Raw genomic sequence first — 54,942 nt, forward strand, 5'->3', positions numbered from 1 at the left:
GAGAAGAAGAACAAGCCCGAGCTGGCCGCCAAGCTGGGCAAGCTCTGCGACATCTTCGTGCACGACGCCTTCGGCACCGCGCACCGCGCCGAAGGCACGACCTACGGCATCGCCGAGACGGCACCCATCGCCTGCGCCGGCCCGCTGCTGGCGGCCGAGATGGATGCGATTTCCAAAGCGCTGGCCAACCCGAAGCGCCCGCTGGTCGCCATCGTCGCCGGCTCCAAGGTCTCGACCAAGCTGACCATCCTGCAGGCCCTGGCCAAGAACGTCGACGGCCTGATCGTCGGCGGCGGCATCGCCAACACCTTCATGCTGGCCGCGGGTCTGAAGATCGGCAAGAGCCTGGCCGAGCCCGATCTGCTGGGCGAAGCCACGGCGGTGATCGAAGCCATGAAGGCGCGCGGTGCCGAGGTGCCGATCCCCGAGGACGTGGTCTGCGCCAAGGCCTTCGCCGCGGATGCACCCGCGACGGTCAAAGCCGCCACCGAGGTGGCCGACGACGACCTGATCCTGGACATCGGCCCCAAGACCGCGGCCAGGCTGGCCGAGAAGCTCAAGGCCGCCGGCACCATCGTCTGGAACGGCCCGGTGGGCGTGTTCGAGTTCGCCGCCTTCGAGAACGGCACCAAGGTGATCGCGCAGGCGATCGCCGAAAGCAGCGCGTTCAGCATCGCCGGCGGTGGCGACACGCTGGCCGCGATTGCCAAGTACGGCATCGAGAAGGACGTGGGCTACATCTCCACCGGTGGTGGCGCCTTCCTGGAAGTGCTGGAAGGCAAGACGCTGCCGGCGTTTGAAGTGCTCGCGCGCCGCGCGGCCTGACCGGCTCAGTCGGCGGCCATGTTCAGGCGCAGGCCGGTCTGACGCACCACGTCCTGCCAGCGCTCGCCCTCGGCGAGCAGCAGGTCGTGCAACTCGCCCGGCGTCGAGGTCTGCACCTGGGCGCCTTCGGCCTGCATGCGGGCCGCGACCTCCGGGTCGCGCAGCACCGTGTTGAGCGCGGTGTTGAGCTGGCGCGTGACGCTGTGTGGCGTCTTGGCCGGCGCGAACAGCGCGTACCACTGGGTCATGGCCACACCCGGCACCCCGGCTTCCGACAGCGTCGGCACATCGGGGCAGGCCGCCAGCCGTTCGGTGCCCGCCACCGCCAGGGCCTTCAGCCGCTTGCTGCGCAGGTAGGGCAGGGCCGTGAACAGGCTCGGGAACATCAGCTGCACCAGGCCGTTGGCCACATCCGCGATCGCCGGCCCGGCGCCTGAGAAGTCGGCGCGGGTCAGTCGCGTGCCGGTCTGCAGCTGGAACAGCTCGGCCGCCAGGTGCGGCACCGTGCCTTCGCCGGCCGAGGCGTAGGCCATGGGTGCCGGCGCGTCGCGCAGCAGCCGCACCAGCGAGGCCACGTCGTCCACCGGCAGCGCCGCCGGCACCACCAGCAGCGTGGGCGAATAGCCGATCAGGCCCACCGGCGAAAAGTCGGCCACCGGGTCGTAGCGCAGCTTCTGCAGCGCGGGGTTGATGCCGTGGGTGGCGATGTAGCCGAACATCAGGGTGTGGCCGTCGGGTTCGGCGGCGGCTACGTATTCGGCGGCGATGCTGCCGTTGGCGCCCGCCCGGTTGTCCACCACCAGCGGCTGGCCCAGCAGGGGGCCCAGCTTGCGCGTGAGCGTGCGCGCCATGGTGTCGTTGCCGCCGCCCGCGCTGGTCGGCACGATGATGTGCAGCTCGTGCTGCGGAAAGTTGCGCACCGCGCTGGACGCCGACGGTGCCACGCTGCCGGGCACCGGCGCCGCGGGCGGGAACACATAGCCCGGCAGGTGCAGCATGCCCTGCATGATCTTGCGGGCGGTGCGCACCAGGGCGGCGCTCCTGACCTCGATGGCCTCGCCCTCTCCTTCAATGTCCACCGCCACGTCGATCTGCCCGGCCGGGTGCAGCACCACCAGCGCATGGCGGCCCGCCTGGCGCGCGATGCCGCTGGCCACCGTGCCAGGCAAAGCAAACGCCGTGGCCACACCGATGGCGCCGGTGACCGCGTGCGAGGCGTGGCACTTGTGCGGTGTGAAGTAGCGCGAGGTGATGCTGTCCAGCGAGTCGCCCGCGCTGACCAGCACCGGCTTGGGCACCACGCTGCCCGACACGTCGCCCAGGCCCATGCGCCGGCCGGCTTCCAGCCGCAGCGCCTCGATGCGCGCCAGCAGCGACGGGTTGGCGTCCAGCTCGGCCGGCCGTTCGCGGCCGGTGAGGCCGAGGTCGATGGCGCGCAGGATCATCAGCGGCATGGCCGCGTCGATGCAGGTCACCTCCAGACCGTCGATGGTGTCGATGCGCTGGCCGGTGGGAAACACCTGGCCCGTGACCGCGCCCCAGGCGTCGAGGAAGTTCAGCAGGATGGGCGCCGCGGTGCCGGCCACGCCGTCGATGCGCGCGTCGCCGTCGTAGCTCACCTTGCCGCCCGGCGTGCGCACCGTGGCCTCGATCTGCGAGCCGGTGTTGACGTTGTGGATGCGGACCGTGGTGCTGCCGTCCTGCGCGGTGATCAGCCCCTGCTCGATGGCGAACGGCGCCACGCCCGAGAGCATGTTGCCGCAGTTGGGCCGCGTGTCCACCGAGCGGTGGCCGACGCCGACCTGGGCGAACAGGTAGTCCAGGTCGCAGCCCGGCACGCTGGAGCGCGAGACGATGGCGACCTTGCTGTTGAGCGTGCTGCCACCGCCCAGGCCGTCGAGCTGCAGCGGGTCCGACGCTCCGATGGCGCCGATCAGCGCCTGGTCGCGCGCCTCGTCGCCTTCGGGCAGCCAGTCGCGCAGGAAGAACGGCCCGCGCGAGGTGCCGGCGCGCATCAGCACGCAGGGGATGGAGAGGGACATGGCGTGCTCAGTCTGCGGTGATCCTGGCCTTGACCACCACGTTCTTCCACTTGGCGAGCTCGGTCTTCACCAGGCTGCCCAGCTGCTCGGGCGTGCTGGTCTCGACATCGGCGCCGTGGTCTTCCATGCGTTTGATGACTTCCTTGTCGGCCAGCACTTCGTTGATGGACTTGTTGAGCTTGGCGATCACGTCCTTCGGTGTCTTTGCGGGCGCGAAGATCGCGTACCACTGCTGCACCTCGACGCCGTCGACACCGGCTTCCTTCATGGTCGGCACGTCGGGCAGCAGCGGCGAGCGCTTCGGACCGGCGATGGCCAGCGCCTTGAGCTTGCCGCCCTTGACGTGCGGCAGGGCCGAGAACAGGCTGGGGAACATGAACTGCGTCTGACCACCCAGGGTGTCGTTGATCGCCGGCGACGAGCCCTTGTAGGGCACGCCGATCATCTCGACACCCGCGTTGAGCTTGAACAGCTCGCCCGCAAAGTGCGGCGCGGTGCCGTTGCCGGCGGTGGCGTAGACGTAGCGCTCGGGCTTGGCCTTGAGCTGGGCCACCAGGTCCTTCACATCCTTCACGCCCACAGCGGCGTTGGCCACCATCAGCGTGCCCGAGTAGCCCACCATGGCGACCGGCTCGAAGTCGGTCACCGGGTCGTAGCGCAGCTTCTGCAGCGCCGGGTTCATGGCGTGGGTGGCGATGTAGCCCAGCATCAGCGTGTGGCCGTCGGGTGCGGCGCGGGCCACGAACTCGCTGGCGATGGCGCCGTTGGCGCCGGCCTTGTTCTCCACGATCACGCTCTGGCCCAGCATGGGCGCCAGCTTCTGCGCGATGGTGCGGGCCATCAGGTCGTTGCCGCCACCGGCGGCGGTGGGCACGACGATGGTGACGTTCTTGCTGGGGAAGCCCTGGGCGGCGCTGGTGAGGGCGGTGAGGGCGAGGGCGATGGCGGTGAGGGTGGACTTCATGGGTTTGTCTCCGGTGTTGGGGAAAGTGGGCGAATGATCCGTCGCCCGGAGATGTCTGTGAATTGCATAGTTGGGATCGATTGATCCACAATGTGCATCAATCAGAAACCCCGTGTCCAGCACCTCCCATGTCCGTCCATTTCGATCTCAACGACCTCATGGCGTTCCGCGCGGTGGCCGAACTCGGCAACTTCCGCAAGGCGGCCGAATCGGTCCACATCTCGCAGCCGGCCTTCAGCCGCCGCATCGACAAGCTGGAGCAGGCGCTGGGTGTGCGCCTGCTGGAGCGCAGCACGCGGCGCGTCAGCCTGACGGTGGTGGGGCGCGACTTCGACCGCCAGCTGCGCCAGATCCTCGACGCGCTGGACACCACGCTGCTGGGCATCCGCGGCGTGGCCGCCACGCGCATGGGCGAGGTCACCATCGCGGCTGTGCCCTCGGCGGTGAACTACTTTCTCTCCAGTGTGATCGCGCGTTACCACGAGCGCTACCCGCGGGTGCGCGTGAAGATCATCGACGAGAGCGCCAACACGGTGCTGCTGGCGGTGGCGCGCGGCGAGGCCGACTTCGGCCTGAACTTCGTCGGCTCGCAGGAGGGCGATGTGGAGTTCAAGCCGCTGGTGGAGGAGCAGTTCGTGGCGGCCTGCCGGCGCGACCACCCGCTGGCGAAGAAGCGCCAGGTGCGCTGGGCCGAACTCGCGCAGTACGACTACATCGCGGCCGACAAGGTCTCGGGCAACCGCCTGCTGCTGGACCAGGCCCTGGCCGGCATGGCCGAGCAGCCGCACAGCCTGTACGAAACGCGGCACGGCACGACCATGATCGGCCTGGTGGAGGCGGGGCTGGGCGTGGCGGTGGTGCCCTCGATGGCCATGCCCGCCAAGGACCACCCGCTGCTGGCCAGCGTGCCGCTGGTGGACCCGGTGGTCAAGCGCATGGTGGGCCTGATCAAGCGCCGCTCGACCGTGCTCACACCGGCGGCGCAGGAGTTCTACAACCTCTGCGCCGAGATGCAGACCGGCCAGCGCCGCCGGCGCGCGCGCAAGGCCGCGGCCTGACACGGCCGGCGGTGGCTCAGGGCCTGCGGAGTTTCAGGGCTTGCGCGTCGGAATGCGCAGCACCACCCAGGCGCCCACCGCGCCCAGCACCACCAGCACCACCTGTGCGATCCAGCGGTGGCGGAAGCTCCAGATCGAGAAGCTCACCATCACCAGCATCGAGACCACGGCGATGGTCTTGGTGCGCCGCGTGAGGCTGCGGTTGGCCTCCCAGTCGCGCAGCATCGGGCCGGTGAGCCGGTGGTTGAGCAGCCAGGCGTGCAACCGCGGCGAGGCTTTCGCATAGCAGGCCGCGGCCAGCAGGATGAAGGGCGTGGTGGGCAGGCCGGGCAGCACCACGCCGATCAGGCCCAGCACCAGCGACACCGAGCCGGCGACCCAGAGCAGGCCGCGCACCAGGCGAGAGTGGTGGACCGGCGCCGCGCCCTGGTCGCCCTGGCTCATGAGGCGAACAGGCCCAGCGGGTGGTGTGCCACGGCGATGCTGGCCATGAAGCCGACCACGGCCAGCGCGGCGACAAAACAGAGCGCCTTGGCGCCGCGCGTGGGCGCGCGTTTCAGCGCCAGCGTGCCGAGCACGATGTACACGATCAGCAGCACCAGCTTGGCCAGCAGCCAGTGGTTCTGCGTGGGGTTGAGCTGCAGCAGCCACCACAGCGTGCCGCCGGCCAGCAGCAGCAGCGAGTCGATGACCGGTGCCAGGCCGCGCGCCCAGCCCGTCATGGGCCAGGCCTGCCCCGCCAGCACGCCCAGACCGCGCACGGTGAACAGCGCGACGCTGAGCGTCACCAGGGTGATGTGCAGGGACCGCACCGTGGGGTAGAGAGCGGCGATCAGTTCGGGCGAGGGCATGGTCCGCGCATCATAGGCGGCTGCAGCGGCGGAGCGTGGTTGCGTCAGTTCAGGAAGGGGTAATCGGTGTACCCCTCGGCGCCACCACCGTAGAAGGTCATCTTGTCGGGTTTGTTGAACGGACCGCCGGCCTTCAGGCGCGCCACCAGGTCGGGGTTGGCAATGTAGGGGCGACCGAAGGCCACCAGGTCGGCGCCGTCGGCCAGGGCCTGCTGGGCCAGCGCCAGGTCGTAGCCGTTGTTGACCATCCAGGCGCCGCTGCCGCCGGCCGCGCGGTAGGCGGCCTTGAACGCGGCGTAGTCGAAGGGCCGGTCGGCCAGCTCGCGGGGGCCGCCGGTGGCGCCTTCGATCACGTGCACATAGGCCAGGCCCATCGGCCCGAGCGCGCGCGCCACGTGGTCGAACAGCGGCTGCGGGTCGGCGTCGACGATGTCGTTGGCCGGCGTGACGGGCGAGAGGCGGATGCCGGTGCGGCCGCCGCCGATGGCCTCGGTCACCGCGGACACCACCTCCAGCAGCAGGCGCGCGCGGTTCTCGATGGAGCCGCCGTAGGCGTCGGTGCGCTGGTTGGCACCGGTCTTGAGGAACTGGTCGAGCAGGTAGCCGTTGGCGGCGTGGATCTCGACACCGTCGAAGCCCGCTTCAATGGCGGCCTGCGCAGCGCGGCGGTAGTCGTCCACGATGCCCGGCAGCTCGTCCAGTTGCAGCGCGCGCGGCGCCGAGGTGTCGACGAAGGTCGGCACGCCGTCCTTGAGCAGCACGGTCTTGGTCTTGGCCGTCACAGCCGAGGGCGCGACGGGTGCGCCGCCGCCGGGCTGCAGCTCGTTGTGCGAGACGCGGCCCACGTGCCAGAGCTGGGTCACGATCTTGCCGCCGGCCGCGTGCACGGCGCTCGTCACGGCCTGCCAGCCCGCGATCTGCTCGGGCGCGTACAGGCCGGGCACGTCGGCGTAGCCCTGGCCCTGGTGGCTGATGGCGGTGGCTTCGGTGACCAGCAGGCCGGCGCTGGCGCGCTGGGTGTAGTAGGTCGCCATCAGCGGGGTGGGCACGGCGTTCGGCGCGCGGTTGCGCGTGAGCGGGGCCATGACGATGCGGTTGGCGAGCTGCAGGTCGCCGGCGGTGGTGGGGTCAAAGAGGGTGGTCATGTGAACAGCGGTGTGTAAGACGGACAAACGGCGCACAGCCTAGCGCGGGCCGGCAGGGGGACTGGTCCGGCCGGCGACAAATCCCTTCGGTGCCCCGGCCATCGCGCCGGCGACCGCACACCGCGCACGACAGGCGGACAATCCCGCGCATGAAACCTCTGCATTCCATCCGCCTGTCCATGCTCGACCTGGTCGCCGTGCGCGAAGGCGGCACCGTGGCCGACGCGCTGGCCATCGCGCTGCGCACCGCACAGCACGTCGAGCGCCTGGGCTTCACCCGCTACTGGCTGGCCGAGCACCACAACATGAGCGGCATCGCCAGCTCGGCCACGGCCGTGCTGGTGGGCCACATCGCGGGCGGCACGCAGACCATCCGCGTCGGCTCGGGCGGCGTGATGCTGCCCAACCACGCACCGCTGGTGGTGGCCGAGGCCTTCGGCACGCTGGCCGAGCTGCACCCCGGCCGCATCGACCTGGGCCTGGGCCGCGCGCCCGGTACCGACCCGCTGACCATGCGCGCGCTGCGCCGCGACCGCGTCGAGACCGAAGAAGACTTCCCGCGCGACGTGGCCGAGTTGCAGCGCCTGCTGGACGACCCGCAACCCGGCCAGCGCCTGATCGCCATGCCCGGCGCCGGCACCAAGGTGCCGATCTGGCTGCTCGGCTCCAGCCTGTTCTCGGCCCAGCTCGCCGCCGAGCGCGGCCTGCCGTATGCGTTTGCCTCGCACTTCGCGCCGCGCTACCTGCTGCAGGCGCTGCAGCTGTACCGGCAGAACTTCAAGCCCTCGAAGACGCTGGACAAGCCCTATGCGGTGGTCGGCGTGCCGCTGATCGCCGCGCCCACCGACGACGAGGCGGAATACCTGGCCAGCAGCACCTACCAGCGCGTGCTGGGCATCCTCACCGGCCGGCGCGGCCAGCTGCCGGCGCCGGTGCACGGTTTCATGGAGCGGCTGGACACGCAGGCGCGCGCGGCCATCGCCGACTTCCTGGCCTGCGCCGTGGTGGGCGGGCCGGAGACGGTGCGAGCCGGCCTGCAGCAACTGGCCGACGCCACCCAGGCCGACGAGTTCATGCTGGTGAGCGACGTGTTCGACCCCGCGCTGCGGCTGCGCTCGCTGGACATCGCGGCCGAGGCGATGCGGGTCAGCGCGCCGGTGGTGCCGGCGGCAACGATCCCCTGAGCCATTCGCGCGGCGAGTGCCCGGTCTTGGCGGCGAAGGCGCGGCTCAGGGCCGAGGGGTTGGCGTAGCCCAGCTCGCTCGCCAGCTGCTTGATGGAGCTGCCCCGCGCCAGGCCCGTCTGGGCCAGCCCGATGCGCCAGTCGCTCAGGTAGTCCGCCGGGGTCTGGCCCACCAGCTGCCGGAACTGGCTGGTGAAGCTGGTGCGCGACATGCCGGCCACCACCGCCAGCTGCTCCACGCTCCAGGGCTCGCCGGGGGCGTCGTGCATGGCCACGATGGCCCGCGCCAGCCGCGGGTCCGCCAGGCCTGTGACCAGGCCGGGAGGCACGCCGGCCTCGCGCGGGTGGTCGAGCAGCCAGCGCAGCGTCTGGATCAGCACCACCTCGAACAGCCGGTCGGCCAGCAGGCGGTGGCCGCAGCGCACGCGGGCGGTCTCGGCGAACAGCAGCTCCAGCGAAGCCCCCAGCCCCTCGACCTCGTCCAGCGACAGCACGATGGCGCCGGGCAGGGTGCGCACCAGCGGGTGGGCCGGACCGCCCTCGAACCACAGCTGCGCACAGGTGAAGTCGGCGCCTTCGATGGGCGGGTTGTGGAAGTGGTGGGCGATGGCGCGCGGGTAGAACAGCAGCGCGGGCGCGCTCAGGTGCAGGCGCAGCGGCACAGCCTGCCGCGGCGGGTGCGTGACATCGAGCGTGCCCCGGCGCAGCAGGTGCAGGTAGCCCATGCCCGGCGGCGGCGTGAAGCTCTGCACCCCGCAGAGCGTGCCGGTGAACGACAGCTCGGCGCGCACGGGAAAGCGCTCCAGCAGGCCGGACAGGCGGTCGATGGGCGGGGGCGGGACGGTCATGCCAGGGCTTGGACGAAAGGGTATGAATTCTGTACGAAATGATCCCATCTGAACAGGTTGCAACCCGACACTGGGTGTCACGGATCGCCGCCCGGCGGCCCGCCCTCCATCCCCAACCCAGGAGTTTTTCATGCGTTCTGTCCGTCTGCACACCCCCCTGAACACCGCCCTGCTGGCGGCCGCCCTCGCCGCCGCCGGCCCTGCCCTGGCCGACGGCACCCACGGCCACACCGGCGGCATCGCGACCGCGCCGGCCAAAGCGGTCCACGCGCCCTTCGACGTGGTGCACACCCGCATCACCACCGAGGACAACGCCCTGGTGTTCCACATGCAGGTCTCGGGCAAGGCCGGGCGCACGCGGCCCACGAAGTCGGGCCAGCTGGCCGGCAGCAAGGTGTTCTCCTACGTCTGGCCCACCAGCCTGGACCCGGCCGAGGTCGGCTTCGAGCCCAAGACCGGCATCCTGGCCTTTGCCGTCACCGCCCACCCCGACTTCGACGACACGCCGCTGTTCGACGAAAACGGCGACGGTCACCTGAAGAACGACGGCGGCGTGTGGCACTCGCACTGGGTGGTGCTGCAGCCGGACGAGGCCTGCGGCAAGGACTCGCTCAAGGTGGTCGACATTCCCGAAGGCAGCCGGCCGCGCCTGCCCAGGACCTGGCCGGGTCTGCCGCTGCTGATCGACAGCCCCGGCTGGAGCCCGTCGTTCGCGCGCGGCAGCGTGAGCGTGCGTGTGCCCTTCGACAACGTGTCGGCGCTGCAGGCCACGAAATTCGACGGTGTCACCGCGGCCCTGCGCGTGAACGCCAGCGTGCACGCCCCGCTGCTGTGTGTGGCCCAGGTGTTCAAGGTGGCCTCGGGCGACCTGTCGCTGCCGGGCCAGGTGGACCGCTGAACTGGAACACCCGCCGCCGGTTCAGTTCAGGTGCGGCGGTGTCCGCATCTGCTCCGGCGTCGTGAAATAGGCCGACAGCGAGCCCAGCCGCTCGCGCGCCTGCGCGAACTCGTGCCGCGCCACGCTGCGCAGGTGCACCTCGTCCGGGCCGTCGAGCAGGTGCAGGGCGCGGCCCCAGGTCCAGAACTGCGCCAGCGGCGTGTCGGGCGACAGGCCCATGGCGCCGAAGACCTGCATGGCGCGGTCCACCACGCGGGTCTGCAGGCCGGCGGCCACCACCTTGATCGCCGCGACCTGCGCGCGCACGGCGGCCGGCTCGGCCTGTTCGGGGTGGTCCAGCAGCCAGGCGCAGCGCAGCACCAGCAGACGCGCCTGGTCGATCTCGATGCGCGAGTGCGCAATCCATTCCTGCACGTTGGCGTAGTCGGCCAGGTGGTGGCCGAAGCTGCGCCGCTCCAGTGCGCGCTCGGTGGCCAGGGCCAGCGCCAGCTCGCACTGGCCGATGGTGCGCATGCAGTGGTGCACCCGGCCGGGGCCGAGCCGCGCCTGCGCCATGGCGAAGCCGTGGCCCCAGTCGCCCAGCAGGTGGTCGGCCGGCACCCGAACCTGCCGCAGCACGATTTCGCAGTGCCCCTCGGGCGCGTGGTGATGCACCACCGGGATGTTGCGCACCACCTCCAGACCGGGCGTGCCCATGGGCACCAGCACCATGCTGTGCTGGTGGTGGGCATCTTCACCGTCGTCACCCTCGTTGCGCGCCATCACGATCAGCACACGGCAGGCCGGGTGCGCCACACCGGTGATGAACCACTTGCGGCCGCTGAGCACGAGGTCGTCGCCCTCGCGCCGTACCGTGGTCTGCAGGTTGGTCGGGTCCGACGAGGCCACGTCGGGCTCGGACATCGCAAACGCCGAGCGGATCTCGCCGTGCAGCAGCGGGATCAGCCAGTGTTCGCGCTGCGACGGGGTGGCGAAGCGGTGCAGCAGTTCCATGTTGCCGGTGTCGGGCGCGCTGCAGTTGAACACCTCGGCCGCCCAGCTCAGTTTGCCCATGGCCTCGGCCAGCGGCGCGTAGTCGAGGTTGGCCAGGCGCGTGCCCGGCTCGTCGGCGCGCAGGCCGGGCAGGAACAGGTTCCACAGCCCTTCCTCTTTCGCCAGCGTCTTGAGGTCTTCCAGGAAGGGCGGCGGGTACTGCCCGTCCTGCACCGCCTGGTGCCAGGCCGCGTTGTGCGGCAACACATAGGTCAGCAGGAACTGGTCCAGCTGGCGCAACAGCGCCTGTGCGCGGGGGCTGTGTTCGAAGTCCATGGCGGGATTGTTCGCCCGGGTGCGGGGCGCCGTCCGCACCTGGGCGACACACCGGCCCCGGTCGGTCACGGGCTTGATGCAGGTCAAGCCGTTTCCGGGCAAAAAAAGGGGCTGGCGATGGCCTTCTGATGCAGCCGACTTTGCGGCAAATCAAACTACCTATGGTGTCTGGCGGGTACCTTAGACACCATAGGTAGTGTCCAAGGAGGATTTGCATGAACGATTCGATGGTGTCCGGCTGGCCGCGCGAGGTGCTCAAGCGCTCGGGGCTCCGGGAGGCCTTCAACGCCGACAAGATCCGCTCCGCGCTGGCGCGCGCGGGGCAGGCCAGCGGGGAACTCGACGGGGCCGAGGCGCAGCTGCTGTGCGCGCAGGTGGTCAAGGTTCTGGGTCACCGCTTCAATGGCGCGGCGCCGACCATCGAGCAGATCCAGGACGTGGTCGAGCAGACCCTGATCGCGGCCAACCACCTGCGCACGGCGCGCGGCTACATCGTCTACCGCGAGCAGCACGCCCAGCTGCGCAGCGACCGCCAGACCCTGGTGGACGTCGAGGCCTCGATCAACGAGTACCTCACGCGCGCCGACTGGCGCGTCAACGCCAACGCCAACCAGGGCTATTCGCTGGGTGGCCTGATCCTCAACGTGGCCGGCAAGGTCACGGCCAACTACTGGCTCTCGCACGTCTACACGCCCGAGATCGGCGCAGCCCACCGCGACGGCGACATCCACATCCACGACCTCGACATGCTCAGCGGCTACTGCGCGGGCTGGTCGCTGCGCACCCTGCTCAACGAGGGCCTCAACGGTGTGCCGGGCAAGGTGGAGTCGGGTCCGCCGAAGCACCTCTCGTCGGCGGTCGGGCAGATCGTCAACTTCCTGGGCACGCTGCAGAACGAGTGGGCGGGCGCGCAGGCCTTCTCCTCCTTCGACACCTACCTGGCGCCCTACGTGCGACAGGACCGCATGGACTACGCACAGGTGCGCCAGTGCATCCAGGAGCTGGTCTACAACCTCAACGTGCCCTCGCGCTGGGGCACGCAGACGCCGTTCACCAACCTCACCTTCGACTGGGTTTGCCCCGAAGACCTGCGCGAGCAGGTGCCCGTGATCGCCGGTGTGGAGATGCCGTTCTGCTACGGCGAGTTGCAGGCCGAGATGGACCTGATCAACCGCGCCTACATCGACGTCATGACCACGGGCGACGCCAAGGGCCGCGTGTTCACCTTCCCCATTCCCACCTACAACATCACGCCCGACTTCCCCTGGGAGAGCGAGAACGCGCGGCGCCTGTTCGACATGACAGCCAAGTACGGCCTGCCCTACTTCCAGAACTTCATCAACTCCGAGCTGCAGCCGAACATGGTGCGCTCCATGTGCTGCCGCCTGCAGCTGGATTTGCGCGAACTGCTCAAGCGCGGCAACGGCCTGTTCGGCAGCGCCGAGCAGACCGGCAGCCTGGGCGTGGTCACGGTGAACTGCGCGCGCCTGGGCCACCTGCACGCAGGTGACGAGGCCGGCCTGCTGGCCGCGCTGGACCGCCTGCTGGAACTGGGCAAACAGAGCCTGGAGACCAAGCGCAAGCTGATCCAGCGCCTCATGGACCAGGGCCTGTTCCCCTACACCAAACGTTACCTGGGCACGCTGCGCAACCACTTCAGCACCCTGGGCGTGAACGGCATCAACGAGATGGTGCGCAACTTCAGCGGCGACGCGCACGACATCACCACCGACGAGGGCCACGCCTTCGCGCTGCGCTTCCTCGACCACGTGCGTGCGCGCATCGTCGCGTTCCAGGAGGAGACTGGCCACCTATACAACCTCGAGGCCACCCCGGCCGAGGGCACCACCTACCGCTTCGCGCGCGAGGACCGCAAGCGCTGGCCCGGCATCCTGCAGGCCGGCACACCCGAACAGCCCTACTACACCAACTCGTCGCAGCTGCCGGTGGGCTTCACCGACGACCCGTTCGAGGCGCTGGAGCGCCAGGCCCCGCTGCAGCGCCAGTACACCGGCGGCACCGTGCTGCACCTGTACATGGGCGAGCGTCTGAGCAGCGGCGACGCCTGCCGCGCCCTGGTGCAGCGGGCGCTGACGAACTTCCGCCTGCCCTACATCACCGTCACGCCCACCTTCTCCATCTGTCCCACCCACGGCTACCTGGCCGGCGAACACCCGTTCTGCCCGACCTGCGACGCCGAGCGGCTGGCCGCCAAACGCCAGCTGCAGGCGGCCTGACACACCGTTCTCCAACCACCCCACAAGGAAACCACCATGAACGCATCCACACCCGCCACCGTCCCCGCCCATGCCCAGGACGTCGCCCTGCGCGACGACGAGCGCCAGCCCTGCGAGGTCTGGACCCGCGTCATGGGCTACCACCGTCCGGTGAGCAGCTTCAACCGGGGCAAGCAGGGTGAACACGCCGAGCGGCGCTTCTTTGCCGAACCCGGCCGTGCCGCCTGAGGCGTCGAGTGCGGCGCGGCGCGGGGCCGACGCCCTGCGCATCGGCGGGCTGACGCGGCTGACCGGGATCGACTTCCCCGGCCGGCTGGCGGCCGTGGTGTTCCTGCAGGGCTGTCCGTGGCGCTGCGTGTACTGCCACAACCCGGCCCTGCTGGACGCGGCGGTGCCCGGTGCCCTGTCCTGGCCGGCGGTGCGGGCCTTCCTGCAGCAGCGCCGCGGGCTGCTCGACGGCGTGGTCTTCTCGGGCGGCGAGCCGACCCTTCAGTCGGCGCTGGTGCCCGCCCTGGCCGAGGCGCGGGCCATGGGCCACGCCACCGGTCTGCACACCGGCGGCATGTACCCTCAGCGCCTGGCGCAGGCGCTGGCGCACCTGGACTGGGTGGGGCTGGACGTCAAGGCGCCCCGGCACCTGCACGACACCGTCACCGGCGCGCGCGGGGGTGCCGGGCGCGCCGCGCGCAGCCTGCGCCTGCTGCTGGACAGCGGCGTGGCCCTGGAGTGCCGCACCACCTGGCACGCCGGCCTGTTCGGGCGCGACGACCTGTTCCGCCTGGCCGATGAGCTGGCCGCACAGTCGGTGCGCCACTGGGTGCTGCAGACCTGCCGCGGCCCGGCGTCCTCCCGGGACGTGCTGGACGCTTCAGACCTGGCGGCGCTGGCTTTGCGCTTCGAGCGCTTCGAGTGCCGCTGAGCGCATGCCGCAGGTGGTCACGCACGCGAGCGCAGCTGGCGCCTCATTTCCGCTCGCTGCTGCGCCTGGCGCATGCCCAGCGCAGCTGGGTCTCCACCTGTCAGAAAGGAGGCCAGCGCCGGTGCGGTGGGAAAGCGGTAGATGTCCACGACCTGCACATCCCTCCCCAGCAGGGGGCGCAGATGCTGTGCAAGTTCCAGCGCCTTGAGCGAGTTGCACCCGAGCTCGAAGAAGTTGCCGCTTCTGTCCAGCTCTCCGGCGCCAAGCACGTACACAAGCGCCTTGGTGATGACGGCTTCGATGTGGGCGCTGCCCGCGCTGGCGATGCTTGATGACGGATCGTCTGGAAAGTCCGGCTGCAAGCCATGGGCTTCCATCGAACCGGACGGCGCGTGGTGAGGTGTTGCGCTCAGAACCTGGGCGGCCACGCCCATGGCCGTCGCTCCTTCCGGCACGTCGGTGTAGACCATGCAGTTGGCTCCGATCGTCGCTCCGGCGCCGATGCGCAAGTCGGGCAGGATGCTGGCGTTGGAGCCCACGTACGCCCGGTCCCCGAGCGTCACCCGGGCATTGATCACGGCGTTGGGCGCAACCACGCAGCCTCGGCCGATGCGGGCGCCGTGACCCGCCACCGCTCCGATCAGCAGCACGGACGCTGGTCCGATGCGGGCTTCGGCACCAACGGACGCATGCGGGTAGATGGTCACGTCCGATGCCACCTCTGCTCCGAACAGGTCGACACCGGGGTGGATCAGCGAGGTGAACGGAATGCCGTACTGCCCGATTTTTTCCTGTGCCCGGGCGCGCCCATCGGTGGTGCGGGTGACCAGGTTCACAACCTCGGAGCAGTTGGCATCCACACCGGCCAGATGGCTGATCGGCCCTGCGACCTCCAGGCCGAGGCGCGTCGTGCCGTGCTTGGACGGGTCGTCGTCGAGCAGCACGATCCTCTGCCAGCGCGGAGATGCGCGGTTGACGGTCAGTGCCAGACGGATGCCCTCGCCATTGCCCACGCCACAAAGAAAGAGAGCGTTTTTCATGGCGCTCTCACGTGCGCGAGCAGACGGGCTCAAGGGGGACCGACCCGGACTCCGGCCGCACGCGCTCGGCGGCGCCCGTCATCCAGTCCGTGCAGGTCTTGCAGCGCTCGGGCAGGGCGTCAAAACTGCGTGCCAGATGAAGATCCCGGTAGCCACCCAGGCGGGCCCAGAGATCGCTCAGAGACGCGTGCCACGCGTTGCCTTCTCCTTCCTCGCCCTCGGTGTCGCCCGGGCAGCGCGGGATCCGTCCATCCCAGAAGACATGCATCATCGTGATCGCCCATGGACAGGGGATCCGGTTTTCAGGCGTGATGGCCAGGCCCGTGTCGAACTTGCCGCCCCAGCTGAGCTGACGGCGGACTTTGACGACCGCATTGCGCTCCAGCCAGTGCGCCTTGTATGCATCGACTTCAGACGCGTTGTCGTCCATCACGATGAACTGCGTCTGGATCGCGACCGGCAGACCGCGCGCATCGCGGCGGGCCAGCAGCCGCTCGGCGTTGGCGTAGACCACGTCCCGGTTGGCTTTCACCCGGTATTTTTCGAAGGACTGTTTGGAGAACCCGTCGATGCCGAAGACCACCAGGTGCACGCCTGAATCCAGCAAGGCATCGTCCAGCTCCGGTGTGAGCAACATGCCGTTGGTGTTGACATTGAGCGACTGGAGGCCGACGGATCGGCCGTAGCTCAGGCAGCGAAACAGCAGTGCGGGTTCGAGCAACGGCTCACCGCAGAAAGAGAACCAGCACTCGGTGTCTGGCGCCGTCGCAGCGATCTCGTCGGCGCACTTCTTCCAGAGCTCGAAGGGCATCACGCCTTTGGGGCGCTTCATGTTCGGGTGGTGGCACATCGAACACGCCAGATTGCACTCGGCGCACAGCTCGACGGCAAACTTCTTCGGGAACGGAAACCGCCGGAGCGTTCTTGCGATGTTTTCAAGATCAGCATGGGCCATGGCGTTCTCCTGGATCAGGAAGGCGGGGCCTTGGTGGCGAAACCGACCAAGTCCGCGAACGTTAGTGGTGGCCGATCGGCCCGCTGTTGATCTGGCTCAATGGCCCATGGCTTGATCTGACTCAAGCCGGATCAGGTCTGGCGCCTCACCGTTTGCCAGACGAAGCCCGCGCGACGTCAGCGGTACAGCTCCTGCACCGCCTGCTCGTACAGGCCGGTCAGCTGGTCCATGACCTCGTACATGCGTTCGCTGGTGGTGGCCACCGTCTGCAGGGCGTCGCCCTGGCCGGGCTTGCGCAGCGCCTGGTCGAAGAACAGCCACTGGCCGCGCGCCAGTTCCAGCTGCTGGCGGATCGCCGGGGTGGACAGGGAAGCATTCGCCAGGTAGGCAAGGCCCTCGTCGAACTCGCGCCGGGCCGCCTCCAGCTGCTGTGCCTGGCCGGCCGCCGCGGTGCCGCCGGCGGCCTGCAGGAAGTGGGCGCGGGCGGCGCGCTGGGACAGCATGCGCTGGCGTCCGGCCACGTTGACCACCCGGGCGCCGCTCTGCTTGCTCTGTTTCTCGAACGCGGTGGTGAGCTCGTCGGCGGACTTGAGCATGTCGTCGGCCGAGCGCACCACGTCGTCGATGCGGGGCGGCGCTCCGCTGCCGGCCGTGAGCACGAGCAAGCGCTCGGCATGGCCCTGCAGGCGCGGCATCAGGGGCTGGGTGTCGACGCTCAGGGGCTGGCGTCTCAGCTCGTCCAGGCTGCTCCCGATCAGCTGGCGGCACTGGCGCATGACATCGCTGGCGCGCTCGGGCAGCACGCCCAGGGTGGACTGGACGTGCAGCTTGGCCACGCGCTGCGACAGCGCGCGCAGGCGGCCGGCGCGGTTGATGGCGGTGCCCAGCGGCAGTGCCGGGCCGGACGGGGTGTTTTGGGTGTGGCCGGTGCCGGCGAGCAGCGAGGTGCCCAGCAGGGCCAGAAGGTGACGGCGTTGCATGGTTCGTTCAGGTGGTGGTCGGAAAACGTCAGAGCCCCAGGCCCTCGGCCAGCGCGTCCATGCGCGCGGTGACGGCCGGGTCCATGTGCATCGTGCGGCCCCATTCGCGGCTGGTCTCGCCGGGCCACTTGTTGGTCGCGTCCAGGCCCATCTTGCTGCCCAGGCCGCTGACGGGCGAGGCGAAGTCGAGGTAGTCGATGGGTGTGTGTTCGATGGTGAAGCTGTCGCGCGCCGGGTCCATGCGCGTGCTCATGGCCCAGACCACGTCCTTCCAATCGCGCACGTCGATGTCCTCGTCCACCACGACGATGAACTTGGTGTACATGAACTGGCGCAGGTGGCTCCAGACGCCCATCATCACGCGCCGCGCGTGGCCGGCGTAGGCCTTGCGGATGCTGACCACGGCCATGCGGTAGCTGCAGGCCTCGGGCGGTAGGTGGAAGTCCACGATCTCGGGGAACTGGCGCTGCAGCAGCGGGATGAAGAGCTCGTTCATCGCCACGCCCAGAACGGCCGGCTCGTCGGGCGGCTTGCCGGTGTAGGTGGAGTGGTAGATCGCGTCGCGCCGGCGTGTGATGCGCTCGACCGTGAACACCGGGAACTCGGCGCGTTCGTTGTAGTAGCCGGTGTGGTCACCGTACGGGCCTTCGAGCGCGTGCTGATAGCCGCTGGGGTGGGCCGGGTCGGGGTGGATGTGGCCTTCGAGCACGATCTCGGCCGTGGCCGGCACGCGCAGCGGCACGCCGATGGCGGGCGCCACCTCGGTGCGCGCGCCGCGCAGCAGGCCGGCGAACTGGTACTCGCTCAGGCTGTCGGGCACGGGGGTGACGGCGCCGAGGATGGTGGCCGGGTCGGCGCCGATGGCGACGGCCACCGGGTAGGGCTGGCCGGGGTGCAGGCGGCCGTGTTCGCGGAAGTCCTGCGCGCCGCCGCGGTGCGCCAGCCAGCGCATGATGAGCTGGTTGCGCGAGAGCAGCTGCTGGCGGTAGATGCCCAGGTTCTGCCGCGGCTTGTGCGGCCCCTGGGTGATGACCAGGCCCCAGGTGATCAGCGGCGCCACGTCGCCCGGCCAGCAGTGCTGGATCGGCAGTTGCGCCAGGTCCACGTCCTCGCCCTCGATCACCACGGCCTGGCAGGGCGCGTGCCGTACTTCGCGCGGACTCATGTGCCAGAGCGATTTGACGAGATCGCCCAGGCCGGCCATCTCGCGCAGGCCGCGCGGCGCCTCGGGCTCTTTCAGCCGCGCCAGCACCTCGCCGAAGCGGCGCAGATCGCCCACGTCGGCCACGCCCATGGCACGCGCCACGCGCGCGGTGGTGCCGAACAGGTTGGCCAGCACCGGCATGGTGTGGCCGGTGGGGTTTTCAAACAGCAGGGCCGGGCCGCCGGCGCGCAGCACGCGGTCGCACAGCGCGGTCATCTCCAGCTGCGGCGACACCGGTTCGCGCACGCGCCTGAGTTCGCCCGCGGCTTCGAGTTGCGCGACGAAATCGCGCAGGTCCTTGTAGGTCATGCCGGTTCGGCTTCCAGCCCCGCCCAACGCTCGCTCAGCGTGTGCGGTACATCCAGCAGGTCGAGCACGCGTGCCACGCTGGCGTTGACGATGTCGTCCACGCTCTGCGGCCGCAAGTAGAAGGCCGGCACCGGCGGGCAGACGATGGCGCCCATCTCGGTGACGGCGGTCATGTTGCGCAGGTGGCCCAGGTGCAGCGGCGTCTCGCGCGCCATCAGCACCAGCCGGCGGCGCTCCTTGAGCATCACGTCGGCGGCGCGCGTGACCAGGTTGTCGCTCAGGCCGTGCGCGATGGCCGCGAGCGTGCGCATGGAACACGGCGCCACCACCATGCCGCCGCAGCGGAACGAGCCGCTGGCCGGGCCGGCGCCGATGTCGGCCGCGTCGTGCAGCGTGTGCACCAGCGGGCGCAGCGTCTGCGGGTCGGCGTGCAGTTCGTGGCGCAGGGTCTGCCAGCCGGCGTCGGAAACCACCGCGTGGGTTTCGACGTCGGACACGGTCTGCAGCGCCTGCAGCAGGCGCAGGCCGTAGACCGCACCGCTGGCGCCGGTGATGGCCACCAGCAGGCGGCGTGTTTCAGTCGGGGGTGGGTTCATCGGGTGCGGGTGCGGGCAGCTTCTGCAGGTCGCTGCGCACGCGGAACAGCACGGCCTCGGCCTGCTCGGGGTCGAAGTCCTCGTGCAAGCGCTTGCGCACGCCGTACAGGTTCAGCTGGTGGTGCTGGGTGGGGTTGACGCCGTGGCGCTGCAGGCAGTGGCGCGCGCATTCGAGCGGGCAGCCGTCGAGCACCACGATGGCCCGGCCCGATTGCGCGGTCTTGATCAGCGACGGCACATCGCCGCCTACGCCCGCGATGCAGGACATTTCCGCGACACCGGTGCGGTCCAGCCGCACGGCGACGTGGTTGGCCAGCTGCGCGGCGCTGGAACAGCCCGAGCAGGAATAGACGATGGGCAGCGCCTTGCGCTCAGCGGGGTCCATGGGGCGGACCAAAAGGGCGCAGCCGCTGCAGCCGCGCGAACACGGCCGACGGTGCCCACTGCGCGGGCTCGAACACCGGCAGTTCCAGCGCATCGAGCGCGTTCTTCACCACCAGGCCGAGCTCGGTGTCGCCTTCCATGGACAGGCGGCGGTTGAAGAACAGGGTGTCGGGGTCGTCCAGCCGCCGGGCCAGGCGCAGGAAGTCGTGCGCGTTCGCGCTCAGCGTGAGGTCGGGGGACTGCTGTGGCGCGCAGGCGCGGAACTGGCCGTCCTGTCCGCGGAAGTCGAAGCGCAGGCCGGCGTCGCGCACCTGGATGCGGATGCGCCGGCCGTTCAGGTGCGCGCCCACGTCGGCCGGCAGCTGTCGCGCCAGCACCAGGTTCAGGCCGGTGACCAGCAGCAGCGAGCCGGGGTAGGGCGGCAGGCGGGTGAGCAGACCGGCCAGTGGGGGCGGCACGGTGAAGCGGCGGTCGGATGGGGCAGCAGTCATGGTGGGCGGCATGGCCTCAGGCCACGTAGAGCAGGAAGGTGAAGAAGTGGCAGGCACTGCCACCGAGTACGAACAGGTGCCAGATGCCGTGGCTGTGGCGCAGGCGTTCGTCGGCCACGTAGAAGGCGACGCCGCCGGTGTAGAGCGCGCCACCGGCCGCCAGCCAGGCGAATCCGCCCGGCCCCAGCGCCTGCCACAGCGGCACCACCGCGGCCAGCGCCAGCCAGCCCATGAGCACGTACAGCGCCAGCGACAGGCGCCGCGCGCCGCGGGCCAGCCAGATTTCCTGCGCGATGCCCAGCACGGCCAGCGACCAGACCACGCCCAGCAGCGTCCAGCCCCAGGGGCCGCGCAGCGACACCAGGGCGAAAGGCGTGTAGCTGCCGGCGATCAGCAGGTAGATGCTGCAGTGGTCCAGCTTCTGGAACACCGCCTTGGCGCGTCCGCGCAGCGCGTGGTAGAGCGTGGAGGCGCCGTAGAGCGCGATGAGCATGGCACCGTAGATGCTGAAGGCCACGATGCGCCAGGCATCGCCCTGCAGCGAGGCCTGGGTGATGAGCACCGCGGCGCCGGCCACGGCCAGGAACACCCCGACCAGGTGGCTGATGCTGTTGAAACGTTCGCCGTGCACCATGGCGTCAGGCGGGGACCGCGTGGCGGGGCTCGACCCGGTCCAGCCCCGGACGGCCATGCCAGTAGCCGTTGCAGTCGGGCTGGCCGTCGCCCGCCGCCGGCAGCAGGGGCAGCAGCGCGTCGCGTGCGGCCGCGGGTGTGATGGTTCCACGGCGCAGCGCGTCGTACAGCGCCACGATCTCGGCCGTGTGCTGCGCCTGCGGGCTGATGCGGGCCACGTCCACGCCGAGCGCGGCCAGATCGTCCCAGGCGTCGATCAGGCTGTGCACCCGGGCCGACTGGGTCTGGATGCCGTTGAGCACCAGGAAGTCGGCCTGCTCGCGCGTCTGCATCATCAGGCCGTCGGGGTGGTCGATGCAGCTGAAGCGGCAGTCGTCCTTGGGCAGGTTGCGGTGGCGCGCGGTGAAGCAGCGGGCCGAGAACGCCAGCGGCAGGCGGCCGTGCGCGAACACCTCGGTCTGCAGGCCTGCGGGGCGCTCGCGCTGCAACAGGGCGAGGTCGTCGCGCTTCATCTCCAGCGGCGCGACCCAGCGCGTGGCGCCTTGTTCCGCCATCCAGTGCAGCGCCGGCGCGTTGTAGATGTTCAGGTGCGGCCCGGCCACGAAGGGCTTGTGCCCTGCCAGCGCACCGACCGCACCCATGTCGTTGGCCTCTACAGGGAAGTCCCCGTTCGCGGCGATCTTCTGCATCGCGCCCACGTCCGAGCCCGACTCCAGCAGCACCAGGGTCGAGAGCACGGGCGTCTTGCCCGCCTCGCGCAGCAAATGCGCCACATCCAGCCAGTCCGACAGCCGCAGCTCGTGCCGGCGCGAGCAGGTCACCTCGCCGAGGTAGACGATGTCCACCGCCGTCGCGGCCATGGCCTCGTAGAAATCGAACACCGTGCTGCGCGGCCAGTAGTACTGCAGCGGCCCGAGAGAGAGTTGCATGGTCATTTCCAGGGGCGGTGGTAGGCACCGAGGGTGTGTTGCTGGCCTTCGGCCACCTGGTCCAGCGCGGCCATCCACTGGCCCTTGGGCGTGTAGTGCTGGGGCTGGGCCGCGCAGCTGTCGATGGCCTCGCGCCAGACCTTGGTGACCTGCGCCACATAGGCCGGGCTGCGCTGGCGGCCTTCGATCTTGATCGCGCGCACGCCCATCTGCGCCAGCTGCGGCAGCAGCGACAAGGTGTTCAGGCTGGTGGGTTCCTCGATCGCGTAGTAGCTGTGGTCGTCCTCGACGTCGAAGCGGCCCTTGCACAGCGTCGGGTAGCCGGCGCTCTCGCCGGGCGCGTAGCGGTCGATCAGCACGCCGTTCAGGCGCGACTCCAGGCCCTTGGGGGTCTCCTGCCAGCGCACCGCCTTGGCGGGCGAGCACACGCCGTGCGTGTTGGGCGATTCGCCGGTCACGTAGGACGAGAGCGCGCAGCGGCCCTCGACCATCACGCACAGGCTGCCGAAGCCGAACACCTCGATCTCCACCGGCGTCTTCTGCACCAGCAGGCGCACCTGTTCGAGCGAGAGCACGCGCGGCAGCACGGCGCGCGAGATGCCGAACCGCCGGTGGTAAAAGTTGATGGCCTCGTGGTTGGTGGCCGAGCCCTGCACCGACAGGTGCAGCCGCAGGTTCGGGTGGCGCTGCACCGCATACTGCATCAGGCCGGGGTCGGCCAGGATCACCGCGTCCACGCCCAGCGTGACCGCCTTGTCCAGCGCCTGCTGCCAGCGCTGCGGCTGGCCGGCTTGCGGGTAGGTGTTGATGGCCATGAAGACCTGGCGGCCGCGCTGGTGCGCGTAGGCGATGCCGCTGGCGATGCCGGCGTCGTCGAAGTTCAGGCCGGCGAAGTTGCGCGCGTTGGTGGCGTCGCGCAGGCCGAGGTAGACGCAGCTGGCGCCGTGGTCGATGGCGGCCTTGAGGGCGGGCAGGCTGCCGGCGGGGCAGACGAGATCCATGGGTGGTGAACGGGTTGGTGGCCGACGGACGGCGAAAGGAAGGCGCGACCTTAGCCGCGCGCCGACGGTCGGCGATTGACCCGCGTCAAGGGCGTCATGGCTTGATCTGGCGCAAATCGGTCGGTCCGGATCACCCTGCCGGTGACTGGGTTTTTTCCCAGGCCGTCGCCGAAATTCTTGACCCAGAACAAGGCGGCGCGACGCCGTCGCCGGTAGTCTCCACCAGCGGTTTTTTGCGCCGTCCTATGGGAAATCAGACGATGAATGCACGAGATGTGATGGGGGCGGTGGCGCCTGGAGACGGCGAGACCGCCGAACGCGCGCGGGCGCTGCTGCGCCAGGCGGGCGACAACGGCATGCGCCCCTGGCGGATCAGGGACCGCGAGCTGCTGCCGGTCGTGCAGGGCGGCATGGGCGTGGGCGTGTCGGCCGGCGGCCTGGCCGGCGCCGTGGCCGCGCTGGGTGGGGTGGGCACCGTGTCGTCGGTGGACCTGCGCCGCCTGCACCCCGACCTGATGGCCCAGACCCGCCACCTGGAAAGTGGCAAGGAGCCCGACGCGCGCGAGCGCATCAACGCGGCCAACCTGGTGGCGCTGGACCGCGAGATCCAGCGCGCGCGCCTGATTTCACAGGGGCGCGGCATGGTGGCCGTGAACATCATGAAGGCCCTGTCGGCCTACGAGATCTATGTGCGCCAGTCGCTGGAAAGCGGCGCCGACGCGGTGGTGGTGGGCGCCGGCCTGCCGCTGGACCTGCCGGAACTGGCCAAGGACCACCCGGAGACGGCTCTGATCCCCATCCTGTCGGACGCGCGCGGCGTGCAGCTGATCGTCAAGAAATGGGAAAAAAAGGGCCGCCTGCCCGACGCCATCGTGATCGAACACCCCCGGCTGGCCGGAGGGCATCTGGGCGCGGCCAAGGTCGCCGACCTGCAGGACCCACGCTTCAATTTCGAGAACGTGATCCCCCAGTCCCTGGAATTTTTCAAATCGGCCGGGCTGGAAGGAAAGATTCCATTGATCGCCGCCGGCGGCATTTCCAGCCGCAAGGACATCCTCCGTCTGCAGGGTCTGGGCGCCAGCGCGGTGCAGATGGGCACGGCCTTCGCGGTGACGCTGGAATGCGACGCCGACCCCGCCTTCAAGCAGGTGCTGGCCAATGCGACGCCGGAAGATGTGGTGGAGTTCATCAGTGTGGCCGGGCTCCCGGCGCGAGGTGTGCGCACACATTGGCTCAACAAGTACCTGCGCGTGGAACCCAAGCTCAAGGCCGTGGCGCACGTGAAGGAGCGCTGCAACATGGCCTTCGACTGCCTGGCGCATTGCGGATTGCGGGATGGCAAGGCCGACATGGGGCAGTTCTGCATCGATCAGCAATTGGCCCACGCCTGGGAGGGGGATCAGCAGCGGGGCCTGTTCTTCCGCGGGGCGGGTAGTCTCCCGTTTGGCAAGGACATCCGTTCGGTCCATGATCTGGTGTCCTGGATGGTGACCGGCAATCGGCCGGCAGAGCCTGTACCATCCGACGCCTTCAAAACCGGAGCCCTTGCATGAAGCGTGACCCCCAACCCGGAGCCCAGAATCTCCGGGAACCCCAGCCGATCAGCCTCGACGTGCTGGAAGAAAAATACCTGAAACCCGGGGAGACCGGCATCGACGACCTCTACCGCCGCGTGGCCCGCGCCCTGGCCTCGGTGGAAAAAGAGCCGATCCGTGCCGAGTGGGAAGCCAAGTTCCTCGACAACCTGTACGCGGGCGCCATCGGTGCCGGCCGCATCATGAGCGCCGCCGGCACCGACATCCAGGCGACCCTGATCAACTGCTTCGTGCAGCCCGTGGGCGACTGCATCCAGGGCTTCGACGACGAAGGTTTTCCCGGCATCTACGAAGCCCTGCGCGAAGCCGCCGAAACCATGCGCCGCGGTGGCGGTGTGGGCTACGACTTCTCGCGCATCCGCCCGCGCGGCGCCGAGGTCAAGGGCACGCACTCCATGGCCTCGGGCCCGTGCAGCTACATCAACGTGTTCGACCAGTCGTGCTCGACGGTCGAGAGCGCCGGTGCGCGCCGTGGCGCCCAGATGGGCGTGCTGCGCATCGATCACCCGGACGTGCTGGACTTCATCACCGCCAAGCGCACGCCCGGCCGCTGGAACAATTTCAACGTGTCGGTGGGCGTGAGCGACGCCTTCATGGAAGCCGTGGCCGGCGACCAGCCCTGGGAGCTGGTGCACAAGTCCAAGCCCGGCAGCAAGGTGATGGACAAGGGCGCCTACCAGCGCAGCGACGGCCTCTGGGTCTACCAGAGCGTGTCCGCGCGCGAGCTGTGGGACACCATCATGAAGTCGGCCTATGACTTCGCCGAGCCCGGCATCCTGTTCCTGGACAAGATCAACCAGGACAACAACCTGCGCTACTGCGAAGGCATCGCCGCCACCAACCCCTGCGGTGAACAGCCGCTGCCGTCCTACGGCTGCTGCGACCTGGGCCCGATCATCCTGACCAACTTCGTGCGCAACGCCTTCGGTTTTGGCGGCGTGCCCTCGTTCGACTTCGCCGCCTTCGAGCAGGCCGTGGCGACCCAGGTGCGGGCGCTGGACAACGTGCTGGACGTGACCTTCTGGCCGCTGGAACAGCAGCGCAAGGAAGCGCAGGACAAGCGCCGCATCGGCGTGGGCTTCACCGGCATGGGCAACACCCTGGCCATGCTGTGCGTGCGCTACGACCGCGAAGAAGGCCGCAAGGTCGCCGCCCAGATCGCCGAGCACATGCGCGACGCGGCCTACCGCGCCTCGATCGAGCTGGCCAAGGAAAAGGGCGCCTTCCCCAAGTTCGACGCCAACGGCTACCTGGAGCGCGGCACCTTTGCCAGCCGCCTGCCCGAGCCCATCCGCCAGGCCATCCGCAAGCACGGCATCCGCAACAGCCACCTGCTCTCCATCGCCCCCACCGGCACGGTGAGCCTGGCCTTTGCCGACAACGCCTCCAACGGCATCGAGCCGCCGTTCTCCTGGATGTACCGCCGCAAGAAGCGCGAGCACGACGGCTCGACCCGCGAGTACGCGGTGGAAGACCACGCCTGGCGCCTCTACCGCGACCTCGGCGGTGACGTGGACCACCTGCCCGAGTACTTCGTCAACGCGCTGGCCATGACGGCCGGCGAGCACATCGCGATGATGGAAGCGGTGCAGCCCTTCGTGGACACGGCGATCTCCAAGACGGTCAACGTGCCGGGCGACTACCCCTACGAAGACTTCAAGAACCTGTACCTGCAGGCCTGGCGCGCCAGCCTCAAGGGCATGGCGACCTACCGGCCCAACACCATCCTGGGCTCGGTGCTCGACACCGGTGCGCCGGTGGCCGAGGCCAAGCCGGCCCCCGCGCCTGTGGTGGCGCCGGTCGACCCGATGCGCACCGTGATCGAGAGCCGTCCCAAGGGTGCGCTCTCGGCCGTGGCCGACAAGATCGAGTACTGGACGCAGGAAGGCCACAAGACGCTGTACATCGTGGTCTCCTTCCTGCCGGTGCCCGCCGCCGACGGCAAGGGCACGGTCGAACGCGCCATCGAGTTCTTCATGCCCGTGGGCCAGAACGGCGAGTCGCAGCAGTGGATCACCTCCACCATGCGCATGCTCTCGCTGGCCGCGCGCGGCGGCTTCCTGGGCCGGGCGCTGTCCGACATGCGCAAGGTCGCCTGGGACCGCGGTCCGGTGCGCCTGGGCACCTACGAGAAGGCCGACGGCACCCACGTGCCGATGTGGCACGACTCCGAGGTGGCCGCCATCGCGTTCGCGCTGCAGAACATCATCGCCCGCCGCAAACAGCACACCGACACCGCCGCGGTCGCCACGCCCCATGCCCCGGCCGCGCCGGAGTTGGTGGGCATGTCCTCGGGTGTCATGGCCGGCAAGAAGTGCCCCGAGTGCGGCGCGCACGCCATGATCCGCAAGGACGGCTGCGACTACTGCACTTCCTGCGGGCACCTGGGTTCCTGCGGATGAGCGCCGCCGGGCCGCTCCCAAGGCGCGCAGCCCCGCAGTGCGCAGCACGGAGGGTCGGCCAGTGAGCGTCGGGGGGCGTGGGACGTTGCCGGTGCGCCCGAAGGGTTCGCCGGTCGCCACGCCCTGGCAATGGGCCAGCCTGTGGCGCGCGCCACACCGGCTGGCCTTTTTTTCGGGGGTGCTGCTGCTGGTCGCCTCGGCCGCCTGGTGGGCCGTGGTGCAGGTCGACCGCGCCAGCGGCGTGTTCGGGCTGTCCTACGCGGTCTCGCCCACGCTGACCCACGCCGGGGTCATGACCCTGGGCTTCATGCCGCTGTTTTTTGCCGGTTTCCTGTTCACCGCCGGCCCCAAGTGGCTCGGGGTGGACGCGCCGGAGACCCGCGCCATCACGCCCGCGCTGGCCCTGCAGGTGACCGGCTGGCTGGTGTGGCTGGCGGGCGCGCACCTGCACCAGGACGTGGCGGTGGCCGGTGCCCTGCTGGCTGCGGCCGGCCTGGGGACGCAGAACCTGCGGTTCTGGCGCCTGTGGCGCGCCAGCCGCGTGCCCGACCGGGTGCACGCCACGGTGGTGGCGCTGGGCGGCACGCTGGGCGCGCTGTGCGCCGCCGGCATCGGCTTGGCGCTGCTGATCGGTGAGTGGTCTGTGGCGCTGGCCCTGGTGCACACGGCGCTGTGGGGCTTCATCGTCGCCACCTACGTGGCCGTGGCCCACCGCATGATTCCCTTCTTCACCTCCGGCGTGCTGCCCATGATCGAGGTCTGGCGCCCGTTCTGGGTGCTCTGGCTGATGCTGGCGGCCGTGGTGCTGGAGGTCGCTTCGGTGTGGCTGATGCTCGCCGGCTGGGGCGAAGGCACGGCCTGGCGCCTGCTGCGCGGTGCGCTAGAACTGGGCATCGGCGGCGTGCTGGTCTGGCTGGCCTGGGTCTGGGGCCTGGTGCAGAGCCTGAAGATCCGACTGCTGGCCATGCTGCACGTGGGCTTTGTCTGGTTCGGCCTGTCGCTGCTGCTCTCGGGGCTGTCGCAGTGGCTGCTCGCCGCCGGGGGCGTGCCCACACTGGGCCTGGGTGCGCTGCACGCGCTGACCATGGGCTTCCTTGGCTCCACCATGCTGGCCATGGTCACGCGTGTGGCCTGCGGCCACAGCGGCCGCGCGCTGGTGGCCGACGCCACGGTGTGGACCCTGTTCTGGGGGCTGCAGGTGGCGGTGTTGCTGCGTATCGCGGGCACCCTGCCAGGCGCCAGCGGCCTCTGGCTGGCCGCGGCCGCCCTGACCTGGGCCGGCGTGGTGCTGGTCTGGGGAGGGCGGCTGGCGAACTGGTTCGGCCGGCCGCGCGCCGATGGCCGGCCGGGGTGAACCGTGGACAGCTGCGCGCCCGATGGTGTCGGCACCGCCGACTGGTCCGAACTGGCGGCCGAGCTGATGGCCGCGCGCCGCACGGTGCTGCCGTTCCGCCTCGGTGAGCCCGGCCCCGACGCCGCGCAGCTGCAGACCATCCTGGCGGCCGCCGCCTCCGCACCCGACCACCGGAGCCTGCTGCCCTGGCGCTTCATCGCCGTGCCCGCCGACCAGCGCGGGGCGCTGGCCGAGGTGTTCGTGCAGGCCCTGCTGGAGCGCGACCCGGCGGCCGAACCGCACGACCTCGCCAAGGCGCGCGAAAAAGGTTTCCGCTCGCCCTTTCTGGCCCTGCTGGTGGTGGACGAGACCAAGGGCGACGCCGAGATCGGCCTGGCCGAGCGGCTGATCTCGGCCGGCGCCGCCGCCCAGAACGTGCTGCTCATGGCCACCGCCCTGGGCTACGGCTCGGCGCTCACGGCCGGGCAGTCCGTGCGTTCGGCCGCGCTGCACCGCTTCTTCGGCCTGGGCGTGCACGAGCAGGCCGTGTGTTTCCTGAGCATCGGCACCGCGCTCTCTCACGGCAAGACCGTCGTGCGCCCCGCGGTGGCCGACTACGTGAGTACCCTGAACCCCGTCGGCCCCGGCTGACACGTTTTTCCAAACCGGATTTTTCATGGACATCAGCACCTTTGACGACCTGCTCGCCGCCGCGCGCGCCCAGCCCCTGCCCCAGCGCCTGCTGATGGTGTTCGCCGCCATCGAGCTGCCCGACGACGCCTCGCCCGCCGAACGCGCGGCCTTCGAAAAGGGCCAGGGCGGTGCGCTGGTGCCGCAGATGTGCGTCGACAAGAGTCCCGACGAGCTGGCCTCGTTCGAGCAGCTCAAGCAGGAGGCCGCCGGCTTCGGCCAGCCCTGGGGCATGGTCTTTGCCGCCGCCATGTCGGGCAGCGCCGGCAAGCCGCCCACCAGCGCCGATGCCGACGCGCCGCTGCAGAAGATGGTGGAGTCCATCCGCCAGGGCCGCATCCAGACCTTCATTCCGTTCGACCCGCAGGGTCGCGCGGTGCTGCTGGACTGACGGCCATGGCCGGCATCCACCTGCACCAGATCACGCAGCCCGGGCAGCACGCGGCGGGGGTGGGGTTCGAGCAGCCGTTCGAGATGCTGACCGCCTGCCACGAGCGGGTGCACCGCATGCTGCGGCTGCTGGGCAAGCTGCGCGAGCACCTGGCCACGCGTGGCCACGACGAACAGGCGGCCCAGGCGGCGCGCGATGTCATGCGCTATTTCGACCAAGCCGCGCCGCTGCACCACGAGGACGAGGAACTGCATGTGTTCCCGCTCCTGCTGCAGCGCGGCGACGAGGCGCTGCGTCAGGCGGTGCGCCGCCTGCAGGCCGACCATGTCGCCATGGGCGAGATCTGGCCCCAGGCGCGGCGCTGTCTGCTGGCCGTGGCCGACGCTGCGGCAACGTCTTCCTGGGCCGGCTGGACGCCCGGCGATGAGCAGCTGCTGGACCGCTTTGCCGGCCAGTACGACGAGCACATCCGCCTGGAGGAGACGTTGGTCTACCCGGCGGCGCAAGGCCTGCTGGACGCCCCGGCCTTGAGCGCCATCGGCGAGGAAATGCAGCACCGGCGCACCGACGGAAGGGTGCGGGGCCGATGAACCCTGGTGCCGACGAGGGCGCGGACGGGCCGCTGGTCTGGGACGACCGGCTGGACAGCGGGGTGCTGGCCATCGACCTGCAGCACCGGGTGCTTTTCCAGCTGCTCCAGCGCGTGGCCAGCATCCAGCCCGCCGATTCGGGGACGGCGCTGGACGAGGTGCTTGCACAGCTGCAGACCTATGCGGACTACCACTTCCGGTACGAGGAAGCGTGGATGCTGCGCCAGCAGGCCGACGCCACCACCCACGCCCAGCACCTGCGGCTGCACAGCGGCTTTGTGGAGCGGCTGTCGGCCATGAAGCTGCAGCTGGAGCAGGGCCGGCTGACGATCCTGGACCTCGAACGCTTCCTGCGCCGCTGGCTGATCGGGCACATCCTGGAGCAGGACATGCCGATCATCCGCCGTGTGCAGGCCCAGGCACCGGCGTCCTGAGGCGCAGGCGCCCGGGTCAGCGCCAGTGCGCGGCCCGTCGCTGGGCGCTCACCCGTTCTGGCCGATGGTCAGCGCGACCTCGGCGACGCCTTCGACGCGGCCGGTGATCCGGTCGCCCGGCACCACGGCGCCCACGCCCTCGGGCGTGCCGGTGTAGATCAGGTCGCCGGGTTGCAGGTGATAGAACAACGACAGGTCGGCGATGATTTCGCGGATGTTCCAGATCAGCTTGTCGACGTCGGACGACTGCTTCGTTGCCCCGTTGACCTCCAGCGCGATGGCACCGCGCCCGATCACCACGCCTTCCATCGGCACGACCTCGGAGCAGACCGAACCTTCTTCGATGTCCTTGCCCAGGTCCCAGGGCCGGCCCTTGTCGCGGGCCAACAGCTGCAGGTCGCGGCGCGTCATGTCCAGGCCGGCGGCGTAGCCGTAGATCACTTCGTGCGCCTTGTCGGCGCTCACGCGGAAGCCGGATTTGCCGATCGCCAGCACGAGCTCCATCTCGAAGTGGTAGTTCTTCGTCTCAGGCGGATAGGCGACGGTGACGCCGCTCTCCACCAGGGTCTGCGGCGACTTGGTGAAGTAGAACGGCCGCTCGGCGCTCTTGTCCACCGGCTTGCCCATCTCGACGGCGTGCGCGTGGTAGTTGCGGCCGACGCAGAAGATGCGGTTGACGGGGAAGCGCTCGGTGCGGCCACGGATGGGCAGGGAGCGGACGGCGGGTGGGGGGAAGAGGTATTGAGTCATCGGACAGTCTCTGGAACAGTCATCGGGTCTCATACACACCGAGCTTCCTGTGAAGAGGTGACTCGTCGGCGATGAAGATGAAGGAGGGTTTGTCGGTCTGGCGGTTCGTCAGCGTCACCGGCTCGTAGCCCGGCGCGCAGCAGGTGTCGGCCTCGACCAGGCCGAAGGTCTTGCCGCAGGTGGACACGTCGACGCCGCCTTCGATCAGGTGGAACACCTGCGCCGGCGAACGCGCCGGCAATGTCAGTGTCTGGCCGGGTCTGAGCATCAGCGCGTAGAAGCCCAGGATGTTCTCGGCGTCGTCGCCCGTTTCGGGGTTCACGTAGGTCACCTGCACGCAGTCGAGGTCCGGCTGGTTGGCGGCCATGGCCTGCAGCGCCGCGCGCGTGTCCACCCAGGGGTAGCGCAGCATCGGGTAGCGCTTGCCGCTGCGCGAGAACACCTGTGTGGGCACCACGCCGGCCCGGGTCCATGCGCGGTCGCCACTGCCTTGCTTGACGGTCTGGCGCGGGCCGTTGATGTGGTAGCTGGCCTCCATGTAATAGACCAGCGGCAGGTCCAGCACGTCCAGCCACACCACCGGGTCGCTGCCGTCGTGGCCGTGTTCGTGCCACAGGCCGGTGGGCGTGAGGATCAGGTCGCCGCGGCTCATCGGGCACTGCTCGCCATCGACGGTGGTCCAGGCGCCTTCGCCCTCGACCACCATGCGCACCGCGTTGGGCGTGTGGCGGTGGCTGGGCGCCCACTCACCCGGCAGCAGCAGCTGCATGCCCAGGTAGATGGCGGGACTGGCCTTCATGTTCTCCAGCCCGTGGCCGGGGTTGGCCAGCACCAGCACGCGGCGCTCGGCCTTCTCGATCGGGGTCAGCTCGCCGGCCTTGAGCAGCAGCGGCTTGAGCGTGGCGTAGGGCCAGTGCACGGCCTGCGTGGCGCGCGTGGGCACGCCCGGTGGCAGCACGGCGCGCAGGCTGGGCCACAGCGGCACCAGGTTGAGGTTCTTCAGGTCGTCGCGGTAGTCCTGCGGCAGGTCTTCCAGTCGGCCGAGTGCGTGGCTCATGTCTTGTCTCCTTGGGCCGGATCTGCTCCCGCCGCATGCTAATAATCAGTGTGCTGATGATAAGAGGGCGGTTAGACTGGGTCAATCATCGAATCTCCGTTGCCCACCACCCTTGCCCTGTTTGCCATGGACACCCCCGAACCCGCCGGAATCCAGATCGACCAGCAGCCCGGCTACGCGATCCGGCGCCTGCACCAGATCTCGGTCGGCATCTTTCTGCAGGAGGCGGGCGAGCTCGGTGTGACGCCGGTGCAGTACGCCGCCCTGCAGGTGGTGGGCAACCAGCCCGGCATCGACCAGCGCACGCTGGCGCGCAGCATCGCGCTGGACACCTCCACCACCGGCGGCGTGGTGGACCGGCTGGAGGCGCGCGGCTGGCTGGAGCGGCGCCTGTCGCCGCAGGACCGTCGCGCGCGCCAGCTGTTCCTGACGCCCGCGGGCGAGCAGGGCCTGGCCGACACCGTGCCCGCCATGCTGCGCGCGCAGGAGCAGATCCTGGCGCCGCTCACCCCGCGGCAGCGCACCGAGTTCATGCGCCTGCTGCTGGTGCTGGTGACGCAGAACAACGACCTGAGCCGGGCACCGGCCGAGGTCGCTGGCCGATAGTGCCTGACGCCCCGTCAGGCCAGGTCTTGGTGGAAGTCGCTGGCGCCGGGCTTCCAGTAGGCCGAGACCTTGACGTGGCTGCGTGGCCGTCCGCGTTCGTTCAGCAGGATGTCGCGCAGCCGCCCCATGCATGCGGCTTCGCCCGCGCACCAGACAAATCCGTCGCCTGCGGGCAGGTCCACCGTGCGCATGGCGTCGCACAGCGCCTCGCCGGACGGCAACCAGCGCAGGTTCAGACCAGGGCGCTCAGGCAGCGCCTGTTGGTCCTGCTCGTGCGGGGTGTGCAGCAGCACCGTGGTGGGGGTGCCCGCCGGCAGTTCGTCGAGCCGCCGCGCGATGGCGGGCAGCGCCGTCGCATCACCGGCCAGCAGGTACCAGGGCAGGTCGTCCGCAATGACGATGGAGCCGCGGGGGCCGCCGATCACCGCCGCGTCGCCCGCCCGGGCGCGCTGCGCCCAGGCGCTGGCCGCGCCCCCTTCGTGCAACGCGAACACCAGGGTCAGCTCCTGGCGGACCGTGTCGAAATGGCGCGGCGTGTAGTCGCGCCGGTGTTCCTGTCCGTCGGCGTCGGTGAAGATGAACTTGACGTGGTCGTCGAAGGAGAGCGAGACGAAGCTGGCCAGCGCCGGCCCGCCGAAGGTCACGGCCAGCAGGCCTGGGCCGAGCGGCCGGACATGGCGCACGCGCACGTCGCGGCGCAGCAGTTCGTGGCGCACGCGGCGCGTCGGGCCGGGTGGGTGCTCGGTGGGAACAGGATGGGACATGGAATAGGTGAATTGATTGATAATGTCATCCATTCTGTCAAAGCAAGTTGATGGAGTCAACCAATATGTCGAAGCTGTCCGATGACGATCTGATGGAGGCGGTGCACGACCTGATGCACCTGGCCCGCGCGCAGCTGCTGCGCCACATGCCCGACGATGGGCTGGGGCCGATGGAAGGGCGGGCGCTCGGCTTCTTTGTGCGCCACCCGGGCAGTACGCAGACCGATCTGGTGCAGCACGCGGGGCGGGACAAGGGCCAGCTGGCGCGCCTCATCGCGGTGCTCAAGGACAAGGGCCTGCTGGTGGCACGGCCGGACGGGCACGACCGCCGGGTGATCCGGCTCTATCCCACCGAAGCGGCGCAGCACCGGCACGAGTCCGTCATGCGCCACCGCCGCCAGGTGGCGGCCCGGGCCGCCCGCGGGCTGGAGGCGCCGGAACGGCAGGCGCTGCTGCGCGCGCTGCGCCACATGCAGGACAACCTGCGAGACGGCGGGCCTTGAAGGGGGCGCGCGGGCGCCGCGCTGGCGTCTGCGAAACAGAGGCGCCGGGTACACTGCGCGCGGAAAAAAAGCCGGCATGAAGATCACCATCGACACCGACGCCCAGTCCCTGGAGTACCAGGCCGGCGATGAAACCCCGAAGCGACTGCCGCTGTACTCGTCCGAGGCCTTCCGGGTGGTGTCCCAGGTCTGGCTCAGGCAGGAGTGGAACCTCCTGCACTGGCAGTCGTTTTCCTGGCTGGGCTTCCAGCTCTGGCAGCTGCCGGAAGATGTGCTGCGGCTGCAGGAGGTGATCGCCAGCGTGCGTCCCGACGTCATCATCGAGACCGGCGTCAACCGCGGCGGCAGCGCCGTCTTCTTCGCCTCGCTGTGCCGGGCGCTGGGGCGCGGGCGGGTAATCTCGATCGACATACAGATCCCCCCGGAGCTGCGCGAGGCGGTGGCCGCCTGCCCGCTGGGCGACCTCATCACCCTGATCGAGGGCGACTCGGCTTCTGCGGCGGTGGTGGACCGGGTGCGCCGGTCCGTGGGGCGGAGCCAGACGGTGTTCGTGTTTCTCGACAGCGACCACAGCAAGGCGCATGTGCGCCGGGAACTGGACGCCTACGGCCCGCTGGTCACACCGGGTTCCTACATCGTCGCGACCGACGGTGTCATGGCCCATCTCGCGGACACGCCCGGGGGCCAGGCGCACTGGCTTGAGGACAATCCGGCCGCGGCGGCGCGCGCCTACGCGGCCGAACACCCCGAATTCGAGCTTCACCGGCCCGCAGCGCTCTACAACGAGGCCTTTGTTGAAGAGGCGCTCACCTACTGGCCCGACGCCTGGCTGTACCGACTCCATCCCCCCGCCGACTGAATCCATGCACACGAGTTCCCGCGACAAGATGCGCCTTTTTGTTGAACAGTACCTGGGCGCGCGTCGCGGGGAGCCGCTGGTCATCCACGACTTGGGCAGCCAGGACGTGAACGGTTCGTACCGCGACCTGTTCGATTCCCCGAACTGGCGCTACACCGGGCTGGACATGGTGCCCGGCGACAACGTGGACCTGGTGCTCAAGACGCCCTACACGTGGCGCGAGGTGGCCAGCGGCTCGGTCGATGTGCTGGTGTCCGGGCAGGCCTTCGAACACATCCGCTACGTGTGGATCACCATGCTCGAGGTGGCCCGCGTGCTCAGGCCGGGCGGCCTGTGCATCGTCATTGCGCCGTCCAGCGGGCCGGAGCACCGGTACCCGGTGGATTGCTGGCGGTTCTACCCCGACGGCATGGAGTCCCTGGCCCGCTTTGCCCAGCTCGATCCCGTTCAGGTGAAGACCCAGTGGCAGGACGCGGGCCATGACGACGGCAGCGATGTCTGGCACGACTCCGTGCTGGTCTGCCGCAAGCCCGACCATGGCCCCTGGTGGAACCTCAAGAGCGCGCTCAAGCGCTGGCTGCAGCACCGCAGCCTGGTCCAGGGCCTGTCCGATCCGGCACCTCTTCCTGAAGCGGCGGCGCTGCGCGTCGCCATGCCGGCGCCGGCCACCCGGCCCGCCACACCAGTGGCACCCGCAGTGGCGGAACCGCCCGCGCTGTCGCAGTGCCGCTTCTACCACTCGGTGGACCTTCCCGGCGGCGAGTCGGTGAAGGGGGAATGGGACCTGCGCCCGAACGTGGATGCGTATCTCGGCGGTGTCGACTTCGCGGGGCGCTCGGTGCTCGAAGTGGGGCCGGCCAGCGGCTTCCTGAGCTTTCACATGGAGGCCGCGGGCGCCCGGGTCACGGCGTTGGAGCCGCCCATGGAGCACCTCTGGGATGTGGCCCCCGTGCCCGGTTTCGACGTTGCCGGCTGGCGCCAGGAGTTTGCCCACGTCATCACGGGCGTGCGCCAGTCGTTCCAGTACCTGCACCATGCCCGCGCCTCCCGGGTCCGGCTGATCGTGGCGCATCTGGACGCCCTGCCCGAATCGGAGGGGCCATTCGACATCGGCCTGCTGGCCTCGGTGCTGCTGCACTGCCGTTCGCCGTTCTCGGTCATGGAGCAGCTGGCGCGCCGGGTCAGCGACACCCTCATCGTCACCGAGGTGTACGACGCCAACCTCGGGGATCTGCCGGTCTGCCGCCTGCTGGCGGACCCCGCGATCCCGCAGGTGCACACTTGGTGGGCACTGACGCCCGCCTTTGTCATCCAGTCCCTGGGGCTGCTGGGATTTCCCGACGCGCGGCTCAGCATCCACCACCAGAAGCGGGATGTCGACGGCGCCATGGTCCCGATGTTCACCGTCGTGGCGCGGCGCGCCTGGCCGCCGCAGCAACCGACACCAAGGAACCCCGATGCACAATTCTGACGCCAGCCTGCTGGAGCCACTGCTCTCACCTGCGCTGGACAGCCTTTTCCGGACACCCCGGCGCCTGGGCAAACCCAGCGGTTGGTGGGGTCATGTGCCTTTTGCGTTCTGGATCGTCCAGGCGACCGAACCGCGACTGCTGGTGGAACTGGGCACCCACCATGGCGTGTCCTATGCCGCCTTCTGCGACGCCGTGCTGCAGCACCGTCTGCCCACCCGCTGCTTCGCGGTGGACAGCTGGCAGGGCGACGCACATGCCGGTTTTTTCGACGAGGCCGTCTACCGCGACGTCCAGGCCTTCAACGATGCCCACTACGGCGGGTTCTCCGAACTCATCCGGGCCGACTTCGACACCGCCGTCGGGCACTTTGCCGACGGCTCGATCGACCTGCTGCACATCGACGGCTTCCACACCTACGAAGCCGTGCGGCACGACTACGAAACCTGGCGGCCCAAGCTGTCCGAGCGCGCCGTGGTCCTGTTCCACGACACCAATGTGCGCCGCGACGACTTCGGCGTGCACCGCTTCTTCAGCGAGCTGGCGGGCCGCCATCCCCACTTCGAATTCCTGCACGGCAACGGCCTGGGCGTGGTGGCGCCCGGGCGGGCCATGCCGGCGGCTGTCGCGCAGCTGTGCAACGCCGCATCGACGGCACAAGGCGTCGCCATCCGGGAGCGCTTCGCCGCGGCGGGCGCCCGCTGGCTTGGCCACGCCAATGAACGTGAGATGGAGCGTTCCTTCGCGCTGCAGGTCGACGCCCTGGTCGCTGCGCGCGCCCAGGTGAGCAGCGAGCGCGACCGGGCGCAGCGCCAGGACGCTGGCGAGCGGGATGCCTCGCTGCGCAAGCTGGCCCGGCTGGAAGGGGAGATGAGAACCGCGCGCCAGGAGCGTGCGCTGGTGGAGCATGGCCTGACCGAAGCACGCCAGACCATCGCCACCCTGACGCTGCAGCAGCGCGCGCTGGCCCAGACCCTGGAGACCGCCGAGCCCGCTTTGCGCCAGCTGCTGTCCACGCTGCTCGCGCCACCGGAGCGAGGGCCTGCCGCCGACAGGCCGGGCGTCCTGCAGCGGATGCAGCGGCGGCTGGGCCGGCGCGAGCCACCGGACCCGCAGCAGCCGGTGATCGACACCGTGCGCCGCTCGGCATTCTTCGACGCGGCCTGGTACCTGGCGGCCCACGCCGATGTGGCCGACGCCGGGGTCGACGCCGCCGTGCACTACGCGCTGTTCGGCGGCCTGTCGGAAGGCCGGGACCCCGGGCCCTGGTTCTCCACCCGGGCCTATCTGGAGGCCCACCCGGATGTGGCGCAGGCCGGACTCAATGCGCTGTACCACTTCGAGGTCCACGGCCGACACGAGGACCGTGGCTTCCCCCTCAGGCCGCTGGACCGGCCGTGGCCGGCCACGTCTGCCCCGGCCCCGGTCGTGGCCATCGAGCCGCCCGCGGCGGTGCAAGATGCCAAGCTGGCGTTCCGCCAGCGCAGCCAGGACGAGCTCGCGCGGTTTCTGCAGGACGGGCACGAGCTGCACTTGCCCACCGCAGAAACACCCCGCGTCTCCATCGTCGTGGTGCTGCACAACCAGGCCGAACTGACGTTCAAGTGCCTGGCGTCGCTGGTGGAGGCGATCGAGGCCCCTTGCGAGGTGCTCCTGATCGACAACGCATCCACCGATGCCACCGCCACCCTGCTGGCCAGGGTGCGCGGCGCCCGGGTGCTGGCTCAGAACGAGAACCTGCATTTCCTGCGCGCGGCCAACCTGGGGGCCACCCACGCCCGGGGTGAGCACCTGCTGTTCCTCAACAACGATGCCCAGCTCAAACCCGGATCGATCCGGGCGGCGCTGGCCCTGCTCGACGGCCGGGGGCGCGTCGGTGCGGTGGGCGGCAAGGTGGTGCTGATGAACGGCCGCCTCCAGGAGGCGGGCAGCATCGTCTGGGCCGATGGCAGTTGCTCGGGATACGGCCGGGGCGAGGACCCGGACGATGCCGCGTTCCAGTTCCGTCGCGAGGTGGACTACTGCTCGGGGGCCTTCCTCATGGTGCGGCGCGCTCTTTTCGAGGCGCTGGGCGGGTTCGATCCGGCGTACGCGCCGGCCTACTACGAAGAGACCGACTTCTGCATGCGCCTGCACCAGGCCGGACACACCGTGGTGTACGAGCCGCAGGTCGAGATCCTGCACTACGAGTTCGGCAGTTCGGAGAGTGAGCAGACCGCGGTGGGGCTCATGCAGGCGCACCGGGCGGTCTTCGTCGACCGCCACGCCCAGGTGCTGGCCCGGGAGCACCGGCCCCACGGAACGCGCGCCATCGAGGCACGCCAGCGCCCGTCCACGCAGCCGCGCGTGCTGCTGATCGACGACCGCATCCCCGTCCCGTCGCTGGGCTCTGGTTTCCCGCGGGCGCGCCAGCTCGTCCACAGCCTGCACGAAGCCGGTGCCTTCGTCAGCCATTACCCGCTGACCTGCCCGCAGGTCGACCTGGTGGAGGCTTATGAGGTGCTGCCGCGCGAGGTGGAGATCATGGCCGGTCGAGGCATCGACGGGCTGGCCGACTTCCTGCGCGAGCGCTGCGGCTACTACGACGCGGTGATCGTCAGCCGGCCGCACAACATGGACTGCTTTCTCCGCGCCTGCCGGGAGGTACCCGCCTTCCTGCCCGGCACCGCGCTGGTCTACGACGCCGAGGCGATTTTCGCCACCCGCGAAACGCTGCGTACCCAGGTGCTGGGCGAGCCGGCACCGGAGGAAGACGGTGCGGCTGCGCTGACCCGCGAACTGCAGCTGGCCGAGGCGGCCCGCCACGTCTTCGCCGTGAGCGAGGCCGAAGCCGAGCGGTTCCGCCAGGCGGGCTGCCAGGACGTGCGGGTGCTGGGCAACGGCATTGCCGCGCAGCCCACGCCCCAGGGTCACAGCGAGCGGCGCCACCTGCTGTTTGTCGGCCGGTTGGCGGAGGAGGGTTCGCCCAACGCCGATTCGGTGTGCTGGTTCGTGCGCGAGGTCATGCCCCGGCTGGACCAGCTGATCGGCGAAGGCTATGTGCTCCACCTCGTGGGCAGCCCGTGCGAGAGCCTCCAGCAGGCGCTGGGCGGACCGCGGGTGGTGTTCCATGGCCGTGTCGAGGACATCCGGCACTTCTATGAACAGGCCCGCGTGTTCATCGCGCCCACCCGCTTTGCGGCCGGCATCCCCCTCAAGGTCCAGGAGGCGGCGGCGCAGGGCGTGCCGGTGGTGGCCAGCGGACTGGTGGCGACGCAGCTCGGCTGGGCCGGGCAGGGTGCCCTGCTGGGTGCGGACAGCGCCGAGGACTTCGCCCAGGCCTGCGCGCGGCTCTACTTCGATGCCGCCCTGTGGCAGAAGACCCGCCAGGCGGCGCTGGCGGCCGTGGAGCGGGACTGCGCTCCGCAGGCGTTTGACGCGACGGTGCGGGCCGTGCTGCGCGAAGCGTGTGAGTCGTCGGGCCGGCCGGTCGATCTGGCGCCCGGGAATGAACAGGCGCGCGTGTCGGAGGCCTGGAGCGTGTCACCGTCGCAGCGTCAGGACATCCAGGGCATGAACTGGATGGCGCATCCGAGGGTCATGGCACGCCTCCACCACAAGGCCACCGGCCAAGAAGGCACGGATGTGTACATCCATCTGAAGGACACGCTGACCCGTCTGGGCTGGAGCCTCCCTGTGCCGCGCCTGGTCAGCCTGGGCTGCGGGTTCGGGGCCCTGGAGCGCGGTTTCGCGCAGATCGGGCTGGCCAGCCGGATCGATGGTTACGACATCGCCGAAGGCGCGATTGCCGGTGCGCGCGCACGGGCCGCCGACATGGGGCTGGACCAGCTGCACTACCACGTGGCCGACCTGGAGCGGCTGGAGCTGCCCGAAGCGTCCTGCGACCTGGTGGTCGGCTTCCAGTCGATCCACCACGTCAACGACCTGGGCCGCCTGTTCCGCATGGTCCGGCGGGCGCTGCGCCCGGGCGGCATCTTCCATCTGCACGAGTACGTCGGGCCCGACCGCTTCCAGTGGACCGATGCCCAGCTGTCCCACATGAACGGCTTCCTGCAGACCCTTCCCGAGCGCTACCACCGCCTGCCCAACGGCGTGGTGCGGGGGCCCCGGGAGCGTCCGCGTGCGGCCGACGTGATCGCCTGCGATCCGTCCGAGGCGATCCGTTCCTCGCAGATCATCCCCACGCTGGAGAAGCACTTCCGCGTGCTGGACCGGCGCGACCTGGGCGGGGCCCTGCTGCACATCGGGCTGAGCGACATCGCGCAGAACTTCAGCGAGTCCAGTGCCGAAGACATGGCCCACCTCGACCGCTTCTTCGCGCTCGAGGACCGGCTCATGGCCGAAGGTCAGATCGGCTCCGACTTCGCCGTGCTGACGGCGGTTCGGCCGCACGACGAATGATCTTCAGTTCCGTCGAGTTCCTCTTCTACTTCCTGCCGATATTCCTGCTGGTCTACCAGGTCTCGGGCCGCCACAACGCGGTGTTGCTGGTGGGCAGCGCCGTGTTCTATGCCTGGGGTGAACTCCGGAACGCATGGGTGCTGGCGGCGTCGCTGGCCGGGTGCTACCTCGGCGGCCTCGCGCTCGGCCGCGAGGCAGACCGCCGGGACCGCCAGCGCTGGGTGCTGGTGGTGTCGCTGCTGTTCCAGCTCTCGCTGCTCGTGGCCTTCAAGTACCTCGGTTTCCTGGCCGACACCCTGCACGACCTGGGCTGGCAGGTGTCCATCGAGCCCGGGTCGGTGCCCGTCCTGCCGGTGGGCATCTCGTTCTTCACCTTCCACGCCATGTCCTATCTGGTCGACATTTACCGCGGCCAGTTGCCGGTCGAACGCAAGCTCTCCCGGCTGACCAACTACATCCTGCTGTTCCCTCACCTGCTGGCCGGTCCCATCGTCCGGTACGCCGCCATCCGGCGGCAGCTGATCCGGCGCCACTGGACCGTGGCCCGCCTGCGCTTCGGCATGGAGCTGCTCATCATCGGTCTGGGGCAGAAGCTGCTGCTGGCCAACCCGCTGGGCACCGTGGTCGACGCGATCTACCAGCTCGACAGCCATGCGCTGACCACCGCACTGGCCTGGCTGGGCGCGATCGCCTACGCGTTCCAGGTGTACCTGGACTTCTCGGGCTATTCCCACATGGCGCTCGGACTGGCGCTGCTGCTGGGCTTCTCGTTTCCCCGCAATTTCCGTTTCCCGTTCCACGCGCTGTCGGTGCGCGAGTTCTGGCGCCGCTGGCACATCAGCCTCTCGTCCTGGCTGCGCGACTACGTGTACACCCCGCTGGGGGGCAGCCGCCGCGGCGGGGGCCGCACCATCGCCAACATCCTCATCGTGTTCGGGCTCTGCGGCCTGTGGCACGGGGCCGGCTGGAATTTCGTCTGCTGGGGGCTCTACAACGGCGGACTCATCGTGCTGGAGCGGCTGGGGCTGGGCCGGATCACGGCGCGCTGGCCCCGCGTGTGCCAGCAGATCTACGCCTGGCTGGCCTTCACGACGGGCGTGGCCATGTTCCGCGCCGAGGACTTCGCACAGGTCGGGACGGTCTATGCCGCCATGGCCGGCTGGTCGTCCGCCACCGCAGGTGCGATGCACCCGGGCCGCTTCCTGGACGGATACACGGTGCTGGTCCTGTTGCTGGCCTTCTCATCGATGCTGCCCCTCTCGCGCTGGTTCGGTGGGCGGCATTTCGTGCGCCCGCGCTGGGCCCCGGTGCGCTGGGTCTTTCTCACGCTGGTGCTGGTCCTCGGTGCCACGAGCCTGGCGTCCGGCAGCCACAACCCCTTCCTCTACTTCCGCTTCTGAGCATGAAGGCCCTGCCGACCCGCCGCGCAAATGCCCTGGTGCTGCCACTTTGGTGCGCCCTGCTGCTGACGCCGCTGCTGGTGCACCTGTTCCGGCCGCCGCACGAGGCACCGCTGGAAAACCGGACACTCGCACCGGCGCCGGGCTGGCCCGGCACCCTGGATGAAGTGAGCACCTGGCCGGCGCGGATGCAGGCCTGGATGCGCGACCATTTCGGCCTGCGTGGCGAACTGCTGGAGGCCAGCCACCGTTGGCGCCACCAGGTGTTCGGTGATTTCCTGTCCGCCGACCTGGTCCCCGGTCAGGCGGGCGAGGTGTTCTACAGCGTGTTCGGCGACACTCCGGGCAACGCGCTGCGGGTGATGTGCGGGGCCGAGCGCATTGAGCTGCCTGTGGTCGGTCAGCGGGTTGCGGAACTGCTGGCCGCGACCCATGCCGATCTGCCCCGGAGCTACCTGATGATGGCCCCCGACAAGTCGCGTCTGCGGCCTCGTTTGCTGCCCCGCTGGTTGCAGGAGGAATGCGCCGGTGGTCAGCCGCCGGCCGAATCCCTGGTTGACCGGCTGGCGCAGAAGCCCGAGACCGCAGGCCGGCTGTTCTACCCCATTGATGCGATGCGCCAGGTCGATGGGGTGGACCCGGTCTACCGTCCCTGGAACCTGCATTGGGACTTTCACGGTGCGGCCGTCGCCGCCGACTGGCTGGCACAAGGCCAGTGGGGTCTGTCGCGCCGCTATGACGTGGCCCTGGAGCCGCGGGAGACCGAGTTCGACCTGCGGGCATTGGCGCCCGGCGTGGCGCGCCGTGACACCACCTTCGTCCCTGTCTATCCGGACGGGCGGGTGCTGGTGTGCCACAACGACGCCGCCTGCTTCCCCGAGTTCGCCGCCGAGGCCGCCCTGCTGTTCCAGGTCGCCCGTGTGCGGTCGGCCTGGCAACTGCCCGCGGGACAGCGCCGGCCCACGCTGGTCATCATCGGCGACTCCTTTGGCGACAACATCACCGAACCCCTGGCGCGCTATTTCGCCGAGGTCTGGTACCTGTCGATGAACCACCTGTCCCGGCTCAGTCCGGCGCAGCGCCGGCATGTGCGGTCGGTCGTGATCGACCAGTTCCGGCCCGACGTGTTGCTGCACGTGTACAACGAAGGCACGGTGCTGGCCGACCAGGCCCGGTATCTGGCGCGGGTCCGGGAGCTGCTGGAACCTGTACCCACCCAGTAACCCGTTTCATGGACAATTGAAACCAAGTTACAACGGAGACACGTCACATGCCCCAGCGCGCCACCAAAATCGTCGCCACCCTCGGCCCTGCGTCCAGCGATCCCGCCCTGCTTGAGGCCATGATCCGGTCCGGCGTCAACGTCGTTCGGCTGAACTTCTCGCACGGCAAGGCGCAGGACCACATCGACCGCGCCAACCTCGTGCGCGCCGCCGCCAAGCGCGCCGGCCGCGAGGTGGGCATCATGGCCGACCTGCAGGGCCCCAAGATCCGCGTCGGCAAGTTCGCCGAAGGCAAGGTGATGCTCGAACCCGGCCAGCCCTTCGTGCTCGACGCCTCGCGCACCGAGCCGGGCGACATCGCCGGTGTGGGCCTGGACTACAAGGAGCTGCCGCGCGACGTGAAGGCCGGCGACACCCTGCTGCTCAACGACGGCCTGATCGTGATGACGGTGGACAAGGTGGTCGGCGATGCCGTGCACACCACGGTCAAGCTCGGCGGCGAGCTGTCCAACAACAAGGGCATCAACAAGCAGGGTGGCGGCCTGACCGCGCCCGCGCTGACCGCCAAGGACATGGAGGACATCAAGACCGCCATGAGCCTGATGGCCGACTACGTGGCCGTGAGCTTCCCCAAGAACGCAACCGACATGGAACTGGCGCGCCAGCTGTGCAACATGGCCGCGGCGCAGTACAACCACAAGCCGGGCCTGATCGCCAAGATCGAGCGCGCCGAGGCCATCCCGGAACTGGAAAACATCCTCAAGGTGTCCGACGGCATCATGGTGGCGCGCGGTGACCTGGCGGTGGAGGTGGGCAACGCGGCGGTGCCGGGCCTGCAGAAGCGCATGATCCTGATGGCGCGCAAGATGGACAAGGTGGTCATCACCGCGACACAGATGATGGAGTCCATGATCGTCAACCCGGTGCCCACGCGCGCCGAGGTGAGCGACGTGGCCAACGCTGTTCTTGACGGCACCGACGCCGTGATGCTCAGCGCCGAGACAGCGGCCGGCAAGTACCCGCTGGAGACCGTGCAGCAGATGGCCGCCATCTGCCAGGAGGCCGAGAAGACCGACCACGACCCGCTGGAAGACGACTTCGTGGGAGCGACCTTCACCCGCATCGACCAGGCCATCGCCATGGGCGCGCTGTTCACCGCGCACCACCTCAAGGCCAAGGCCATCGTGGCGCTGACCGAGTCGGGCTCGACCGCGCTCTGGATGAGCCGCCACAGCGTGCGCATGCCGATCTATGCGGTCACGTCCAAGCTGTCCTCGCAGCGCAAGATGACGCTCTACCGCAATGTGCGGCCACTGCTGGTGGACACCAGCGCCGACCGCGACACCGCGCTGGCCGAGGCCGAGGCCGACCTGAAGGCGCGCGGCGTGATGCAGAAGGGCGACGTCTACGCCATCACCGTGGGCGAGCCCATGGGCACGCCGGGCGGCACCAACACGCTGAAGATCTGCCGGGCGGCCTGAACCGCCTGTCATCGGCACGCAAGGCCGGGCGCCTTAAAATCCCTGGAGTTACAGACCGGTTACCAACTTTGACTAGGGGATCCTCATGGCGCTCGTTTCCATGCGCGAACTGCTCGACCACGCTGCGGCCAACGGCTACGGCATTCCGGCGTTCAACGTCAACAACCTGGAGCAGGTGCAGGCCGTCATGGCCGCGGCCGACGAGGTCGGCGCACCCGTCATCCTGCAGGCCTCGGCCGGCGCCCGCAAATACGCCGGGGAAGCCTTCATCAAGCACCTGATCCAGGCCGCCGCCGAGATGTACCCGCACATCCCGATGGTGATGCACCAGGACCACGGCACCAGCCTCAAGGTCTGCGAAGGCGCCATCGGGCTGGGTTTCGGCTCGGTGATGATGGACGGCTCGCTGATGGAAGACGGCAAGACCCCGGCCAGCTTCGACTACAACGTCGACGTGACCCGCAAGGTGGTCGAATTGGCCCACAAGACCGGCGTGACCGTGGAAGGCGAACTCGGCTGCCTGGGCAACCTGGAAACCGGTGATGCCGGCGAGGAAGACGGCATTGGCGCCGAAGGCAAGCTGGACCATTCCCAGATGCTGACCGACCCCGAAGAGGCCGCCCAGTTCGTCAAGGCCACCCAGCTGGACGCGCTGGCGATCGCCATCGGCACCAGCCACGGCGCCTACAAGTTCAGCCGCCCGCCCACCGGCGACATCCTGGCCATCAGCCGCGTGAAGGAAATCCACGCCCGCATCCCCAACACCCACCTGGTGATGCACGGTTCGTCGTCGGTGCCGCAGGAATTGCGCGCCATCATCAACCAGTACGGCGGCGCGATGAAGGAAACCTACGGCGTGCCGGTGGCCGAGATCCAGGAAGCCATCAAGCACGGCGTGCGCAAGATCAACATCGACACCGACATCCGCATGGCCATGACCGGCGCGGTGCGCAAGTTCATGGCCGAGAACCCCGAGAAGTTCGACGCCCGCGAATGGCTCAAACCCGCCCGCGAAGCGGCCAAGGCGGTGTGCAAGCAGCGCTATCTGGAATTCGGCTGCGAAGGCCAGGGCGCCAAGATCAAGGGCGAGACGCTCTCCGTGATGGCCGCCCGTTACGCCAGCGGCGAGCTGGCTCAGAAGGTGGTCTGATCCCGCCGGGACCGACCTGCGATAATCCGCCGGAATGGTTCAAAGCCCGTTGACTGTTCGGTCACCGGGCTTTTTTCTTGTCTGTCACTTTCTCCGCGACCGATCATGAGCACCGCCCTGCACACCTCCGCCCTCAAGTCCCTGCCCCTGCTCGCACGCGGCAAGGTGCGCGACAACTACGCCGTGGGCGACGACCGCATCCTGATGGTGGCGTCCGACCGCATCAGCGCCTTCGACGTGATCATGGGCGAGCCGATCCCCGGCAAGGGCGAACTGCTGACCACGCTCAGCCTGTTCTGGTTCGACCAGCTCGGCCCCAAGGGCCTGGCCATCTGCCCCATCCACCTGACCGGTGAGGCGCCCGAGAGCGTGGTCTCGGCCGACGAGGCGGACCTGGTCAAGGGCCGTTCGATGCTGGTGCAGCGCCTCAAGCCCATCCCGGTCGAGGCCGTGGTGCGCGGCTACCTGGCCGGCAGTGGCTGGAAGGAATACCAGGAAAGCCGCTCGGTCTGCGGTGTGCCACTGCCCGAAGGCCTGCAGAACGCGTCCAAGCTGCCCGAGCCGATCTACACCCCGGCCGCCAAGGCCGAGATGGGCGAGCACGACGAGAACATCACCTACGAGAAGACGGTGGAGATGGTCGGTGCCGACATCGCCGCGCAGATCCGCGACAAGGCCATTGCCATGTACAAGGCCGCGGCCGAGATCGCGCTGAAGAAGGGCATCATCATTGCCGACACCAAGTTCGAGTTCGGCCTGGACAAGAACGGCACCGTGGTGCTGATGGACGAGGTGCTGACGCCCGACTCCTCGCGTTACTGGCCGGCCGACCAGTACGCCGTGGGCAGCAACCCCCCCAGCTTCGACAAGCAGTTCCTGCGCGACTGGCTGGAGACCGCCAAGGTCAACGGCCAGCCCTGGGACAAGGCCCCCCCCGCACCGCGCCTGCCGCGCGAGGTGATCGAGAAGACGGCCGCCAAGTACCAGGAAGCGCTGACGCGTCTGATGGGCTGACTTGCGGGAGTCCGCCCGGGCGGGGGCGAAGGGTTGTTCGGCCGGTGGCGCCGGCGACCGGGACGTTACTGGGTAGAGTGCGGTCACCGAACACCAGGAGACGCACCATGTACACCGCCCACTCCCAGCGCTACGAGCGCATGCCCTACCGCACCGTTGGCCGCAGCGGTCTCAAACTGCCCAGCATCACCCTCGGCCTGTGGCACAACTTCGGCGACACCACGCCGATGGAAACGCAGCGAGCCATGCTGCGCACCGCTTTCGACGCCGGCATCACCCACTTCGATCTGGCCAACAACTACGGCCCGCCCGCCGGCAGCGCCGAGACCAATTTCGGTGAACACCTGCGGCGCGATTTCCGGCCCTACCGCGACGAGCTCATCATCTCCAGCAAGGCCGGCTACGACATGTGGCCCGGCCCATACGGACAGGGCGGTGGCTCGCGCAAGTACGTGCTGGCCAGCCTGGACCAGAGCCTGAAGCGCATGGGGCTGGACTACGTGGACATCTTCTATTCGCACCGCTTCGACCCCGACACCCCGCTCGAAGAAACCATGGGCGCGCTGGCCACGGCGGTGCAGCAGGGCAAGGCGCTGTACGTGGGCATTTCCAGCTACTCGGCCGGCAAGACGCGCGAGGCCGCGGCCATCCTGCGGCAGATGGGCGTGCCGCTGCTGATTCACCAGCCGTCCTACAGCCTGCTCAACCGCTGGGTCGAGGAGGCGCTGCTCGACACCTTGCAGGCCGAGGGCATGGGCTGCATCGCCTTCAGCCCGCTGGCGCAGGGCCTGCTGACGAACAAGTACCTGAACGGCGTGCCGCAGGATGCGCGCATCCACCGCCCCGGGGGCGGATCGTTCAAGCAGGAACACCTGAGCGAACAGAACCTGGTCCATGTGCGCGCACTCAACGACATGGCGCAGGCGCGCGGCCAGAGCCTGGCGCAGATGGCCGTGGCCTGGGTGCTGCGCCATCCGGGCATGAGCTCGGCGCTGATCGGCGCCAGCAAGCCCGAGCAGATCACCGAGCTGGTCGGCGCGCTGCAGAACCTGCACTTCGGCGCCGACGAACTCGCCGCCATCGACCAGCACGCGGTGGACGGCGGCCTCAACCTCTGGAAGAAGCCTTCGACCGACCAGCGGCTGTGACGCCGGGCGCCGCCCGGGCGGGGTCCAGCGACATTTCCTGGGCGAGCGCCAGCGACTCCTGCATCACCGCGCGGGTGGCCGGGCTGAGCGGGCCGGTGCGTGCCAGCGCCAGCGCGATGTGGCGCACGATGGGCGGGTCCACCAGGCGCGCGGCCTGGAAGCGGTGCTGGCTGCGCGCCACGTCGATGGCGTAGGACCCCAGCAGCGCGTAGGCGCCGCCCTGCGAGGCGATGCCCAGCTGCAGCGCCAGCGAGTCGGCCTCCAGCACCACGTTGAGCTGCACGCCGCGCTGGCGCGCCACCTGCTCCAGCTGGTCGCGCCAGCTGCTGGGGCGGCAGAAGGCCACCAGCGGCAGGCCGTCCAGCGCCCTGAACTTCACCGTCGGTTTCGCGGTCACCGCGTCGCCCTCCGGGCCGACGAGGTAGGTCTGCGCCTCGGCCAGCGACAGCGCGTCGCTGCCGTTGGGCTGGCCGTGGCGGAACAGCAGGGCCAGGTCCAGGCTGCCGTCCTCCAGCCAGGTCTCCAGCTGCGCGCCCTGGCCTTCGCGCACGCTCAGCTGCACCAGTGGGTGCTGCTGGCGCAGGCGGGTGAACAGCGTGCTCACGAAGGGGTGGGCCAGCGACGGGATGGTGCCCAGGCGCACGCGGCCCATGGTCTGGCCGGCGGTGGCGCGGACGTCGTTCTCCAGCTGCTCGGTGCTGCTCAGCCAGACCCGCACCTTGGGCGCGATGCGCTGGCCGAAGGCCGTGAGTGCGACACCCCGGCCGGTGCGCTCGAACAGGCGCCCGCCGCACCGCTGCTCCAGCTCGGCGATCTGCCGGCTCACATGCGGCTGGCTGGTGCCGTGCAGCAGCGCGACCCTGCTCAGGCTGCCGGTTTCGGCGGCGTCGAGGAACAGTTTCCAGAGCAAAGGATTCATGGACGTGACATGCAGAAAACGTATGTCTGAAATGTACCGTCAGACAGTTCCGCTATGGGTTGCCTTGGCCGACAGTCCGTTTCACGGCGGCGGACCTGCAGGGCCCCGCCGCCCAGGCGGTCACCGGGCAGAAAGCACGGCGGCTGTGCCGAACGAACCCCTTGCTGAGGAAATGCCATGAAAGCTCCTGATCTGCGCGGCCTGAACCCCGCCCCCGTGACCCCCTTCACCCGCGACGGCGCCGTCGACTACGCGGCCATCCAGCGCCTGGGCCGCTGGCTGGCCAGCGTGGACGGCGTCAAGAGCCTGACCGTGCTTGGCCACGCCGGCGAGGGCACCTTCCTCGAACGCGACGAGCAGTTCAAGGTGATCGAAGCCTTCCGCAAGGCGGTGGACGACAAGCTGCCCATCATCGCCGGCATCACGCTCGAAGGCACCCAGGTGGCGGCCGCCGAAGCCCGGCGCGCCGTGGAGGCAGGCGCTGCCGCCGGCCTGGTCTATCCCTCGCACGGCTGGCTGCGCTTCGGCTACCAGAAGGGCGCACCGCAGGACAAGTACAAGGCCATCTACGAGGCCAGCGGCCTGCCGCTGATCCTGTTCCAGTACCCCGACGCGACCAAGTGCACCTACGACCTGCAGACGCAGCTGGACATCGCTGCCCTGCCCGGCGTGTTCGCCATGAAGAACGGCGTGCGCAACATGAAGCGCTGGGACCGCGAGATCCCGGTCATCCGCGCCGAGCGTCCGGACCTGCAGATCCTGACCTGCCACGACGAGTACCTGCTGCACACCATGTTCGACGTGGACGGCGCGCTGGTGGGCTATGGCTGCATCGCGCCCGAGCCGCTGGTCGAGATGATCAAGGCCGGCAAGGCCAAGGACTACAAGAAGGCGCGCGAACTGCACGACCGCCTGTTGCCGGTGACCGCCAACGTCTACCACCGCGGCTCGCACATGGAGGGTTCGGTGGCGCTGAAGTGGGCACTGGTGGCGCGCGGCATCCTTGAGCACGCCACGGTGCGCAGCCCGCTGCTGCCGCTGGCCGAAGGCGCCGAGCACGAAATTGCCGCCGCCATGCGCGCCGCTGGCCTGGGCCTGGCGCAGTGAGACCCCTCAGGCGCGCCGGGCCGGCGCGCCTACCATCCACCCGTGGAGACAAGAAGCATGAAGACCAAGATCTGGATGGCCGCCCTGGCGCTGGGGCTGTCGCTGACGGCGCCGGTGCAGGCGCAGGGCCAGTTCCCGTCGGGCACGCTCAAACTGGTCGTTCCCTTTGCCGCAGGCGGCGGGGTGGACCAGGCGGCGCGCCTGCTGGGCCGGCAGCTGCAGACCGACCTGGGCGTGTCGGTGATCGTCGAGAACAAGGCCGGCGCCAGCGGCACCATCGGTGGCAAGGCGGTGCAGATGGCCACGCCCGATGGCATGACCCTGCTGTTCTCGGCCGCCACCCACGTGCTGGCCAGGCAGGTGCTGGCCAACCCGCCCTACGACCCGCAGGCCGACTTCGCGCCCGTGGCACGTGTGGGTGAGGCGCCGCTGATGCTGGTGATCCCGCCCGGCGCACCGCAGAAGAACCTGAAGGAGGTGCTGGACGCCGCACGTGCGCAACCCGACAAGTGGACCGCCGCCGTGCCGGCCCTGGGTGCGCCCAGCCACCTGGCGACGCTGCTGCTGGCCCAGCAGGGCAGCCTCAAACTGACCATGACGCCGTACAAGGGCACCGCCCCGGCGCTGGCCGACGTGGCTGGCGGCCATGTGCAGTTGCTGATGGATTCCATCATTTCGATCCAGGCCATGGCGAAGAGCGGCAAGGTCAAGGCCATCGCCACCACCATGGCGCGCCGCAGCAAGGTGGCGCCGGACGTGCCCACCGCGGCCGAAAGCGGCTATCCCGGCATGGTCTACGAGTCCTGGTACGGCGTCTGGGCGCCCAAGGGCACGCCGGAAGACCGGGTGCAGCTGCTGAACAAGGCTGTCAACAAGGCGGTGGACCAGCTGGCGAAATCGGGCGCCCTCGACACCCTGGGGATCGAGCCGGTGCAGGAGAGCACCGAGCAGTTCCGCAAGTACGTGGCCGCCGACGTGACCCGCAGCGCCGAGCTGCTCAAGGGGGCTGGCTTCAAGCCTGAGTGAGGCGGCTCAGTTCAGCGCCATGCTGAGCTTGCGCCGGTACTGCGAGACCAGCTGCGCCTGCGGGTCTTCCTGCACCGCCGCCTTGCCCGCCAGCTCGATGCCGCCGGCGCTCTTGCCTGCAGCGGCCGGGTCGGCCTTGGGCTTGGGCGGGGTCATGAGTTCGAGCAGACCGACGTAGGTCTTGCGCGGGGCCTCGTCGTCCCACTTCTTGTCGCGCATGATGATCTCCAGCAGCTCTTCGAGCGCGGCCGGCCATTCGCCCATGGCGATCAGCACGCGGCTCTTGGCGAAGCGGGTCTCGAAGTCGCGCTTGTTCTGGCCGATCAGCTCGTCGAACTTCTCCAGCGGCCACTGCCCGCGCGGGTCGGTTCCGACAAATTCCAGTGCGTTGAGCCACTGGGCCAGGGCGTCGAAGCGCAGCGGCACGGGGATGCGCGAGAGCGCGGGCGCCAGCGCCCCGGCGGCCTGTTCGAACAGGCCGTGGCTGATGCACTGGCGGATCAGTTCGAAACGCAAGTCGTCGTTGTCGGGCGCCTGGGCCACGGCCTGGGCCAGCTTCTCCAGCGCGGAGCCGGCCTCGGCCTCATCGGCGCCGTTGGCCAGCATCTGCTGTGCCTCGTCGGCCTCGGCCAGGGCGGCCAGCTCGTCCTCGCTGGGCAGGTGCTTGTCCAGGAAGGCCTTGATCTGGCCCTCGGGCAGGGCGCCCATGAAGCCGTCGACGGGCTGGCCGTTCATGAGCAGCACGCAGGTCGGGATGCTGCGGATGCCGAAGGCCGCGGCCAGCTGCTGCTCCTGGTCCGAGTCGATCTTGACCAGCTTGAAGCGGCCGCCGTACTCGGCCTCGACCTTCTCCAGGATGGGGCCGATGACCTTGCAGGGGCCGCACCAGGTGGCCCAGAAATCGACCAGCACCGGGGTGTGCATGGAGGCTTCGATGACCTCGGCTTCGAAGTTGGCGACGGTGACGTTGATCATGGCGTGCAGCGGTGGTGTGGGGGCGGGACGTGGCGGCCGGCGTGGCGCGAAACGTAAAATCCGCACTTTACCGGAGCCGCCCGCCCGCGGGCTCCGGCTTCACCCGAGTCCCCTTCCAACAGCGCCCGCCCGGCGCGCACGAGAGCCTTCCCCATGAGCACACCCCTGGTTGGCGTCGTCATGGGTTCCAGCAGCGACTGGGACACCATGCAGCACGCCGTGCAGATCCTCAAAGACTTCGGCATTGCGCACGAGGCGCGCGTGGTTTCGGCCCACCGCATGCCCGACGACATGTTCGCCTACGCCGAAGCCGCCGCTGGCCGGGGTCTGAAGGCCATCATCGCCGGCGCCGGTGGCGCCGCCCACCTGCCGGGCATGATCGCCGCCAAGACGGTGGTGCCGGTGCTGGGCGTGCCGGTGATGTCCAAGGCGCTGTCGGGCGTGGATTCGCTGCACTCCATCGTGCAGATGCCCAAGGGCGTGCCGGTCGCAACCTTCGCCATCGGCCCCGCCGGTGCCGCCAACGCGGCGCTGTTCGCCGTGGCGCTGCTGGCCAACGAAGACCCGGCGCTGCGCCAGTGGCTGCTGGCCTTCCGCGCCGAGCAGACCGAAGCGGCCCGCAACATGACCCTGCCTGTCTGATCCCATGAGCCTCAAACCCCTCCTGCCCGGCGCCCTGTCAGACCGTGGCCAACAGATGACCTTGGGCGTGATGGGCGGCGGCCAGCTGGGCCGCATGTTTGTGCAGGCCGCGCAGGCCATGGGCTACTTCACCGCGGTGCTGGACCCCGATCCGGCCAGCCCGGCCGGCCTGGTGGCGCACTTCCATATCGAGACGCCCTACGACGACGAGCAGGGCCTGGCCCAGCTGATGCAGCGCTGCGACGCCATCACCACCGAGTTCGAGAACGTGCCGGCGCCCGCGCTCATCACCCTGGGCGCGCACCGCCCGGTGGCACCGTCGGCCAATTGCGTGGCCGTGGCGCAGGACCGCATCCAGGAAAAGGCGCATTTCGTCCAGTGCGGTCCCGTCAGCGGCGTCTACCCCGCGCCCTACGCCGCCATCGAAACGCCCGAGCTGCTGGCCGCGGTGCCGGCCGACCTGCTGCCCGGCATCATCAAGACCGCGCGCCTGGGGTACGACGGCAAGGGCCAGATCCGCGTGAAGAACCGCGAAGAACTCGCCGCCGCCTGGGAGCAGCTGGGCCGGGTGCCCTGCGTGCTGGAAAAGCTGATGCCGCTGCAAAGCGAGTGCTCGGTCATCGTGGCGCGCGGCGCCGACGGCCAGGTGGTCGCCTTCCCGGTGCAGAAGAACACCCACCGCGACGGCATCCTGGCGCTGACCGAGGTGTATGAGGGCGCGGTGCCGGCCGAGCTGGCGGCGCGCGCGCAGGCCAGCACGGTGGCGATTGCGAACCACCTGAACTACGTTGGCGTGCTCTGCGTCGAGTACTTCGTGGTCGACAACGGCCAGGGCGGCAGCGACCTGATCGTCAACGAGATGGCGCCGCGGCCGCACAACAGCGGCCACTACACGCAGAACGCCTGCGACATGTCCCAGTTCGAGGCGCAGGTGCGCACCCTGGCCGGCCTGCCGCTGCCCGTGCCGCGCCAGCACAGCCCCGCCATCATGGTCAACCTGCTGGGCGACCTCTGGTTCAACCCCAATGGTGTGCGCAGTGCCGCCAGCGAACAGCCGGTGGCACCGCCCTGGGCGCAGGTGCTGGCGCTGCCGGGCACCCATCTGCACCTGTACGGCAAGCTCAGCGCCCGCCCGGGCCGCAAGATGGGCCACCTGAACATCACCGGCGACTCGGTGGTGCAGGTGCGCGAGACGGCTTCCAAAGTCCTCGCCCTGCTCGGCCTGCCCGCGCTGGACTGAATCCCGTGCCCCTGACCCTGAACGCCAGCGACCCGGCGGCCATCGAGCAGGCCGCGTTGCGCCTGGTCGCGGGCGGCCTGGTGGGCATGCCGACCGAAACCGTCTACGGCCTGGCGGCGGACGCCGGCAACGCCAGCGCGGTGAGCCGCATCTTCACCGCCAAGGGCCGGCCCAGCGACCACCCGCTGATCGTGCACATCCCCCCGGCCGAAGCTGGCGACTGGCGCGCGGCGGTGGCGCCGCTGGCGCACAGCGTGCCGGACTTCGCCGTGGCGCTGATGGCCGCCTTCTGGCCCGGCCCGCTGACCCTGATCCTGCCGCGCCGGCCCGAGGTGGCCGCGGTGGCGGCCGGTGGCCAGGACTCGGTGGGCGTGCGCTGTCCGGCGCACCCGGTGGCGCAGTCGCTGCTCAAAGCCGCGCGCGCCCATGGCGTGCTGGGCGTGGCGGCGCCCAGCGCCAACCGCTTCGGCCGTGTCAGCCCGACCACGGCCGCGCACGTGGCCGAGGAGTTCGCCGAGCTGGGCGACGAACAACTGCTCATCCTCGACGGCGGCGCCTGCCCGGTGGGCATCGAATCGACCATCGTGGACTGCTCGCGCGGGCACCCGGTGCTGCTGCGACCGGGCATGCTCACGCCGGCGCAGATCGAGGCCGCCTGCGGTCAGCCCCTGCGCGAGCGCGACGAGGCGGCGCCCCGTGCCTCGGGCACGCTGGAGTCGCACTACGCGCCGCGCGCCAAGGTGCGGCTGATGTCGGGCGAGCAGATCCAGGCCGCGCTGGACGTACTGGGCCAGGACGCGAAGCACATCGCCGTGTACACCCGCACCACACAGCGGGCCGCGCGCGCCGTGGCGCAGCGCCGCATGCCGGCGGATGCCGCCGCCTGCGCGCAGGAGCTGTTCGCGGTGCTGCGCGAGCTGGACGCCACCGGCGTGAAGCTGATCTGGGTCGAGACGCCGCCCGAAGGCGCCGA

The 54,942-nt window shown here is 69.6% G+C and carries 52 protein-coding genes (1 of these 52 only partly in view); 30 read left to right on the forward strand and 22 right to left on the reverse strand.

Translation table 11 applies throughout. The features are described 5' to 3' along the window. Window positions 1–825: phosphoglycerate kinase (locus tag BC358_RS20750; protein ID WP_079367302.1), on the forward strand; the 825-nt coding region annotated here is incomplete at its 5' end. 5 nt (window positions 826–830) lie between these two features. Here the strand turns inward: BC358_RS20750 and BC358_RS20755 are convergent. Together BC358_RS20755 and BC358_RS20760 are read right to left on the reverse strand one after the other, a co-directional pair. Beyond that, window positions 831–2,867 carry a 4-oxalomesaconate tautomerase gene (locus BC358_RS20755; protein ID WP_079367303.1) on the reverse strand — a complete coding sequence of 679 codons (2,037 nt, stop codon included), beginning with the start codon at window positions 2,865–2,867 and terminating at the stop codon, window positions 831–833. A gap of 7 nt (window positions 2,868–2,874) precedes the next feature. Next, window positions 2,875–3,831, reverse strand: a complete 957-nt coding sequence (locus BC358_RS20760) for a tripartite tricarboxylate transporter substrate binding protein (protein ID WP_079367304.1) — start codon at window positions 3,829–3,831, stop codon at window positions 2,875–2,877. Window positions 3,832–3,959: 128 nt separating this feature from the next. On the opposite strand from BC358_RS20760, the gene BC358_RS20765 reads away from it, so the two are divergent. After that, the gene (locus BC358_RS20765; protein ID WP_079367305.1) at window positions 3,960–4,889 is read left to right on the forward strand and encodes a LysR family transcriptional regulator; all 930 of its coding nucleotides are present in this window, start codon (window positions 3,960–3,962) and stop codon (window positions 4,887–4,889) included. A 33-nt stretch (window positions 4,890–4,922) separates the two neighbouring features. Here BC358_RS20765 and BC358_RS20770 read toward each other — a convergent pair whose 3' ends face one another. The 3 genes from BC358_RS20770 to BC358_RS20780 are packed head-to-tail and all read right to left on the reverse strand — an operon-like array spanning window position 4,923 to window position 6,885. Then, entirely contained in the window at window positions 4,923–5,333 is a 411-nt protein-coding gene (locus BC358_RS20770; RefSeq protein ID WP_066157122.1) for a YbaN family protein, read from the reverse strand. Further along, window positions 5,330–5,740, reverse strand: coding sequence for a SirB2 family protein (locus BC358_RS20775; protein WP_079367306.1), 411 nt, complete (start codon window positions 5,738–5,740; stop codon window positions 5,330–5,332). Before BC358_RS20775 ends, BC358_RS20770 begins: the two co-directional genes overlap by 4 nt. A gap of 44 nt (window positions 5,741–5,784) precedes the next feature. Continuing rightward, entirely contained in the window at window positions 5,785–6,885 is a 1,101-nt protein-coding gene (locus tag BC358_RS20780; RefSeq protein WP_079367307.1) for an alkene reductase, read from the reverse strand. Window positions 6,886–7,034: 149 nt separating this feature from the next. Between BC358_RS20780 and BC358_RS20785 the strand changes: the two genes are divergently transcribed. Beyond that, window positions 7,035–8,069 (forward strand): LLM class flavin-dependent oxidoreductase, encoded by a 1,035-nt coding sequence (locus BC358_RS20785; RefSeq protein WP_079367308.1) that lies wholly within the window; start codon window positions 7,035–7,037, stop codon window positions 8,067–8,069. Here the strand turns inward: BC358_RS20785 and BC358_RS20790 are convergent. Further along, entirely contained in the window at window positions 8,032–8,916 is an 885-nt protein-coding gene (locus BC358_RS20790) for an AraC family transcriptional regulator (protein ID WP_079367309.1), read from the reverse strand. The genes BC358_RS20785 and BC358_RS20790 overlap by 38 nt on opposite strands. Window positions 8,917–9,046: 130 nt before the next feature. On the opposite strand from BC358_RS20790, the gene BC358_RS20795 reads away from it, so the two are divergent. Further along, complete coding sequence (locus BC358_RS20795; protein ID WP_079367310.1) at window positions 9,047–9,814, forward strand: hypothetical protein; 768 nt, start codon at window positions 9,047–9,049, stop codon at window positions 9,812–9,814. 21 nt (window positions 9,815–9,835) lie between these two features. On the opposite strand, the gene BC358_RS20800 is transcribed toward BC358_RS20795, so the two are convergent. After that, window positions 9,836–11,122: an acyl-CoA dehydrogenase family protein gene (locus tag BC358_RS20800; RefSeq protein ID WP_079367430.1), complete on the reverse strand. Its 1,287-nt coding sequence runs from the start codon at window positions 11,120–11,122 to the stop codon at window positions 9,836–9,838. A gap of 215 nt (window positions 11,123–11,337) precedes the next feature. Between BC358_RS20800 and BC358_RS20805 the strand changes: the two genes are divergently transcribed. From BC358_RS20805 to BC358_RS20815, 3 genes are read left to right on the forward strand one after another with little or no spacing between them, the layout of a single operon-like run. Further along, complete coding sequence (locus BC358_RS20805) at window positions 11,338–13,359, forward strand: ribonucleoside triphosphate reductase (protein ID WP_079367311.1); 2,022 nt, start codon at window positions 11,338–11,340, stop codon at window positions 13,357–13,359. A 36-nt stretch (window positions 13,360–13,395) separates the two neighbouring features. Beyond that, complete coding sequence (gene nrdD, locus BC358_RS20810; RefSeq protein WP_066157099.1) at window positions 13,396–13,587, forward strand: anaerobic ribonucleoside-triphosphate reductase; 192 nt, start codon at window positions 13,396–13,398, stop codon at window positions 13,585–13,587. Further along, window positions 13,577–14,278, forward strand: a complete 702-nt coding sequence (locus BC358_RS20815; RefSeq protein WP_256861603.1) for an anaerobic ribonucleoside-triphosphate reductase activating protein — start codon at window positions 13,577–13,579, stop codon at window positions 14,276–14,278. Before nrdD ends, BC358_RS20815 begins: the two co-directional genes overlap by 11 nt. 17 nt (window positions 14,279–14,295) lie before the next feature. Here the strand turns inward: BC358_RS20815 and BC358_RS20820 are convergent, their stop codons facing one another. The 10 genes from BC358_RS20820 to BC358_RS20865 all read right to left on the reverse strand — a co-directional run bounded on the left by BC358_RS20820 (window position 14,296) and on the right by BC358_RS20865 (window position 22,800). Then, window positions 14,296–15,318 carry a phosphopantetheine-binding protein gene (locus BC358_RS20820; RefSeq protein WP_079367312.1) on the reverse strand — a complete coding sequence of 341 codons (1,023 nt, stop codon included), beginning with the start codon at window positions 15,316–15,318 and terminating at the stop codon, window positions 14,296–14,298. A 7-nt stretch (window positions 15,319–15,325) separates the two neighbouring features. Next, window positions 15,326–16,273: a radical SAM/SPASM domain-containing protein gene (locus tag BC358_RS20825; RefSeq protein ID WP_079367313.1), complete on the reverse strand. Its 948-nt coding sequence runs from the start codon at window positions 16,271–16,273 to the stop codon at window positions 15,326–15,328. A 176-nt stretch (window positions 16,274–16,449) separates the two neighbouring features. Next, window positions 16,450–17,253 carry a type IV pili methyl-accepting chemotaxis transducer N-terminal domain-containing protein gene (locus tag BC358_RS20830; RefSeq protein ID WP_079367314.1) on the reverse strand — a complete coding sequence of 268 codons (804 nt, stop codon included), beginning with the start codon at window positions 17,251–17,253 and terminating at the stop codon, window positions 16,450–16,452. Between the two features lie 28 nt (window positions 17,254–17,281). Further along, window positions 17,282–18,766 (reverse strand): 4-hydroxy-3-polyprenylbenzoate decarboxylase, encoded by a 1,485-nt coding sequence (gene ubiD, locus BC358_RS20835; protein WP_066157087.1) that lies wholly within the window; start codon window positions 18,764–18,766, stop codon window positions 17,282–17,284. Further along, complete coding sequence (locus tag BC358_RS20840) at window positions 18,763–19,362, reverse strand: UbiX family flavin prenyltransferase (protein ID WP_079367315.1); 600 nt, start codon at window positions 19,360–19,362, stop codon at window positions 18,763–18,765. The genes ubiD and BC358_RS20840 overlap by 4 nt, the downstream gene beginning before the upstream one ends. Next, the gene (locus tag BC358_RS20845; RefSeq protein WP_079367316.1) at window positions 19,343–19,747 is read right to left on the reverse strand and encodes a putative zinc-binding protein; all 405 of its coding nucleotides are present in this window, start codon (window positions 19,745–19,747) and stop codon (window positions 19,343–19,345) included. The genes BC358_RS20840 and BC358_RS20845 overlap by 20 nt, the downstream gene beginning before the upstream one ends. Then, window positions 19,734–20,237, reverse strand: coding sequence for an SCP2 domain-containing protein (locus tag BC358_RS20850; protein WP_079367432.1), 504 nt, complete (start codon window positions 20,235–20,237; stop codon window positions 19,734–19,736). The genes BC358_RS20845 and BC358_RS20850 overlap by 14 nt, the downstream gene beginning before the upstream one ends. 16 nt (window positions 20,238–20,253) lie before the next feature. Further along, a complete protein-coding gene (locus BC358_RS20855; protein ID WP_079367433.1) occupies window positions 20,254–20,871 on the reverse strand; it encodes a hemolysin III family protein in 618 nt (205 codons plus the stop codon). 4 nt (window positions 20,872–20,875) lie between these two features. Beyond that, on the reverse strand, window positions 20,876–21,799 hold the full coding sequence (locus tag BC358_RS20860; RefSeq protein ID WP_079367317.1) for a U32 family peptidase: 924 nt from the start codon (window positions 21,797–21,799) through the stop codon (window positions 20,876–20,878). Between the two features lie 2 nt (window positions 21,800–21,801). Then, window positions 21,802–22,800: a peptidase U32 family protein gene (locus BC358_RS20865; protein WP_079367318.1), complete on the reverse strand. Its 999-nt coding sequence runs from the start codon at window positions 22,798–22,800 to the stop codon at window positions 21,802–21,804. A 356-nt stretch (window positions 22,801–23,156) separates the two neighbouring features. On the opposite strand from BC358_RS20865, the gene BC358_RS20870 reads away from it, so the two are divergent. From BC358_RS20870 to BC358_RS20900, 7 genes are all read left to right on the forward strand, one after another. Further along, window positions 23,157–24,353 carry a nitronate monooxygenase family protein gene (locus BC358_RS20870; RefSeq protein WP_256861609.1) on the forward strand — a complete coding sequence of 399 codons (1,197 nt, stop codon included), beginning with the start codon at window positions 23,157–23,159 and terminating at the stop codon, window positions 24,351–24,353. Beyond that, window positions 24,350–26,797: an adenosylcobalamin-dependent ribonucleoside-diphosphate reductase gene (locus tag BC358_RS20875; protein ID WP_079367320.1), complete on the forward strand. Its 2,448-nt coding sequence runs from the start codon at window positions 24,350–24,352 to the stop codon at window positions 26,795–26,797. Before BC358_RS20870 ends, BC358_RS20875 begins: the two co-directional genes overlap by 4 nt. Before the next feature lie 91 nt (window positions 26,798–26,888). After that, window positions 26,889–28,151 (forward strand): NnrS family protein, encoded by a 1,263-nt coding sequence (locus BC358_RS20880; RefSeq protein ID WP_256861604.1) that lies wholly within the window; start codon window positions 26,889–26,891, stop codon window positions 28,149–28,151. Between the two features lie 3 nt (window positions 28,152–28,154). Continuing rightward, the gene (locus BC358_RS20885; protein WP_256861605.1) at window positions 28,155–28,781 is read left to right on the forward strand and encodes a nitroreductase; all 627 of its coding nucleotides are present in this window, start codon (window positions 28,155–28,157) and stop codon (window positions 28,779–28,781) included. Between the two features lie 25 nt (window positions 28,782–28,806). Beyond that, window positions 28,807–29,211: a ribonucleotide reductase subunit alpha gene (locus BC358_RS20890; protein WP_079367321.1), complete on the forward strand. Its 405-nt coding sequence runs from the start codon at window positions 28,807–28,809 to the stop codon at window positions 29,209–29,211. A 5-nt stretch (window positions 29,212–29,216) separates the two neighbouring features. Beyond that, window positions 29,217–29,801 (forward strand): hemerythrin domain-containing protein, encoded by a 585-nt coding sequence (locus BC358_RS20895; RefSeq protein WP_079367322.1) that lies wholly within the window; start codon window positions 29,217–29,219, stop codon window positions 29,799–29,801. Beyond that, complete coding sequence (locus tag BC358_RS20900) at window positions 29,798–30,235, forward strand: bacteriohemerythrin (RefSeq protein WP_079367323.1); 438 nt, start codon at window positions 29,798–29,800, stop codon at window positions 30,233–30,235. The genes BC358_RS20895 and BC358_RS20900 overlap by 4 nt, the downstream gene beginning before the upstream one ends. Before the next feature lie 48 nt (window positions 30,236–30,283). Here the strand turns inward: BC358_RS20900 and BC358_RS20905 are convergent, their stop codons facing one another. Together BC358_RS20905 and BC358_RS20910 are read right to left on the reverse strand one after the other, a co-directional pair. Then, entirely contained in the window at window positions 30,284–30,985 is a 702-nt protein-coding gene (locus BC358_RS20905; protein WP_079367324.1) for a fumarylacetoacetate hydrolase family protein, read from the reverse strand. A gap of 19 nt (window positions 30,986–31,004) precedes the next feature. Next, complete coding sequence (locus BC358_RS20910) at window positions 31,005–32,042, reverse strand: cupin domain-containing protein (RefSeq protein ID WP_079367325.1); 1,038 nt, start codon at window positions 32,040–32,042, stop codon at window positions 31,005–31,007. 126 nt (window positions 32,043–32,168) lie between these two features. On the opposite strand from BC358_RS20910, the gene BC358_RS20915 reads away from it, so the two are divergent. Further along, window positions 32,169–32,648 carry a MarR family winged helix-turn-helix transcriptional regulator gene (locus BC358_RS20915; RefSeq protein ID WP_066157184.1) on the forward strand — a complete coding sequence of 160 codons (480 nt, stop codon included), beginning with the start codon at window positions 32,169–32,171 and terminating at the stop codon, window positions 32,646–32,648. 14 nt (window positions 32,649–32,662) lie between these two features. Here BC358_RS20915 and BC358_RS20920 read toward each other — a convergent pair whose 3' ends face one another. Next, window positions 32,663–33,412: a siderophore-interacting protein gene (locus BC358_RS20920; RefSeq protein ID WP_066157047.1), complete on the reverse strand. Its 750-nt coding sequence runs from the start codon at window positions 33,410–33,412 to the stop codon at window positions 32,663–32,665. Between the two features lie 65 nt (window positions 33,413–33,477). Here BC358_RS20920 and BC358_RS20925 point away from each other — a divergent pair, with 65 nt between their 5' ends. The 10 genes from BC358_RS20925 to mgrA all read left to right on the forward strand — a co-directional run bounded on the left by BC358_RS20925 (window position 33,478) and on the right by mgrA (window position 48,060). Beyond that, window positions 33,478–33,915, forward strand: coding sequence for a MarR family winged helix-turn-helix transcriptional regulator (locus tag BC358_RS20925; RefSeq protein ID WP_164868382.1), 438 nt, complete (start codon window positions 33,478–33,480; stop codon window positions 33,913–33,915). A gap of 76 nt (window positions 33,916–33,991) precedes the next feature. After that, window positions 33,992–34,774 (forward strand): CmcI family methyltransferase, encoded by a 783-nt coding sequence (locus BC358_RS20930; protein WP_079367327.1) that lies wholly within the window; start codon window positions 33,992–33,994, stop codon window positions 34,772–34,774. Between the two features lie 4 nt (window positions 34,775–34,778). Further along, window positions 34,779–36,245 carry a methyltransferase domain-containing protein gene (locus tag BC358_RS20935; RefSeq protein WP_079367328.1) on the forward strand — a complete coding sequence of 489 codons (1,467 nt, stop codon included), beginning with the start codon at window positions 34,779–34,781 and terminating at the stop codon, window positions 36,243–36,245. Beyond that, complete coding sequence (locus tag BC358_RS20940) at window positions 36,232–40,644, forward strand: class I SAM-dependent methyltransferase (RefSeq protein ID WP_179130115.1); 4,413 nt, start codon at window positions 36,232–36,234, stop codon at window positions 40,642–40,644. Before BC358_RS20935 ends, BC358_RS20940 begins: the two co-directional genes overlap by 14 nt. Next, on the forward strand, window positions 40,641–42,044 hold the full coding sequence (locus BC358_RS20945) for an MBOAT family protein (protein ID WP_079367330.1): 1,404 nt from the start codon (window positions 40,641–40,643) through the stop codon (window positions 42,042–42,044). The genes BC358_RS20940 and BC358_RS20945 overlap by 4 nt, the downstream gene beginning before the upstream one ends. Window positions 42,045–42,046: 2 nt before the next feature. Continuing rightward, entirely contained in the window at window positions 42,047–43,267 is a 1,221-nt protein-coding gene (locus tag BC358_RS20950; protein WP_079367331.1) for a hypothetical protein, read from the forward strand. A 47-nt stretch (window positions 43,268–43,314) separates the two neighbouring features. Beyond that, window positions 43,315–44,748 (forward strand): pyruvate kinase, encoded by a 1,434-nt coding sequence (gene pyk / locus BC358_RS20955; RefSeq protein ID WP_079367332.1) that lies wholly within the window; start codon window positions 43,315–43,317, stop codon window positions 44,746–44,748. Between the two features lie 85 nt (window positions 44,749–44,833). Then, on the forward strand, window positions 44,834–45,898 hold the full coding sequence (gene fba / locus BC358_RS20960; RefSeq protein WP_066157026.1) for a class II fructose-bisphosphate aldolase: 1,065 nt from the start codon (window positions 44,834–44,836) through the stop codon (window positions 45,896–45,898). Between the two features lie 105 nt (window positions 45,899–46,003). Then, window positions 46,004–46,912, forward strand: a complete 909-nt coding sequence (locus BC358_RS20965; RefSeq protein ID WP_079367333.1) for a phosphoribosylaminoimidazolesuccinocarboxamide synthase — start codon at window positions 46,004–46,006, stop codon at window positions 46,910–46,912. Between the two features lie 107 nt (window positions 46,913–47,019). Further along, entirely contained in the window at window positions 47,020–48,060 is a 1,041-nt protein-coding gene (gene mgrA / locus BC358_RS20970) for an L-glyceraldehyde 3-phosphate reductase (protein WP_079367334.1), read from the forward strand. Here mgrA and BC358_RS20975 read toward each other — a convergent pair. Continuing rightward, complete coding sequence (locus BC358_RS20975; protein WP_079367335.1) at window positions 48,020–48,979, reverse strand: LysR family transcriptional regulator; 960 nt, start codon at window positions 48,977–48,979, stop codon at window positions 48,020–48,022. The genes mgrA and BC358_RS20975 overlap by 41 nt on opposite strands. Before the next feature lie 177 nt (window positions 48,980–49,156). Here BC358_RS20975 and BC358_RS20980 point away from each other — a divergent pair, with 177 nt between their 5' ends. After that, window positions 49,157–50,086 (forward strand): dihydrodipicolinate synthase family protein, encoded by a 930-nt coding sequence (locus tag BC358_RS20980; RefSeq protein WP_079367336.1) that lies wholly within the window; start codon window positions 49,157–49,159, stop codon window positions 50,084–50,086. Between the two features lie 57 nt (window positions 50,087–50,143). Continuing rightward, entirely contained in the window at window positions 50,144–51,112 is a 969-nt protein-coding gene (locus BC358_RS20985) for a tripartite tricarboxylate transporter substrate binding protein (RefSeq protein ID WP_079367337.1), read from the forward strand. 6 nt (window positions 51,113–51,118) lie between these two features. On the opposite strand, the gene trxA is transcribed toward BC358_RS20985, so the two are convergent. Then, on the reverse strand, window positions 51,119–52,087 hold the full coding sequence (trxA, locus tag BC358_RS20990; RefSeq protein WP_066157008.1) for a thioredoxin: 969 nt from the start codon (window positions 52,085–52,087) through the stop codon (window positions 51,119–51,121). A 153-nt stretch (window positions 52,088–52,240) separates the two neighbouring features. On the opposite strand from trxA, the gene purE reads away from it, so the two are divergent. The 3 genes in view from purE to BC358_RS21005 are tightly spaced (at most 11 nt apart) and all read left to right on the forward strand, a layout consistent with a single transcriptional unit that may run on beyond the window. Further along, the gene (gene purE / locus BC358_RS20995; RefSeq protein WP_066157005.1) at window positions 52,241–52,729 is read left to right on the forward strand and encodes a 5-(carboxyamino)imidazole ribonucleotide mutase; all 489 of its coding nucleotides are present in this window, start codon (window positions 52,241–52,243) and stop codon (window positions 52,727–52,729) included. Window positions 52,730–52,733: 4 nt separating this feature from the next. Continuing rightward, the gene (locus tag BC358_RS21000; protein WP_079367338.1) at window positions 52,734–53,969 is read left to right on the forward strand and encodes a 5-(carboxyamino)imidazole ribonucleotide synthase; all 1,236 of its coding nucleotides are present in this window, start codon (window positions 52,734–52,736) and stop codon (window positions 53,967–53,969) included. An 11-nt stretch (window positions 53,970–53,980) separates the two neighbouring features. After that, a protein-coding gene (locus tag BC358_RS21005) for an L-threonylcarbamoyladenylate synthase (RefSeq protein WP_079367436.1) crosses the window boundary here: on the forward strand, window positions 53,981–54,942 show its 5' portion. It continues 43 nt past the right edge of the window; the window shows 962 of its 1,005 coding nt (coding positions 1–962); the start codon lies at window positions 53,981–53,983; its stop codon lies beyond the right edge, outside the window.

This window comes from Hydrogenophaga sp. H7, from assembly GCF_002025745.1.
GTDB lineage: Bacteria > Pseudomonadota > Gammaproteobacteria > Burkholderiales > Burkholderiaceae_C > Hydrogenophaga > Hydrogenophaga pseudoflava.

What these genes read in the sequence shown, in the direction of transcription:
- BC358_RS20775 (WP_079367306.1), bottom strand. Translation starts at nt 5,740, where the DNA reads ATGCCCTCGCCCGAACTGATCGCCGCTCTCTACCCCACGGTGCGGTCC.
- trxA (WP_066157008.1), bottom strand. Translation starts at nt 52,087, where the DNA reads ATGATCAACGTCACCGTCGCCAACTTCGAAGCCGAGGTCATCGAAGCC.
- BC358_RS20965 (WP_079367333.1), top strand. Translation starts at nt 46,004, where the DNA reads ATGAGCACCGCCCTGCACACCTCCGCCCTCAAGTCCCTGCCCCTGCTC.
- BC358_RS20855 (WP_079367433.1), bottom strand. Translation starts at nt 20,871, where the DNA reads ATGGTGCACGGCGAACGTTTCAACAGCATCAGCCACCTGGTCGGGGTG.
- BC358_RS21000 (WP_079367338.1), top strand. Translation starts at nt 52,734, where the DNA reads ATGAGCCTCAAACCCCTCCTGCCCGGCGCCCTGTCAGACCGTGGCCAA.
- BC358_RS20845 (WP_079367316.1), bottom strand. Translation starts at nt 19,747, where the DNA reads ATGGACCCCGCTGAGCGCAAGGCGCTGCCCATCGTCTATTCCTGCTCG.
- BC358_RS20805 (WP_079367311.1), top strand. Translation starts at nt 11,338, where the DNA reads ATGAACGATTCGATGGTGTCCGGCTGGCCGCGCGAGGTGCTCAAGCGC.
- BC358_RS20830 (WP_079367314.1), bottom strand. Translation starts at nt 17,253, where the DNA reads ATGCAACGCCGTCACCTTCTGGCCCTGCTGGGCACCTCGCTGCTCGCC.
- pyk (WP_079367332.1), top strand. Translation starts at nt 43,315, where the DNA reads ATGCCCCAGCGCGCCACCAAAATCGTCGCCACCCTCGGCCCTGCGTCC.
- BC358_RS20985 (WP_079367337.1), top strand. Translation starts at nt 50,144, where the DNA reads ATGAAGACCAAGATCTGGATGGCCGCCCTGGCGCTGGGGCTGTCGCTG.
- BC358_RS20865 (WP_079367318.1), bottom strand. Translation starts at nt 22,800, where the DNA reads ATGGATCTCGTCTGCCCCGCCGGCAGCCTGCCCGCCCTCAAGGCCGCC.
- BC358_RS20820 (WP_079367312.1), bottom strand. Translation starts at nt 15,318, where the DNA reads ATGAAAAACGCTCTCTTTCTTTGTGGCGTGGGCAATGGCGAGGGCATC.
- nrdD (WP_066157099.1), top strand. Translation starts at nt 13,396, where the DNA reads ATGAACGCATCCACACCCGCCACCGTCCCCGCCCATGCCCAGGACGTC.
- BC358_RS20895 (WP_079367322.1), top strand. Translation starts at nt 29,217, where the DNA reads ATGGCCGGCATCCACCTGCACCAGATCACGCAGCCCGGGCAGCACGCG.
- BC358_RS20800 (WP_079367430.1), bottom strand. Translation starts at nt 11,122, where the DNA reads ATGGACTTCGAACACAGCCCCCGCGCACAGGCGCTGTTGCGCCAGCTG.
- fba (WP_066157026.1), top strand. Translation starts at nt 44,834, where the DNA reads ATGGCGCTCGTTTCCATGCGCGAACTGCTCGACCACGCTGCGGCCAAC.
- BC358_RS20905 (WP_079367324.1), bottom strand. Translation starts at nt 30,985, where the DNA reads ATGACTCAATACCTCTTCCCCCCACCCGCCGTCCGCTCCCTGCCCATC.
- BC358_RS20860 (WP_079367317.1), bottom strand. Translation starts at nt 21,799, where the DNA reads ATGCAACTCTCTCTCGGGCCGCTGCAGTACTACTGGCCGCGCAGCACG.
- BC358_RS20950 (WP_079367331.1), top strand. Translation starts at nt 42,047, where the DNA reads ATGAAGGCCCTGCCGACCCGCCGCGCAAATGCCCTGGTGCTGCCACTT.
- BC358_RS20975 (WP_079367335.1), bottom strand. Translation starts at nt 48,979, where the DNA reads ATGAATCCTTTGCTCTGGAAACTGTTCCTCGACGCCGCCGAAACCGGC.
- BC358_RS20920 (WP_066157047.1), bottom strand. Translation starts at nt 33,412, where the DNA reads ATGTCCCATCCTGTTCCCACCGAGCACCCACCCGGCCCGACGCGCCGC.
- BC358_RS20910 (WP_079367325.1), bottom strand. Translation starts at nt 32,042, where the DNA reads ATGAGCCACGCACTCGGCCGACTGGAAGACCTGCCGCAGGACTACCGC.
- BC358_RS20755 (WP_079367303.1), bottom strand. Translation starts at nt 2,867, where the DNA reads ATGTCCCTCTCCATCCCCTGCGTGCTGATGCGCGCCGGCACCTCGCGC.
- mgrA (WP_079367334.1), top strand. Translation starts at nt 47,020, where the DNA reads ATGTACACCGCCCACTCCCAGCGCTACGAGCGCATGCCCTACCGCACC.
- BC358_RS20900 (WP_079367323.1), top strand. Translation starts at nt 29,798, where the DNA reads ATGAACCCTGGTGCCGACGAGGGCGCGGACGGGCCGCTGGTCTGGGAC.
- BC358_RS20760 (WP_079367304.1), bottom strand. Translation starts at nt 3,831, where the DNA reads ATGAAGTCCACCCTCACCGCCATCGCCCTCGCCCTCACCGCCCTCACC.
- BC358_RS20980 (WP_079367336.1), top strand. Translation starts at nt 49,157, where the DNA reads ATGAAAGCTCCTGATCTGCGCGGCCTGAACCCCGCCCCCGTGACCCCC.
- BC358_RS20785 (WP_079367308.1), top strand. Translation starts at nt 7,035, where the DNA reads ATGAAACCTCTGCATTCCATCCGCCTGTCCATGCTCGACCTGGTCGCC.
- BC358_RS20780 (WP_079367307.1), bottom strand. Translation starts at nt 6,885, where the DNA reads ATGACCACCCTCTTTGACCCCACCACCGCCGGCGACCTGCAGCTCGCC.
- BC358_RS20850 (WP_079367432.1), bottom strand. Translation starts at nt 20,237, where the DNA reads ATGACTGCTGCCCCATCCGACCGCCGCTTCACCGTGCCGCCCCCACTG.
- BC358_RS20940 (WP_179130115.1), top strand. Translation starts at nt 36,232, where the DNA reads ATGCACAATTCTGACGCCAGCCTGCTGGAGCCACTGCTCTCACCTGCG.
- BC358_RS20840 (WP_079367315.1), bottom strand. Translation starts at nt 19,362, where the DNA reads ATGAACCCACCCCCGACTGAAACACGCCGCCTGCTGGTGGCCATCACC.
- BC358_RS20930 (WP_079367327.1), top strand. Translation starts at nt 33,992, where the DNA reads ATGAAGATCACCATCGACACCGACGCCCAGTCCCTGGAGTACCAGGCC.
- BC358_RS20770 (WP_066157122.1), bottom strand. Translation starts at nt 5,333, where the DNA reads ATGAGCCAGGGCGACCAGGGCGCGGCGCCGGTCCACCACTCTCGCCTG.
- BC358_RS20890 (WP_079367321.1), top strand. Translation starts at nt 28,807, where the DNA reads ATGGACATCAGCACCTTTGACGACCTGCTCGCCGCCGCGCGCGCCCAG.
- purE (WP_066157005.1), top strand. Translation starts at nt 52,241, where the DNA reads ATGAGCACACCCCTGGTTGGCGTCGTCATGGGTTCCAGCAGCGACTGG.
- BC358_RS20790 (WP_079367309.1), bottom strand. Translation starts at nt 8,916, where the DNA reads ATGACCGTCCCGCCCCCGCCCATCGACCGCCTGTCCGGCCTGCTGGAG.
- BC358_RS20765 (WP_079367305.1), top strand. Translation starts at nt 3,960, where the DNA reads ATGTCCGTCCATTTCGATCTCAACGACCTCATGGCGTTCCGCGCGGTG.
- ubiD (WP_066157087.1), bottom strand. Translation starts at nt 18,766, where the DNA reads ATGACCTACAAGGACCTGCGCGATTTCGTCGCGCAACTCGAAGCCGCG.
- BC358_RS20935 (WP_079367328.1), top strand. Translation starts at nt 34,779, where the DNA reads ATGCACACGAGTTCCCGCGACAAGATGCGCCTTTTTGTTGAACAGTAC.
- BC358_RS20795 (WP_079367310.1), top strand. Translation starts at nt 9,047, where the DNA reads ATGCGTTCTGTCCGTCTGCACACCCCCCTGAACACCGCCCTGCTGGCG.
- BC358_RS20870 (WP_256861609.1), top strand. Translation starts at nt 23,157, where the DNA reads ATGCGCCCCTGGCGGATCAGGGACCGCGAGCTGCTGCCGGTCGTGCAG.
- BC358_RS20825 (WP_079367313.1), bottom strand. Translation starts at nt 16,273, where the DNA reads ATGGCCCATGCTGATCTTGAAAACATCGCAAGAACGCTCCGGCGGTTT.
- BC358_RS20915 (WP_066157184.1), top strand. Translation starts at nt 32,169, where the DNA reads ATGGACACCCCCGAACCCGCCGGAATCCAGATCGACCAGCAGCCCGGC.
- BC358_RS20875 (WP_079367320.1), top strand. Translation starts at nt 24,350, where the DNA reads ATGAAGCGTGACCCCCAACCCGGAGCCCAGAATCTCCGGGAACCCCAG.
- BC358_RS20945 (WP_079367330.1), top strand. Translation starts at nt 40,641, where the DNA reads ATGATCTTCAGTTCCGTCGAGTTCCTCTTCTACTTCCTGCCGATATTC.
- BC358_RS20925 (WP_164868382.1), top strand. Translation starts at nt 33,478, where the DNA reads ATGTCGAAGCTGTCCGATGACGATCTGATGGAGGCGGTGCACGACCTG.